At 35.0% G+C, this 57671-nt stretch carries 56 protein-coding genes and 1 pseudogene (1 of these 57 running past the window's edge); 22 read left to right on the top strand and 35 right to left on the bottom strand.

Annotated features, from left to right (window positions below; genetic code table 11):
- Window positions 1-781, top strand: the 3' portion of a protein-coding gene (locus J3U14_RS11135) for a tagatose 1,6-diphosphate aldolase (RefSeq protein ID WP_267350084.1). The gene continues 260 nt to the left of window position 1, outside the view; 781 of the gene's 1041 nt are visible here — the last part of the coding sequence; its start codon lies beyond the left edge, outside the window; it ends in the stop codon at window positions 779-781.
- A 133-nt stretch (window positions 782-914) separates the two neighbouring features.
- Here the strand turns inward: J3U14_RS11135 and grxB are convergent, their stop codons facing one another.
- On the bottom strand, window positions 915-1565 hold the full coding sequence (gene grxB / locus J3U14_RS11130) for a glutaredoxin 2 (protein ID WP_267350085.1): 651 nt from the start codon (window positions 1563-1565) through the stop codon (window positions 915-917).
- 2 nt (window positions 1566-1567) lie between these two features.
- Window positions 1568-2188 (bottom strand): Pr6Pr family membrane protein, encoded by a 621-nt coding sequence (locus J3U14_RS11125; protein WP_267350086.1) that lies wholly within the window; start codon window positions 2186-2188, stop codon window positions 1568-1570.
- A 235-nt stretch (window positions 2189-2423) separates the two neighbouring features.
- Between J3U14_RS11125 and xerD the strand changes: the two genes are divergently transcribed.
- From xerD to mpl, 4 genes are all read left to right on the top strand, one after another.
- A complete protein-coding gene (xerD, locus tag J3U14_RS11120; RefSeq protein WP_324101240.1) occupies window positions 2424-3323 on the top strand; it encodes a site-specific tyrosine recombinase XerD in 900 nt (299 codons plus the stop codon).
- Between the two features lie 24 nt (window positions 3324-3347).
- Entirely contained in the window at window positions 3348-4043 is a 696-nt protein-coding gene (gene dsbC / locus J3U14_RS11115; protein WP_267350088.1) for a bifunctional protein-disulfide isomerase/oxidoreductase DsbC, read from the top strand.
- Window positions 4044-4120: 77 nt separating this feature from the next.
- Entirely contained in the window at window positions 4121-5857 is a 1737-nt protein-coding gene (gene recJ / locus J3U14_RS11110; RefSeq protein ID WP_267350089.1) for a single-stranded-DNA-specific exonuclease RecJ, read from the top strand.
- A 117-nt stretch (window positions 5858-5974) separates the two neighbouring features.
- Window positions 5975-7366 (top strand): UDP-N-acetylmuramate:L-alanyl-gamma-D-glutamyl-meso-diaminopimelate ligase, encoded by a 1392-nt coding sequence (gene mpl, locus J3U14_RS11105; protein ID WP_267350090.1) that lies wholly within the window; start codon window positions 5975-5977, stop codon window positions 7364-7366.
- 196 nt (window positions 7367-7562) lie between these two features.
- Here mpl and J3U14_RS11100 read toward each other — a convergent pair whose 3' ends face one another.
- A complete protein-coding gene (locus J3U14_RS11100; protein ID WP_267350091.1) occupies window positions 7563-8921 on the bottom strand; it encodes an L-serine ammonia-lyase in 1359 nt (452 codons plus the stop codon).
- A gap of 329 nt (window positions 8922-9250) precedes the next feature.
- On the opposite strand from J3U14_RS11100, the gene proS reads away from it, so the two are divergent.
- The 3 genes from proS (at window position 9251) to J3U14_RS11085 (ending at window position 13198) form a co-directional block, all read left to right on the top strand.
- Window positions 9251-10972 carry a proline--tRNA ligase gene (proS, locus tag J3U14_RS11095; protein WP_267350092.1) on the top strand — a complete coding sequence of 574 codons (1722 nt, stop codon included), beginning with the start codon at window positions 9251-9253 and terminating at the stop codon, window positions 10970-10972.
- A gap of 24 nt (window positions 10973-10996) precedes the next feature.
- A complete protein-coding gene (locus tag J3U14_RS11090; protein WP_267350093.1) occupies window positions 10997-11581 on the top strand; it encodes a tyrosine-protein phosphatase in 585 nt (194 codons plus the stop codon).
- Between the two features lie 165 nt (window positions 11582-11746).
- A complete protein-coding gene (locus J3U14_RS11085) occupies window positions 11747-13198 on the top strand; it encodes a M48 family metalloprotease (RefSeq protein WP_267350094.1) in 1452 nt (483 codons plus the stop codon).
- Between the two features lie 61 nt (window positions 13199-13259).
- Here the strand turns inward: J3U14_RS11085 and J3U14_RS11080 are convergent, their stop codons facing one another.
- Complete coding sequence (locus J3U14_RS11080; RefSeq protein WP_267350095.1) at window positions 13260-13922, bottom strand: histidine phosphatase family protein; 663 nt, start codon at window positions 13920-13922, stop codon at window positions 13260-13262.
- Between the two features lie 30 nt (window positions 13923-13952).
- Entirely contained in the window at window positions 13953-14930 is a 978-nt protein-coding gene (gene rluC, locus J3U14_RS11075; RefSeq protein WP_267350096.1) for a 23S rRNA pseudouridine(955/2504/2580) synthase RluC, read from the bottom strand.
- A gap of 146 nt (window positions 14931-15076) precedes the next feature.
- On the opposite strand from rluC, the gene dsbB reads away from it, so the two are divergent.
- The 4 genes from dsbB (at window position 15077) to rapZ (ending at window position 17963) form a co-directional block, all read left to right on the top strand.
- The gene (dsbB, locus tag J3U14_RS11070) at window positions 15077-15607 is read left to right on the top strand and encodes a disulfide bond formation protein DsbB (RefSeq protein WP_267350097.1); all 531 of its coding nucleotides are present in this window, start codon (window positions 15077-15079) and stop codon (window positions 15605-15607) included.
- A gap of 78 nt (window positions 15608-15685) precedes the next feature.
- Complete coding sequence (gene rluA, locus J3U14_RS11065; RefSeq protein WP_267350099.1) at window positions 15686-16342, top strand: bifunctional tRNA pseudouridine(32) synthase/23S rRNA pseudouridine(746) synthase RluA; 657 nt, start codon at window positions 15686-15688, stop codon at window positions 16340-16342.
- 76 nt (window positions 16343-16418) lie between these two features.
- Window positions 16419-17015 carry an XTP/dITP diphosphatase gene (locus tag J3U14_RS11060; protein WP_267350101.1) on the top strand — a complete coding sequence of 199 codons (597 nt, stop codon included), beginning with the start codon at window positions 16419-16421 and terminating at the stop codon, window positions 17013-17015.
- Window positions 17016-17114: 99 nt separating this feature from the next.
- Window positions 17115-17963, top strand: a complete 849-nt coding sequence (gene rapZ / locus J3U14_RS11055) for an RNase adapter RapZ (protein ID WP_267350103.1) — start codon at window positions 17115-17117, stop codon at window positions 17961-17963.
- On the opposite strand, the gene J3U14_RS11050 is transcribed toward rapZ, so the two are convergent.
- Together J3U14_RS11050 and envC are read right to left on the bottom strand one after the other, a co-directional pair.
- Entirely contained in the window at window positions 17964-18785 is an 822-nt protein-coding gene (locus J3U14_RS11050; RefSeq protein ID WP_267350105.1) for a divergent polysaccharide deacetylase family protein, read from the bottom strand.
- Window positions 18782-19990 carry a murein hydrolase activator EnvC gene (envC, locus tag J3U14_RS11045; RefSeq protein ID WP_267350107.1) on the bottom strand — a complete coding sequence of 403 codons (1209 nt, stop codon included), beginning with the start codon at window positions 19988-19990 and terminating at the stop codon, window positions 18782-18784. Before envC ends, J3U14_RS11050 begins: the two co-directional genes overlap by 4 nt.
- Before the next feature lie 212 nt (window positions 19991-20202).
- On the opposite strand from envC, the gene glyQ reads away from it, so the two are divergent.
- From glyQ to ybaK, 3 genes are all read left to right on the top strand, one after another.
- Complete coding sequence (gene glyQ, locus J3U14_RS11040; RefSeq protein WP_065558403.1) at window positions 20203-21138, top strand: glycine--tRNA ligase subunit alpha; 936 nt, start codon at window positions 20203-20205, stop codon at window positions 21136-21138.
- A gap of 8 nt (window positions 21139-21146) precedes the next feature.
- On the top strand, window positions 21147-23219 hold the full coding sequence (glyS, locus tag J3U14_RS11035) for a glycine--tRNA ligase subunit beta (protein WP_416380130.1): 2073 nt from the start codon (window positions 21147-21149) through the stop codon (window positions 23217-23219).
- A gap of 965 nt (window positions 23220-24184) precedes the next feature.
- A complete protein-coding gene (gene ybaK, locus J3U14_RS11030) occupies window positions 24185-24670 on the top strand; it encodes a Cys-tRNA(Pro) deacylase (RefSeq protein WP_267350111.1) in 486 nt (161 codons plus the stop codon).
- A 172-nt stretch (window positions 24671-24842) separates the two neighbouring features.
- Here ybaK and J3U14_RS11025 read toward each other — a convergent pair whose 3' ends face one another.
- The 4 genes from J3U14_RS11025 to J3U14_RS11010 form a co-directional block, all read right to left on the bottom strand.
- Window positions 24843-25115 carry an HU family DNA-binding protein gene (locus J3U14_RS11025; RefSeq protein WP_065558407.1) on the bottom strand — a complete coding sequence of 91 codons (273 nt, stop codon included), beginning with the start codon at window positions 25113-25115 and terminating at the stop codon, window positions 24843-24845.
- Between the two features lie 176 nt (window positions 25116-25291).
- Complete coding sequence (locus J3U14_RS11020) at window positions 25292-25885, bottom strand: YjaG family protein (protein WP_267350113.1); 594 nt, start codon at window positions 25883-25885, stop codon at window positions 25292-25294.
- Window positions 25878-26951 carry a uroporphyrinogen decarboxylase gene (hemE, locus tag J3U14_RS11015; protein ID WP_267350115.1) on the bottom strand — a complete coding sequence of 358 codons (1074 nt, stop codon included), beginning with the start codon at window positions 26949-26951 and terminating at the stop codon, window positions 25878-25880. The genes J3U14_RS11020 and hemE overlap by 8 nt, the downstream gene beginning before the upstream one ends.
- Before the next feature lie 89 nt (window positions 26952-27040).
- Window positions 27041-27940: a LysR family transcriptional regulator ArgP gene (locus J3U14_RS11010; RefSeq protein WP_065558410.1), complete on the bottom strand. Its 900-nt coding sequence runs from the start codon at window positions 27938-27940 to the stop codon at window positions 27041-27043.
- A 208-nt stretch (window positions 27941-28148) separates the two neighbouring features.
- Between J3U14_RS11010 and rpiA the strand changes: the two genes are divergently transcribed.
- Window positions 28149-28823, top strand: coding sequence for a ribose-5-phosphate isomerase RpiA (gene rpiA, locus J3U14_RS11005; protein ID WP_267350117.1), 675 nt, complete (start codon window positions 28149-28151; stop codon window positions 28821-28823).
- A 59-nt stretch (window positions 28824-28882) separates the two neighbouring features.
- Window positions 28883-30124 (top strand): phosphoglycerate dehydrogenase, encoded by a 1242-nt coding sequence (serA, locus tag J3U14_RS11000; RefSeq protein ID WP_267350119.1) that lies wholly within the window; start codon window positions 28883-28885, stop codon window positions 30122-30124.
- Window positions 30125-30261: 137 nt separating this feature from the next.
- On the opposite strand, the gene srlR is transcribed toward serA, so the two are convergent.
- The 6 genes from srlR to srlA all read right to left on the bottom strand — a co-directional run bounded on the left by srlR (window position 30262) and on the right by srlA (window position 34348).
- Window positions 30262-31041 (bottom strand): glucitol operon DNA-binding transcriptional repressor SrlR, encoded by a 780-nt coding sequence (srlR, locus tag J3U14_RS10995; protein ID WP_267350121.1) that lies wholly within the window; start codon window positions 31039-31041, stop codon window positions 30262-30264.
- A 102-nt stretch (window positions 31042-31143) separates the two neighbouring features.
- Window positions 31144-31509 carry a transcriptional regulator GutM gene (locus tag J3U14_RS10990; RefSeq protein ID WP_267350123.1) on the bottom strand — a complete coding sequence of 122 codons (366 nt, stop codon included), beginning with the start codon at window positions 31507-31509 and terminating at the stop codon, window positions 31144-31146.
- Window positions 31510-31581: 72 nt separating this feature from the next.
- On the bottom strand, window positions 31582-32361 hold the full coding sequence (srlD, locus tag J3U14_RS10985) for a sorbitol-6-phosphate dehydrogenase (RefSeq protein ID WP_267350125.1): 780 nt from the start codon (window positions 32359-32361) through the stop codon (window positions 31582-31584).
- A 10-nt stretch (window positions 32362-32371) separates the two neighbouring features.
- Window positions 32372-32740, bottom strand: coding sequence for a PTS glucitol/sorbitol transporter subunit IIA (locus tag J3U14_RS10980; protein WP_267350126.1), 369 nt, complete (start codon window positions 32738-32740; stop codon window positions 32372-32374).
- Window positions 32741-32764: 24 nt separating this feature from the next.
- Window positions 32765-33772, bottom strand: coding sequence for a PTS glucitol/sorbitol transporter subunit IIB (locus tag J3U14_RS10975; RefSeq protein ID WP_324123839.1), 1008 nt, complete (start codon window positions 33770-33772; stop codon window positions 32765-32767).
- Between the two features lie 27 nt (window positions 33773-33799).
- Window positions 33800-34348: a glucitol/sorbitol-specific PTS transporter subunit IIC gene (gene srlA, locus J3U14_RS10970; RefSeq protein WP_267350127.1), complete on the bottom strand. Its 549-nt coding sequence runs from the start codon at window positions 34346-34348 to the stop codon at window positions 33800-33802.
- Window positions 34349-34622: 274 nt separating this feature from the next.
- Here srlA and J3U14_RS10965 point away from each other — a divergent pair, with 274 nt between their 5' ends.
- From J3U14_RS10965 to mutH, 3 genes are all read left to right on the top strand, one after another.
- Window positions 34623-35207 (top strand): Dps family protein, encoded by a 585-nt coding sequence (locus tag J3U14_RS10965; RefSeq protein ID WP_065558418.1) that lies wholly within the window; start codon window positions 34623-34625, stop codon window positions 35205-35207.
- 79 nt (window positions 35208-35286) lie between these two features.
- Window positions 35287-35835 (top strand): NADPH-dependent FMN reductase, encoded by a 549-nt coding sequence (locus J3U14_RS10960; RefSeq protein ID WP_267350131.1) that lies wholly within the window; start codon window positions 35287-35289, stop codon window positions 35833-35835.
- A gap of 51 nt (window positions 35836-35886) precedes the next feature.
- The gene (mutH, locus tag J3U14_RS10955) at window positions 35887-36555 is read left to right on the top strand and encodes a DNA mismatch repair endonuclease MutH (RefSeq protein WP_267350133.1); all 669 of its coding nucleotides are present in this window, start codon (window positions 35887-35889) and stop codon (window positions 36553-36555) included.
- 29 nt (window positions 36556-36584) lie between these two features.
- On the opposite strand, the gene argA is transcribed toward mutH, so the two are convergent.
- From argA to J3U14_RS10920, 7 genes are all read right to left on the bottom strand, one after another.
- Window positions 36585-37913 (bottom strand): amino-acid N-acetyltransferase, encoded by a 1329-nt coding sequence (gene argA, locus J3U14_RS10950; RefSeq protein ID WP_416380131.1) that lies wholly within the window; start codon window positions 37911-37913, stop codon window positions 36585-36587.
- Window positions 37914-38247: 334 nt separating this feature from the next.
- On the bottom strand, window positions 38248-39528 hold the full coding sequence (locus J3U14_RS10945) for an MFS transporter (protein ID WP_267350137.1): 1281 nt from the start codon (window positions 39526-39528) through the stop codon (window positions 38248-38250).
- 74 nt (window positions 39529-39602) lie between these two features.
- Complete coding sequence (locus tag J3U14_RS10940; protein WP_267350139.1) at window positions 39603-40802, bottom strand: MFS transporter; 1200 nt, start codon at window positions 40800-40802, stop codon at window positions 39603-39605.
- Window positions 40803-41092: 290 nt separating this feature from the next.
- Window positions 41093-41605, bottom strand: coding sequence for a shikimate kinase AroL (aroL, locus tag J3U14_RS10935; protein ID WP_267350141.1), 513 nt, complete (start codon window positions 41603-41605; stop codon window positions 41093-41095).
- A 213-nt stretch (window positions 41606-41818) separates the two neighbouring features.
- A complete protein-coding gene (locus tag J3U14_RS10930) occupies window positions 41819-42172 on the bottom strand; it encodes a DUF1870 family protein (RefSeq protein WP_267350143.1) in 354 nt (117 codons plus the stop codon).
- A 153-nt stretch (window positions 42173-42325) separates the two neighbouring features.
- Window positions 42326-43156: a shikimate dehydrogenase gene (gene aroE / locus J3U14_RS10925; protein ID WP_267350145.1), complete on the bottom strand. Its 831-nt coding sequence runs from the start codon at window positions 43154-43156 to the stop codon at window positions 42326-42328.
- A 327-nt stretch (window positions 43157-43483) separates the two neighbouring features.
- Window positions 43484-44383 (bottom strand): LysR family transcriptional regulator, encoded by a 900-nt coding sequence (locus J3U14_RS10920; protein ID WP_220215953.1) that lies wholly within the window; start codon window positions 44381-44383, stop codon window positions 43484-43486.
- Window positions 44384-44683: 300 nt separating this feature from the next.
- On the opposite strand from J3U14_RS10920, the gene rpmB reads away from it, so the two are divergent.
- Complete coding sequence (gene rpmB, locus J3U14_RS10915) at window positions 44684-44920, top strand: 50S ribosomal protein L28 (protein WP_220215954.1); 237 nt, start codon at window positions 44684-44686, stop codon at window positions 44918-44920.
- Window positions 44921-44935: 15 nt separating this feature from the next.
- Window positions 44936-45103 (top strand): 50S ribosomal protein L33, encoded by a 168-nt coding sequence (gene rpmG / locus J3U14_RS10910; RefSeq protein WP_025314526.1) that lies wholly within the window; start codon window positions 44936-44938, stop codon window positions 45101-45103.
- A gap of 260 nt (window positions 45104-45363) precedes the next feature.
- Here the strand turns inward: rpmG and gltP are convergent, their stop codons facing one another.
- The 11 genes and pseudogenes from gltP to J3U14_RS11765 all read right to left on the bottom strand — a co-directional run.
- Window positions 45364-46674 (bottom strand): glutamate/aspartate:proton symporter GltP, encoded by a 1311-nt coding sequence (gene gltP, locus J3U14_RS10905; RefSeq protein ID WP_267350166.1) that lies wholly within the window; start codon window positions 46672-46674, stop codon window positions 45364-45366.
- Window positions 46675-46764: 90 nt separating this feature from the next.
- Window positions 46765-49461: a DNA topoisomerase (ATP-hydrolyzing) subunit A gene (gene gyrA, locus J3U14_RS10900; RefSeq protein WP_267350148.1), complete on the bottom strand. Its 2697-nt coding sequence runs from the start codon at window positions 49459-49461 to the stop codon at window positions 46765-46767.
- Between the two features lie 100 nt (window positions 49462-49561).
- Complete coding sequence (locus J3U14_RS10895) at window positions 49562-50137, bottom strand: SIS domain-containing protein (RefSeq protein WP_267350150.1); 576 nt, start codon at window positions 50135-50137, stop codon at window positions 49562-49564.
- A gap of 15 nt (window positions 50138-50152) precedes the next feature.
- Window positions 50153-50497 (bottom strand): YraN family protein, encoded by a 345-nt coding sequence (locus J3U14_RS10890; protein WP_267350152.1) that lies wholly within the window; start codon window positions 50495-50497, stop codon window positions 50153-50155.
- On the bottom strand, window positions 50490-52301 hold the full coding sequence (locus tag J3U14_RS10885; protein ID WP_267350153.1) for a penicillin-binding protein activator: 1812 nt from the start codon (window positions 52299-52301) through the stop codon (window positions 50490-50492). The genes J3U14_RS10890 and J3U14_RS10885 overlap by 8 nt, the downstream gene beginning before the upstream one ends.
- Before the next feature lie 410 nt (window positions 52302-52711).
- The gene (gene rlmM / locus J3U14_RS10880; RefSeq protein ID WP_267350155.1) at window positions 52712-53794 is read right to left on the bottom strand and encodes a 23S rRNA (cytidine(2498)-2'-O)-methyltransferase RlmM; all 1083 of its coding nucleotides are present in this window, start codon (window positions 53792-53794) and stop codon (window positions 52712-52714) included.
- Between the two features lie 47 nt (window positions 53795-53841).
- Window positions 53842-54792 carry an LpxL/LpxP family Kdo(2)-lipid IV(A) lauroyl/palmitoleoyl acyltransferase gene (lpxL, locus tag J3U14_RS10875; RefSeq protein WP_267350157.1) on the bottom strand — a complete coding sequence of 317 codons (951 nt, stop codon included), beginning with the start codon at window positions 54790-54792 and terminating at the stop codon, window positions 53842-53844.
- 226 nt (window positions 54793-55018) lie between these two features.
- The gene (thyA, locus tag J3U14_RS10870) at window positions 55019-55813 is read right to left on the bottom strand and encodes a thymidylate synthase (protein ID WP_267350159.1); all 795 of its coding nucleotides are present in this window, start codon (window positions 55811-55813) and stop codon (window positions 55019-55021) included.
- On the bottom strand, window positions 55810-56679 hold the full coding sequence (lgt, locus tag J3U14_RS10865) for a prolipoprotein diacylglyceryl transferase (RefSeq protein WP_267350161.1): 870 nt from the start codon (window positions 56677-56679) through the stop codon (window positions 55810-55812). The genes thyA and lgt overlap by 4 nt, the downstream gene beginning before the upstream one ends.
- Window positions 56676-57248 (bottom strand): RNA pyrophosphohydrolase, encoded by a 573-nt coding sequence (rppH, locus tag J3U14_RS10860; RefSeq protein WP_065558435.1) that lies wholly within the window; start codon window positions 57246-57248, stop codon window positions 56676-56678. Before rppH ends, lgt begins: the two co-directional genes overlap by 4 nt.
- 329 nt (window positions 57249-57577) lie before the next feature.
- Window positions 57578-57671: pseudogene (locus J3U14_RS11765) on the bottom strand (pseudouridine synthase); the annotation flags it as partial.

The raw sequence follows: 57671 nt of genomic DNA, 5'->3' as shown, positions 1-57671 counted from the left end.
AAATGCGGGTTTAATCATTTCTTATGAAAAAACGGGTTATGATGCTAACACACCCGGTCGTTTACCTGACGTATTACCGGAAGATTCTTTACAACGGTTATTAAAAAAAGGAGCAGATGCAGCCAAGGTTTTAGTCTATTACAACCCTGATGATCCACAAGATATTTTAGATAAAAAGCATGCATTTTTAGAACGTATTGGCGATGAAGCAAGAGCGGCTGATATTCCCCTCTTTGTTGAACCTATCGTGTATGATAACACGGTGACAGATGATAAAAGTCCTGAATTTGCCAAAATCAAACCACAAAAAGTGATCAATACCATTAAAGAGTTCACGAAAAACCACTATTACATCGATGTTTTAAAAGTCGAAGTTCCTGTACTTTTTAAACATGTTGAAGGCTTCAATGATAATAATATTGTAGTGTATTCACAAAAACAAGCTGCGGATTATTTTAAACAAGCCAGCGATGCCGCCACGCGTCCTTTTATATATTTAAGTGCCGGTGTTCCAACCAAAACATTCCATCAAGAGTTAATTTTTGCGGGTGAAAACGGTGCTAAATATAGTGGTATTTTAGGTGGTCGTGCCACTTGGTTTGAAGGTGTTGCCGTTTATGCCAAAGAAGGGAAAGAAGGACTAAAACGCTGGTTAGATACCACCGGACGGGAAAACGTTGAAGAACTCAATAAGATTTTAAAACAATATGCTACGCCATGGTATGACATTTACGGCGGTAAAGACCAAATTGAAATCATTGATCTTAAATTAGGTAATTAATCGCTCAGTTTCAACATGCTAACTACGATTTATCATATTGTTAGCATGGGTTAATACTTATCATATTCCTATTTTCTAATTGTTAACTCATTAACCTAGGTTAATGAGTTTTTTTGCTTCAAAATATTGGTAATTATACGGCTTTATCAAAAAACAGATTAACCTTACTCTGTTTTGACATCGATTCCAGATAAGCTTTAATTTTAGGCGGAAAGGTCAAACTCTTTACACAAGTTAAATTACGTAATACAGGAAATAATAAGATATCATCTAACGATAAACTACCATTACAAGCAACTGAGGAAACAATCATTGGTGCTAGTTTATCTAGAATGTTTGATACGGACATGACTAATTGGTCGGTTTGTTCAAGACATTCATCAAACGAACCTATTTTTTTCGTTTTATTGGCAACAAAATCATTAATAGCATGTTGAGTTGCAAATTCTGCTAAACCGAGTTTAATGTAGCGAGGGCACTCTAATTTATAATCATATTGTTGTAATTGCTTAATTAATGATGATATTTCGGATGATTGTGATCCAACTAAAATTGGTTTGCCTCCATAATTACTGTCGATGTAATCCACAATATCTAAACTTTCTGGCATATAACTCCCATCATCTTTTTGCAAAATCGGAACCATTTTTTCGCCGATCATGCTTTGCGGTGTTTCCGAATCATCACTAAGTAAAACGAGCTCTTCAACCGGTATATTTTTTAAACCAAAAATCATTCTTGCTCGTGCACAGAAAGGGCAATGTTCATAAATATATAGTTTCATTTTTATCTCCTTAAACGGTCAATACACCATAATAAGAAAGTCAATCCCAAAAATAATAATAGCACTTTACTGACATTATATAATGCTTTTATATAACCTATTTTTTCAATATTGATAAATGGATACGGATATTGATGTGTAAAATAACCTCGAACGAAGATGTAAATAGCATACGCTATCATTGACAATATCGAACCAATAACAACTTTGGCGTTGATACGTCTAAATGGTCCCCAAATAAGCCAACTTAAAATACCTAATAAGGGAATAACAACATGTAAACTTTCATTTGTAAAACGCAATAAACTATTTGGCGGTTGATGAATACCGCGTAAAATTGAGTTATAAATTATTGCGGTAATAATCACACCGATTAAGCCATTTAATCGAATAACATTAAAGCTATAACGGTTACAGTTAGGTTTAAAGGTTAAAAACAGGCAACTTATTGCTAGCATGAGATTGGAAAGAACAGTAAAAAAACTATAATAAAATATTATTCGACCTATCGGCGTACCAGGTTGCCATGGACGAAGCTGAGCATGCCAATAAACATGAGTTTCAATCCCAATTACGAATAACGCATAAACCGCGATAAAAAGGTAAATATTTCGCTTTAACATATAATTACATTGAGGAAATTTTAGAAATGATAAGTATATATCAAACAATGCAAGCCACATATTTTTTTCACTAACATCAATAACATTATATCAGTAAAAAGTTAAAATAATGTCTTTTATCATACAATATGATATTCATGATTTAACATGAGTTACACTGCAATTAATTGCTAATTTAGTATATAATATTTTCTATATTTAAAATGTAGAGATAATCTTGGTGTCAAAAGACCACATTCGTCCTCACAATGACAAACTCGTTGAAGAATTCCTCAACGCCATATGGTTAGAACGAAATTTAGCGGAAAATACTATAGAATCTTATAAACTTGATCTATTGGCACTCAATCAATCGCTACAGTTGAAAAATGTGAATTTTATTACTGCTCAGACCACTCATTTGCAAGATTTTTTAATGCAACGGGTTGCCGATGGTTATCAAGCAAGTAGCACCGCTCGACTGATGAGTGCAACAAAACGTTTTTTTCAATTCTTATATCAAGAGAATTATCGCACCGATGATCCTTCAGCTGTCCTGTCTTCGCCTAAATTACCAAAAAAATTGCCCAAAGATTTAACTGAATCACAAGTTGAGGCTTTGCTTGAATCCCCTAATACTCAAGACTCATTAGAGCTTCGAGACAAAGCCATGTTAGAAGTGCTTTATGCAACCGGTTTACGGGTAACAGAATTAGTGAGTTTAGAAATAAGTGATATTAGTTTACGACAAGGTGTGATTCGGGTAATAGGTAAGGGGAATAAAGAACGTTTAGTCCCACTGGGTGAAGAAGCCATTTATTGGTTAGAATACTATTTTAAATATGGACGCGATGATTTGCTTAAATCGGGGCCTGTCGATGTGCTTTTCCCAAGTAGACTTGGAAAAAAAATGACGCGACAGACATTCTGGCATCGAATAAAATATTATGCCATACTAGCTGATATAAATATTGAAGCACTTTCTCCTCATGTGCTTCGGCATGCATTTGCTACCCACTTACTTAATCATGGGGCAGACTTGCGGGTTGTTCAAATGTTATTGGGGCATAGCAGCCTTTCAACTACGCAAATCTATACCCATGTAGCAACAGAAAGGTTAAAGCAATTACACAGCAAACATCATCCTCGAGCATAGGGTTTAAAAAATAAGGATAAGTAAATGAAAAAATTAGTTTTAGGTTTGGCGTTAATTTCAACCTCAGTTTTGGCAGGTAATAGTGACATTACCGATACCATGAGTAAGCTAGGTTATGAGAATAAAGATTTAAAAATTACCAACACGCCCGTAAAAGGTTTGAAAAGTGTAGTCACACCCGATGGAACCTTTTATGTCACGGACGATGGTAAATATTTAACTCAAGGCCCTATCTATAATGTTGAAGGTGACGAGCCGAAAAACATCGCTAATAGCACTAATTTGGCATTAATGAAAACTATCGAAAAAGATGCTATCATTTACAAAGCCAAAGATGAAAAATATGTGATTTCAGTATTCACTGACTATACTTGTCATTATTGTAAATTGTTGCACGAGAATATAGATCAATATTTAAATAATGGCATTTCAGTCCATTATTTCGCCTACCCTCGTGCAGGTGCTGATAGTGAAGTTGGTAAAAACATGCAATCTATCTGGAGCGTTGCTGATCGCAAAGCTGCTTTTGATAAAGCTTACAAAGGCGATCCTATTACACCAGCTACCAGCGACGTTCCTTATGTTACTCAGCAATTTAACGTTGGTCGACAACTAGGTATAAGCGGTACCCCGTCAATCGTTTTATCCGATGGGCAACTTATTCCAGGTTACGTACCAGCCGATAAATTAATTGAAATCTTAAAAAACACAGCTAAATAATTTTTAATTAAATACTAGCTAAAATTCAAATTTATAATTAATAAGTATGTTAGCGCAAATGCGCTAACATTGAAAATATGAATAAAACTAAATTAGTACGTCGTAAATTACCCGAGTTACATCCTGAATTTTCGAATGACATTCCAACATTATTGCAACGAATCTATGCTCTACGTGGCGTGACATCAAGCAAAGAGATTGATTATGCTGCTCGAAATCTAAGTAATTATGATCAGTTAAATGGTATAGATAAAGCCGTTGAAATTATCTATTCAGCCATGAAAAACAATCAAAGAATCATGATTGTCGGCGATTTTGATACCGATGGGGCGACCAGTACCGCATTGGCTGTCCGAGCATTAAAACAGATGGGATGTCAGTTTGTCGACTATATTATTCCTGACCGATTTGAAGATGGTTATGGTTTAAGTGTTGAAGTGGTTAAAAAAGCGATATCATCGAAAGCTGACCTGATTATTACTGTCGATAATGGCATTTCAGCTATTGAAGCGGTCGAATTTGCTAAACAAGCTAATTTGCCAGTCATTATTACCGATCATCATTTATGCCCTAACCCGTTACCTTCGGCGGATGCCATTATTAACCCTAATTTACCTGATTGTACCTTTCCCTCCAAAAATTTAGCTGGAGTGGGCGTGACATTTTATTTAATGTTAGCGTTAAGAGCAAAATTACGGCAAGAAAACTGGTTTAATGATAATCAGCTTGCTGAATTTAACATTGCTAATTTATTAGATTTAGTTGCACTGGGAACTATTGCCGATGTCGTGAAACTGGATCATAACAACCGTATCTTAGTTCATCAAGGCGTTAGCCGAATCCGCTTTGGTTACTGTTGTGAAGGTATTAAGGCATTATTGCAAGTTGCCAAAAAAGATTGCTGTTCATGTAATGCGACTGATCTTGCTTTTTACATTGCACCAAGATTAAATGCCGCTGGGAGAATGGACAATATGTCGCTTGGTGTCGAATTATTACTCTGTGACCACCCTGACACCGCCCTTAACTTAGCAACTGATCTTAATAATTTAAATAATGATCGCAAATTAATTGAACAGACGATGCATCAAGAAGCTCTGTCTTTCATTGAAAAAATGGAGAATGAAAAAACCTCGATTCCTCACTTTCTAGTGGTTTATCACCCCGAGTGGCATCAAGGTATCATTGGGATTTTATCTTCCCGTTTGAAAGAAAAATATCATCGTCCGGTTATTTCGTTTGCTTCTACTCAAGATGGTTTTTTAAAGGGATCTGGACGGTCAATTAAAGGAATTCATTTACGCGATTTACTTGATGAATTGCAGCACTTACACCCTGAGCTTATGGTAAGTTTTGGGGGACATGCGATGGCGGTTGGTTTAACAATACATGAAAATGATTTATCACGTTTTACCGCATGTGTTGAAGCATTATTACTTAAACGATTAGATGACAAATTATTAGAAACGGTTATTGAAACAGACGGGGAAGTCGATGGACAAGATTTCAATTATTCAATTGCCAAACAATTAAAAGATTCCGGGCCTTGGGGAGAAGGATTCCCTGAACCTATTTTTGATGGTGAATTCATCATTCATCAACAGCGGTTATTGGCAGACAAGCATCTTAAATTGGTTTTAGAACCTAAAAATGGCGGACCAATCATTGATGGTATTGCATTTAATGTTGATCGTCTAGAATGGCCTGATTTATCAATAAAACAAGCTAAAGTTGTTTATCATTTAGACGTAGATGAGTTTCGTGGTAATCAAGCCGCCAAATTATTGATTAGACATTTGTGGCCTATCGCATAGTTGATCAAAATCGATTATAATTCGCAGAATATTTAAAAGTTACATTACATTAACCTTTGATATAATTCAGATAAAGACTAGTTTATTAACATAATTTGTAGAGATTGAGGACTAAAAATGCATATTCATATTCTTGGGATCTGTGGCACATTTATGGCAGGAATTGCATTAATAGCCCGTTCTCTTGGCCATAAAGTTACTGGCTCAGATAAAAACGTTTATCCACCTATGAGCACGCTTTTACAAAAAGAGCATATTGACATTATTGAAGGTTATGATCCATCACAACTGACTCCTAGCCCGGATTTAGTCATTATTGGTAATGCCTTATCCAGAGGTAATCCTTGTGTCGAGCATATACTAAATAGTAATATTCCTTATATCTCTGCGCCACAGTGGTTACATGACAATGTATTAAAAGATCGTTGGGTTATCGCTGTTGCAGGAACGCATGGTAAAACAACCACAGCAGGCATGGTCAATTGGATATTGGAAAAACAGGGATATAAACAAGGTTTTGTGATTGGTGGTGTACCGGGTAATTTTGATGTTTCCGCTCGATTAGGCGAAGGTAAATTTTTTGTTATTGAAGCTGATGAATATGATTGTTCGTTTTTTGATAAACGCTCCAAGTTTATGCATTACTGCCCTAAAACGCTTATTATGAACAATCTTGAGTTTGATCATGCTGATATCTTTGATGATCTTAATTCAATCCAAAAACAATTTCATCATTTGGTACGTTTAGTCCCTAGCAAAGGGCTGATTATTTCGCCTCAAGATGATGTGAATTTACGACAAGTCTTAGCCAAAGGTTGCTGGAGTGAACAAACTTTTACTGAGTCAGAATCTGGTTGGCTAGCTCAAAGAATTAACCATGATGCAAGTCACTTTGCTGTTTATTACAATAGTCAAAAAGTCGGCGAAGTAGAGTATTCTTTGGTTGGTGAACACAATATGCATAATGCACTCATGTCAATTGCTGCTGCCCATAATGTCGGTATTCAACCGGCTGATGCTTGTTTAGCTCTCAGCTCATTTGTTAATGCTAAACGACGTTTAGAACTTTATGGTAAAGTCAATAATATTGAAATATATGACGATTTCGCACATCATCCAACGGCTATTTTGGCAACCTTAGAAGCGCTACGTAGTAAAATTGGTGCTAATCGTCGTATTCTGGCAGTGTTAGAGCCTCGCTCAAATACCATGAAATTAGGCATATCGAAAGATGAATTAGCGCCATCATTAGGTCGTGCCGATGAAATCTTCATTTTTCAACCAGAACAGTTACCATGGTTAGTCGTTGATGTTGTTGATGCTTGTATTCAACCGGCTTATTGGTCTGGTGATATTGATTTGTTAGTTGAAATGATTGTTAAATCAGCAAAACCAACCGATGCAATATTAATTATGAGCAATGGAGGATTTAATGGTATTCATAAAAAGCTTTTGGATAAGTTAACAAAACAGCAAAGCAAAGAGCAGGAAGACCAAGATTTAATCTAATTGATTTTTATGCTTGTCGGTATGGCTAGTTACCTAGCCTACCATACAAGTATAAATAGCACACCTTTCACAATCTTTTCAATATATTACAATTTGTTTATCAACAATCAAAATCGGATCGCCCCAATCAGCATTGACTGGCAAAATTGATTTTAAGAAATAGATTTCAAATCGATTACTAATTATAAATGCACTACTAACTACAATGCACCGTTATGGCTAATCCACCCCGTGATGTTTCACGATATTTGGCATTCATATCTTTACCTGTCTCGTACATCGTTTCTATTACTTTATCAAGAGATACAATGGCAGCAGTTGTTCGTCTTAGCGCCATACGTGTCGCATTAATCGCTTTTACTGCAGCAATGGCATTACGTTCAATACAAGGGACTTGTACTTGACCATCTACGGGATCACAGGTTAAACCAAGATTATGCTCCATACCAATTTCAGCCGCCATACACACCTGTTCAGGACTGCCACCCAGCAATTCCGCAAGTCCAGCTGCAGCCATTGAACAAGCTACCCCCACCTCACCTTGACAACCTACTTCAGCCCCCGAAATAGAAGCATTATTTTGGTATAAAAGCCCAATGGCGCCACAAGTTAAAAAATACCGAACATAGGTATCAGGAGTTACAGGATCAATAAACTTATCATAATAAGCAAGCACTGCTGGAATAATACCGCAAGCCCCATTGGTTGGCGCTGTCACCACCCGCCCCCCTGCTGCGTTTTCTTCACTGACCGCTAAGGCAAACATATTTATCCAATCGATAATAATCATCGGATCATTATCATTTTTACTGGTTGATAATTGTCGGTAAAGTGCATTCGCTCGACGAGGTACTTTTAATGCACCCGGTAATAAACCTTCAGTGTGGATACCTCGCTTAATACAATCTAACATGGTTTGTCCAACCAACGTAAAATAGTTGATAATTTCCTGTTGCGAATGGAGTTGTAACTCATTTTTAAGCAGAATGCTTGATATCGATAATGAGTTTTCATCACAGTGCTGCAAAAGTTGTGCTGCCGATGAAAAAGGATAAGGAAAGTCAACCGTATTTTGATCTTGTTGACCAAACTGTGTATCTTCTACAATTTTACCACCACCGACCGAATAATAAGTGGTTTGAGCAAGTATTTGTTCACCTTGATAAGCCGTTAAAGTCATACCATTTTCATGCTTAGGCAAAAAAGTAGAATGAAATAGAATATTTTCACTTGAAAATGCTATTTCATAACGACCATTATAGATAGATAACCGTTTATTTTGATTCATATTTTGAATAAAAATAGGAATATCATCGATATTAACGGTATCGGGTTTTTCACCCGCTAGCCCTAAAATAATAGCGATATCAGTATGATGCCCTTTACCTGTCAAAGATAATGAACCATAGACATCGGCAATAATCTTAGTCACAACAGGCATTTGACCATTATCAATTAACTGATCGATAAATGCTTTGCCTGCTCGCATTGGACCAACAGTATGCGAGCTTGAAGGGCCAATACCAATTTTAAATATCTCAAAAACTGAAGCCATTTGTTTCCTTTATACGGTTAACGTCGATTAAAGTAAGAATAACTATTTGATCAAAGATGATGGCTATATTATGGCGTTAACCATGGCATAATCAAGTATAGAATCAAGCTTTCAATTTAAATCGTAAAAAATTTTGCCAAGCGAAGATATGTGCCTTAGTCATGTTGTTAATTTTCATTTTATCTCTCTTTATTTGCTTAAATTTATAAATAATTTTTGTCGATTACAACAATTACGCATAAAATTACTTTAGTGTTACGCGACGGACTGCTAAACTAGCTCACATTTTAGTATATTCATTAGTACATTATTTTTTTCAGGATAAATTTATGCGAACCAGTAAATATCTTCTTTCTACATTAAAAGAGACTCCAGCAGACGCTGAAGTGATAAGCCATCAATTAATGTTACGTGCCGGCATGATCCGTAAAGTTGCCGCAGGATTATATACTTGGCTGCCCACTGGTTATCGTGTACTTAAAAAAGTTGAAAATATTGTTCGGGAAGAGATGAACAGAGCAGGGGCAATTGAAGTGTTAATGCCAGTTGTGCAACCTGCTGATATTTGGCAAGAAAGCGGCCGTTGGGAACAATATGGTCCGGAATTATTACGTATTAAAGACCGGGGAGATCGTGATTTTGTATTAGGTCCAACCCATGAAGAAGTGATCACTGACTTACTACGCAACGAAGTGAGTTCATATAAACAGTTACCACTTAATGTTTATCAAATTCAAACCAAATTTCGTGACGAAGTCCGCCCTCGATTTGGCGTAATGCGTTCTCGTGAATTTATTATGAAAGATGCTTATTCATTTCATACTTCACAAGAATCCTTGCAAGAAACCTATGATGATATGTATAAAGCCTACAGTGCTATATTTACACGTGCAGGTTTAAATTTTAGAGCGGTACGAGCTGATACGGGTTCTATTGGTGGCAACTGGTCGCATGAGTTCCAAGTATTAGCCGACAGTGGTGAAGATGATATTGTCTTTTCTACCGAATCTGATTACGCGGCGAATATTGAGATGGCACAAGCATTAGCGCCAACACAAAGTCGCCTTGCACCAACCAAGGCGATGGAACTGGTTGATACACCTAATGCCAAAACGATTGATGAATTAGTTGCACAATTTAATTTACCTATTGAAAAAACAGTTAAAACACTTATGGTTAAGGCGACTAAAGAGAGTGGGCACCAACTTGTGGCTTTATTAGTCCGTGGTGATCATACGTTGAACGAAATCAAAGCGGAAAAAATTGATATTGTGGCATCGCCTTTAGAATTTGCAACTGAAGATGAAATTCGTGCGATAGTGAATGCAGGACCAGGTTCATTAGGACCGGTAAACCTTGATATGCCAATCATCATTGACCGTGATGTGGCAGTCATGAGCGACTTTAGCGCAGGCGCCAATATCGATCATAAACATTATTTCAATATCAACTGGGACAGAGATATCACTTTACCGCGTATCGAAGATATTCGTAATGTGGTTGAAGGCGATATTAGCCCTGACGGTAAAGGAACATTACAAATTAAACGTGGTATTGAAGTAGGACATATTTTCCAATTAGGCACCAAATATTCTCAAGCGATGAAAGCCACTGTTCAAGGGGAAGATGGTCAAAATCATGTCATGATTATGGGGTGTTATGGTATTGGTGTAAGTCGTATTGTCGCAGCAGCGATTGAACAGTGCCACGACGACCGCGGTATTATTTGGCCTGACGCAATTGCGCCTTTTAGCGTTGCCATAATACCAATGAATATGCATAAATCAGAAAAAGTACAAGCCACTGCTGAAAAGCTTTATGCAGATCTACAATCAGCAGGTATTGAAGTACTCTTTGATGATCGTAAAGAGCGACCGGGCGTGATGTTTGCTGATGCCGAACTCATTGGTATTCCACATACTTTTGTCATCGGTGAACGCAATCTTGAAAATGGCGAAGTTGAATATAAACACCGTGCTGGTGGTGAAAAATCGCTAGTAAAAATCGATGAATTGATGACATTTATTAAAAAACGTCTTCAAACTCTTTAAATAAACATGTTCGAATAATTAGTTATGCAAAATACAACACAACAGTTAAAAATGAGTCATAACCGTATTACAACGATTGTGATATGTCTACTACTGCTGTGTTGTATGAGTTTAAATCTCATTGGCTGTCAATCTAAGCTTAATTCTGATTATCAATTACCGGATAATTTTCATCAAGTGTCTAACGATATCTATCGCTCAGAACAACCTTCAATAACTGAATTTAAATATCTTGATAAACTTGGCTTTAAAACCATTATAAATTTACGGCTATTTCACAGTGATCGTGAGTTAGTCGAAAATACACAGATGTCAGAAGTTTGGATTCGAATGCGGGCAGGTGATATTACTGATGAGAAAATGATCCAAGTAATGAAAGCAATTCATACCTCCCCTAAACCGATATTAATCCATTGTTGGCAAGGTAGTGATCGTACCGGCGTCGCTATTGCTATGTACCGTTTGGTTTTTGAAAATTGGACTAAATCTCAAGCTATTAATGAGTTAATGCAAGCTGAATTTGGTCATCACTACAATGTTTATCCCAATATCAAAAAATATCTTGAAACAGTTGATATTGAAAAAATTCGCTCTGCCGTTTTTCAATAAAAAGATAGAAATTTTGATAACCCTAAACAACGTCATTGATTAAAGATGCTATCTGTTAGGCTTATTAACTTTATGTAAAGTTTAATCACAAATTCAAAGTGATATTGTGTTTTTTTTCAGCTAAAATAACTATTAATAATTATATTATCCCTATGGAATAAAATAATGCTAAAAAAAACAATTGCATTTTTAATCTCGGCTTCATTGCTATTGCAAAATACCTCATTGGTATATGCAGATAACATTAACTTGCCCGATATTGGTACAGCGGCTGCATCAACATTAAGTATCGGTCAAGAAATGGAAATGGGGGATTATTACATGCGAATGTTACGCGCTCAAGCCCCTATTCTAAATGATCCTGTTTTGAATCAATATATTAATGATTTGGGTCAAAAATTAGTTTCAAAATCAGAATCGGTACAAACCCCTTTTCACTTTTATATCATGCGTAGCGATGTCCTTAATGCTTTCGCTTTTTTTGGTGGTAATGTTGTTGTCCATTCTAAGTTAATACTTGATACGGATAACGAAAGTCAACTAGCGTCGGTCATGGCTCACGAAATAGGTCACGTCACCCAAAGACATTTAGCCCGTGCAATCGAAGCCCAAAATCGTAACAGTCCTTATTTTTGGGGAGCTACGTTAGGTTCTATATTACTTACATTAGCAAATCCTGAAGCTGGAATGGCTGCAATGACAAGTACAATGGCGGGGTCTGCACAAAGTATGATTAGTTTTACTCAGAGCAATGAGCAAGAAGCGGATCGTGTTGGTCTTAGGACTTTAGTCAAAGCCGGATTTGATCCTTATGCATCATCTGAATTTTTGCAAAAACTTGCTGATCAAACGCGCTTTAGTAGTAAACCGCCTGAAATATTACTTACTCACCCATTGCCTAATAATCGTTTAACTGACGTTCGCAACCGAACTTTGCAATACAGTAAAAAAAATATTACTTCTTCTCTTGATTACTATTTAGCTAAAGCTCGATTGGCGATTATTACGGCTAAAAATAAAAATGCCGCTTTGTTATTAATTCAAGATTATAAAAAATTAAATAATCAACCAAGCAAAATTGCCATCATATACTGTGCCGCATTGGCGGATTATCAGGCAGGTAAATATCAACAAGCCAAACAGCAACTTCAACCATTATTAGATAGTCAGCCTGATAATCTATGGTTTATTGATTTAATGACTGATATAGATTTAGAACTTAATAATAATAGTGTTGCCATTACACGATTACAGCAAGCTTTAAAAAAATTTCCTAACAGCACAGCGATACAATTAAATTTAGCGGCGGCTTATAATAATAATAAAAATTACCAACAGGCGGTTAGCCTTCTTCATCGCTATACCCATGATCATAATGACGATATGAATGGCTGGGATGAATTGATTAAAGCTTATGGTGGGCTGCACTCAACAGCACAACAAATGACTGCAAGAGCTGAGCTTATTGCTTTACAAGGTAGATTTGATGAATCTATTCAATTGCTGCAAAACGCTAAAAATAGAGCTAAAGGCGATCAAATCACACTATCTAAAATAGACGCCAGAATAAATCAATTAAAGCAAATGCAAAAACGCTTTGCAAAATACAAAAGGTAAAATTTATAATTTTCTGGCTAATGGCATCCACATTAGCCAGAAAAATATTCATTCAGCAAATTTATTTATTGGCTAAATGATCAACGTTATTATAAAACTTAACCGAAAATTGCCCTTTAGGCTGATTTTCATCTTGTTTATAGTTAACCACACTGATACTTGTATTTAACATACGTGGAAAATACGCTTCATCACGGTGTAAACGCCAGTCTCCTCCATTTAAAACACAAAGTAGTATCCGTAATACTGTGCCATGAGAAACAACTAAAATATTACCGGTATCTTGCTTAGTATTTTCGATAATGGTCTTTAATGCTCGCTCCATACGTGCCAAAACTTGTTGATAATTTTCACCTTGATTGACTGTTGCATCAAAGTTAGCAGGATCAGTGAGATAAGTGTTAAATTCCGGAAATGCTTTTTTTAATGTCGGCACATGTTTACCTTCCCAAATACCAAAATCCATTTCGCATAAATCTGAAAGTTCAGCTGTTGGAATAACATTTACATTTTCATTGATGATATAGTCTCGAGTTTCCATTGCACGCTGTTGAGTACTTGAATAAGCCTGTATGAACGGAATATCTTTAAGGTACTTTCCTGTCACCTTTGCACCTAAAATTCCTTCTTCTGTCAAAGGGGAATTCTGTGAGCCTTGCATTTGATCTTTAATATTCCATTCCGTCTGACCGTGTCTAATTAAATATAAATTGATATCTTTCATTGGTGCTAACTACCTTATTTATTTTTTAAATTATGCTTGTTTAAATTTATCTTTTCTAAGCTGAGTTAAACAAGCTTGCAATGTGGCATCCATTGGGGCTTGTAATAGCATTTCTTGCTGGGTTTTAGGATGAATAAATTTGACACTCGCCGCATGTAAAAAAAGACGGTTGAGTGTAGTATGTGATAATAATGCATCAAATTGGCGATCCCCATAACGATCATCAAAAGCAATCGGATGATTAGCATATTGCGTATGAATTCGAATTTGATGAGTACGGCCTGTTACAGGACTGGCTTTTATCAACGTGGCAAACTCAAATCGTTCTTCTACTTTAAAACGTGTTTCTGAAGGTTTTCCTTCTTTATCAACTTTCACAACGCGTTCACCACTTTTGAGCACATTTTTTAGCAATGGTGCTTGAATCACTTTACAGTCAGAAGACCAATTACCTTTCACTAATGCCAAATAGTTTTTTTGCATCTGCTTAAGACGAAGCTGTTCATGCAACGCTTTTAATGCAGAGCGTTTTTTAGCAATTAGCAACACCCCTGATGTTTCACGATCGATTCGATGCACTAACTCTAAAAATTTTGCTTCAGGTCTTAATGCTCGTAATCCTTCAATCACACCAAAACTTAAGCCACTGCCACCATGCACAGCAATTCCCGAAGGTTTGTTGATAGCTAAAATCATCTCATCTTCATAAATAATTGCCTTTTCTAATTCGGCCACTTTATTTAATTTTGTTGAGATTTCGGGCGTGGCTTTTTCAGCAACTCGAATAGGAGGAATACGAACTTCATCGCCAATATTCAATTTGTATTCTGGCTTAATACGTTTTTTATTCACTCGCACTTCACCTTTGCGTAATATACGATAGATCATACTCTTTGGTACACCTTTCAAATAGGTGAGTAAAAAGTTATCAATACGTTGAGTCGCATTTTCTTCAGATATAGTCACAAAAGTAACATTTAATTTTTTTTGTGGAGCGTTTGTGTGCATAAGAGATGATTAGTCCGCTATCAATGAGTAAAAGTCGTTTACATTATTCTTAAATAATCTACACTAATCTTAATTATAATTAGGTAGTTTTTTTCAGTATAATAAAAGCAAAACAATTATAACGGAATCTGGGAGAATAAAATAGTATGTTATCGCTGCTTAATCAGTACTCACGTAGAAGGTTTGCTTGGTTTTTACTTTTTCTTTCGACCGTTGTTTTTGAATTAATTGCTCTACATTTTCAATACAATTTAGGTCTTGCACCCTGTACATTGTGCATTTATCAACGTTGTGCAATATTTGGTATCATGATAGCAAGCTTTATTGGATTTCTGGCTCCTTGCAAAACATCTTTTCGTTTAGCCGGTATTTTTATTTGGCTTATTAGTGCATTTCAAGGTTTTCGATTAGCAAAATTCCATGCACAACTACAGTTCGAGCCAAGCTTTGGTGATACATGTTCAATTAAAACTGAATTTCCATCCTGGTTACCTTTAGATACTTGGTTACCTGAAGTATTTAGTGCTTATGGTTCTTGCTCCGAAAAAATCTGGTCATTTTTAACGATTGAAATGTCACAATGGATGATCATCATTTTTGCTTGCTATTTTATTGTGGGTCTGATCATATTGTTTATGCAGCTCTTTTCACCGAAAGAATCAACATGGCATAAGTAAACAATTTATAGAACTGGCACTTTTTGTTGATTTTGCTAGAATATATGGCAATTTTTAGTTATTAATTGTCATATTTAAATGCTTTTGGAATATCATCCCCCTACTGATCCTTGGCTGTCAATTTTATATCAAGACGATCATATCGTTGTTGTTAACAAACAACCGGGAATCTTATCGGTTTCTGGTAATAAACCACAATTTATTGACAGTATCATTCATCGTTTGCAACAAAAATATAGTTATGTGGAATCGGTACACCGTTTAGATATGGCAACCAGTGGCATTATGGTTGTCGCATTATCTAAACTTGCCGATCGAGAAATTAAAAAACAATTTCGAGAACGTATTCCTAAAAAGACCTATATCGCGGTTGTGCATGGACATGTTGAGCAAGACACCGGAGCTGTTGAATTACCACTGATTTGTGATTGGCCAAATCGTCCTAGACAAATGGTAGATAAGGAAAATGGCAAATATGCATTAACAGAGTATCAAGTTATTGCAAGAAATCCCGATAATACAACTCGCATTAAATTATTTCCATTTACAGGACGCTCTCATCAACTGCGTGTGCATATGCAAGCTATTGGTCATCCAATTTTAGGCGATAAATTTTATGCCCATCCAGAAGCTTTCTCGATGTCAAAAAGATTACTATTGCATGCACAATTATTAACAATTAATCATCCTAAATCAGGTGAAAACATGACTTTTACTTGTGATCCTGAATTTTAAATAAGTAAATATAAAAAACACTCATTATGTTTAATCAATCAGCTCAAATATTAAGCCAATAGGTTAAGGAACCTTTATGCAAAAAATTGTTTTAGCAACCAATAATCAGGGCAAAGTCAATGAATTACAAAATTTACTGGCTGATGCGGGTTTTGATATCGTCGCACAAAGTCAGTTTAATCTCCCTGATGCCGATGAAACAGGTTTATCATTTGTCGAAAATGCCATTATAAAAGCCAGATATGCCGCAAAATTAACTGGGTTACCCGCCATAGCCGATGATTCAGGGTTAGTTGTGGAAGTACTTAATGGTGAACCGGGTATCTATTCTGCACGTTATGCAGGTGAGCACGGTAATGATGAAAGTAATAATCAAAAATTATTACAAGCATTACAACCTATTCCTCAAGAAAAGCGTTCCGCATATTTTTATTGTGCTCTAGTTTTTATGCGTCATGAAAACGATCCTACTCCCATCATCTGTTTAGGCAAATGGAATGGCTTAATCTTAAATGAATTAAAAGGTAAAGGCGGTTTTGGTTATGATCCTTTATTTTATGTGCCAGAACTAAATTGTACTGCCGCTGAGCTGACTAAAGAACACAAAAGCCAAATTTCCCATAGAGGGCAAGCTCTTAAACAATTGATTAAAGAAATAAAAACTAAATATTAAAAATATTTAGTTTGTTGTAATATTGTTTATATTCCAAATTGCAAGTTTACGAATAAACGTTATATACTTACATGCATCAATTATATCGGAGTTGAAATTGTGATCCTACTGATAGTAAGTGGCCGTTCAGGTTCAGGAAAATCGATTGCATTACGTGCGTTAGAAGACATGGGTTTTTATTGTGTTGATAATATTCCTGTTGCTTTATTACCACAATTAGCTGATTCACTCAAAAATAATAAAACCCCTGTTGCTGTGAGTATTGATATCCGTAATTTACCAATCAATTTTGATTTTGATAAAGATATATTTCAACGTTTACCTCAATCTGTTTCGCCTGAGATAATTTTTTTTGATTGTGGCCGTAATACGCTTATCCGTCGTTATAGTGAAACAAGACGAATTCACCCATTGGCTAATCAGCAATTTTCCCTTGAAGAAGCCATCGATCAAGAAGAAAAGTATTTAGAACCCTTAAAATCTCATGCTAGTTTAATGATTAATACTGATAATCTTTCCGTGCATGAATTATCAGATATTTTACGATCTCGTATTTTAGGCAAAAAAGAGCGTGAACTCACCATGATTTTTGAATCATTTGGTTTTAAGCATGGTTTACCGGTGGATGCAGATTTTGTCTTTGATGTTCGTTTTTTACCGAATCCACACTGGGATGTATCGTTAAGACCACTAACAGGATTAGATGATCCGGTCAAAAACTATCTATTAAAACATGATGAAGTGACCAATTTTATTTATCAAACTGCAGATTATTTAAAAAATTGGTTACCAATGTTAGAGAAAAACAATCGAAGTTATTTAACTATTGCAATTGGTTGCACAGGTGGTCAACACCGTTCCGTGTTCATTGCTGACCAGTTAGCTGATATTTTTCGAGCTCAAAATAAACAAGTCCAAGTCCGTCACCGTACTTTAGAGAAGAAGTAATTATTGCTGAATTATTGATAAATAATAGATTTCATAACCTATTTTTTCAAATATTTTGTATATATCTTTGAAGGTTAATGTTGGTTTTTCGGGTAAGGATTCTGGATGAATTAATTGACTAAGTTTAACAAGTTGTATATCTGAAGGTAATTCGGACAGCTTTTTTGTTAAGACGTTCACCGTTTGTGGATAAGGATGACCAATAACAATTGCTTGCCCCTTTTTTCGGGCTAATTCAATAGCAATATCAAATTGGTAAGCAATGGCATTTTCATTCTGTTTATCATCAAGAAAAACATCTCGTACAAGAACAGGTATATTATAGTTTTGAGCCGCATTAATTACCTGCGTTTTACCTATTGTTTTGCTGTCTAAATAGAAGAATGAATAATGGCTAAGTGCTTTCATAACATGCTCCATACCTTTAAGGTCAGATGTCATTAAACTTCCCATATGATTATTCACGCCAATTGCATAAGGTACGCGCTCAACAGCATTGGCAATAATTTGATTAACTTCTTCTTCCCCCATATAAGGAAATAGTGTCTCTTTTTCTAATGGTTGTTTAGATAATGGTGCCATGGGTAAGTGAATAATCACCTCATTACCTTGTTTGTTTGCTAAGGTAGACATCTGTTTGGCATGGGGTGAATAAGGCAAGACTGCAATCGTAATATTAGGTGATAGTGAAATAATTTTTTGTTCATTTTGCTGACGATAACCGAAGTCATCAATAACAATAGCCAGTTGTGAAGCAAGTCCATTATTAATAGGGAATAATAACAGACTCATAAAAACTAAACTTACACAGCGTACAATCATTTTAACCATCCACTCGGATCTAGCGCTTTACCATCACGCCGAATTTCAAAATAAAGTCCGGGATTATTTTGACCACCACTCGAGCCAACAATTGCAATTGATTGACCGGTTTTAATTTTATCCCCAACTCCCACTAAAACACGCTGATTATATCCATATAAGCTCATGTCGCCTTTTCCGTGCTCCAAAACCACCATAAATCCATAGCCTTGTAGCCAACTGGCTAATAACACTCTTCCATCAGCAATTGCTTTGACTGTCACACCATTTTTCGCATTAATGACCATACCTTTCCAGTATAATTCGCCCTGTAATGCCTCACCAAATCGATGTGCCACACTCCCACTTACCGGCCAGTTAAATTGATGAGCCGGTTTGCCAATACCACTCACTCTTGCCATGAGTGATTGTTCATCTGAGCTCAATGTATAGTTATTATTTTTTTGTTTTTCTTCAATATTTTTAGCTTGCCTTGCTTCTTCTTCTGCAATACGTTGACTTTCTTTTTCTGCTTGAGCGATTTTTGCTTGCAATTTCGCTTCGTTTTCACGTAGTTGCGCTAATTTTTGTTGATTCTGTTGCATAGATGATTCAAGCGATACTATCGTTTTTTTACGATTTTGACGATTTTTTTCAAGCCTCAATTGTTCTTGCTTTTGTCTATTTTGTAATACTTTATGAGAGGACTCTTTTTTTTGCAAAGCTGCTTTTTTTTCACTTAATTGTAATTGGGTCTGTTTAAGTTCATTAATTAATTGCTCTCGAGCTTGGTTAATGTATCCGTAATACTGAATAATTCGTTCGTTACGTTCCCCCTTTTCCCCCGAAAATACCAGTTCTAATCCGCTATTTTTCCCAATTTTAAATGCACCTATCAATTGTTTAGCTAACACTGCTCGTTGCTGTGTTTGCTTATTAACCAGCTCATCTATCTGGTCAATCATTATATGAATTTCTTGATTAAGTTTTTTTAACGATAAATCATTTTTTTCAATTGAGGTCAACAAAATTGCTATTTCGGTTTCTTGCTGTTTAAGGTCTTTGACTAATTGAGTGCGTTGTTTATTTTGTTCTGCTATTCGATTTTCTTGTTCTTCAATTGAACGACGCAAAGACTCTAGCCTCTGAGTATCATCAGCGTGCAAAAAACTAACATTGATTAATGTTATAAAAATAATCACAACAATTTTTTGATAAATAGACATGGTGTTTTATTTTAGATTTATTACCAAGCAATAATGATAATGTCACTATACCGACAAATAGGTAAAGATGCAAAATGTAAACCACATTAAGATAGTTAAGTAATATATTATGATATGAAGCGATTAGACATTTCACAAGCACTCATAAAAAGTATAAAATACAGCACTGTTTTAAATATCGAAAAAATCAATTCAACCATAAAGACAACATCATGCAAAAGTTTAATGTCAAAACCTTTCAAGGTTTAATACTTACGTTACAAGATTACTGGGCTAATCAAGGTTGTACAGTGATTCAACCCTTAGATATGGAAGTGGGTGCAGGTACATCACATCCAATGACCTGTTTACGTGCGCTTGGACCTGAGCCAATTAATGCTGCTTATGTTCAGCCTTCTCGTCGCCCTACTGATGGTCGTTATGGTGAAAATCCAAATAGGCTACAACATTATTATCAATTCCAAGTTATTTTAAAACCTTCACCCGATAATATCCAAGAACTTTATTTAGGTTCGTTAAAGGAGCTTGGTCTAGATCCGACAATCAATGATATTCGCTTTGTTGAAGACAATTGGGAAAACCCAACCTTAGGTGCCTGGGGGCTTGGCTGGGAAGTGTGGTTAAATGGTATGGAAGTAACCCAATTTACTTATTTTCAACAAGTCGGTGGACTTGAATGTAAGCCAGTAACAGGTGAAATAACGTATGGTTTGGAACGACTAGCCATGTATATTCAAGGCGTTGATAGTGTTTACGATTTGATTTGGAGTGATGGAGCATTCGGTAAAACGACTTATGGCGATGTTTTCCATCAAAACGAAGTTGAACAATCAACTTATAATTTTGAATATGCGAATACTGACTTCTTATTTTACTGTTTTGAACAACACGAAAAAGAAGCAAAATTTTTGCTTGAGTTAGAAAAGCCACTTCCTTTACCAGCTTATGAACGTATTTTAAAGGCCGCTCACTGTTTTAATTTACTTGATGCCCGTAAAGCCATTTCGGTTACAGAGCGACAACGCTATATATTACGTATTCGAACATTAACTAAAATGGTTGCTGAAGCCTATTATGCATCACGTGAAGCGCTCGGTTTCCCTATGTGCCAAAATTCACCTTCAAGCGAAAGTGCATCATCTAAGTAGGAATATATATTATGCAAAAAACATTTTTAGTGGAAATTGGTACAGAAGAGTTACCACCAAAATCGCTCCGCACTTTGGCTGAAAGTTTTGCGGCTAATTTTATCGAACAACTGGATAATGCAAATTTAGAACATGGTGAAGTCCTTTGGTATGCATCACCAAGACGTTTAGCATTAAAAGTATTAAATCTAAATGATACTCAACCTGATAGCCAAATAGTTAAACGAGGCCCCGCAGTAAGTGCAGCATTCGATCAAGCAGGAAATCCAACGAAAGCCGCAGAAGGTTGGGCTCGTGGTTGTGGTATTACGGTTGATCAAGCAGAACGAATACAAACAGATAAAGGGGAATGGCTTTCTTATACACAAAATCAAAAAGGACAGCCTGTTGTCAATTTGTTATGTGATATGGTTAAAAATGCTTTAAACAAATTACCAATACCAAAACCAATGCGCTGGGCAGCCCGTCAAGTTGAATTTATTCGCCCAAGCCATACTGTGACGATGTTATATGGTGATGAACTGGTACCCGGTACTATTTTAGACATTGATTCCGCACGGGTGATCCGTGGACACCGTTTTATGGGGGAACAGGAGTTTACTATCGATAATGCCGATCAATATCCTGAAATTTTAGAACAACGCGGTAAAGTTATTGCTGATTATGATAAACGTAAATTAATTATCCAACAACAAGCAGAAGCCGCAGCGGCAAAACTTAATGGTAAAGCGGATTTAACAGACAGTTTATTAGAAGAAGTCTCTTCATTGGTTGAGTGGCCTGTTGTTTTAACAGCAAAATTTGAAGAACGTTTTTTAGACGTCCCTGCCGAATCACTTGTTTATACTATGAAAGGCGATCAAAAATACTTCCCTGTTTATGATAAACAAGGAAAATTGCTACCGAATTTTATTTTTGTTGCTAATATTGAGTCAAAAGATCCGCAAGTGGTCATTGCTGGTAATGAAAAAGTGGTTCGTCCACGTTTAGCCGATGCTGAGTTTTTCTATAAAACAGATTTAAAACAGCGTTTAGAAGATCGCTTACCTCGCCTTGAAACGGTATTATTTCAACAACAGTTGGGTACTGTAAAAGATAAAGCATTACGTATTGAATCATTGTCAGGTTTCATTGCTGAGCAAATTGGTGCAAATGTAGCGCAAGCAAAACGTGCAGGCAAATTGACTAAATGCGATTTAGTCACGAACACTGTTTTCGAGTTTCCTGAAACGCAAGGGATTATGGGACGTTATTTAGCCCTTAAAGATGGTGAAAGTGTTGAAGTCGCCACCGCCATAGAAGAACAGTATAAACCTCGTTTTGCCGGTGATGAGTTGCCAAGTACAGCTGTTTCTTGCGCTGTTTCAATCGCTGAAAAAATGGATACTTTAGCGGGTATTTTTGGTATTGGGCAACATCCTAAAGGCGACAAAGACCCCTTTGCATTGCGACGTGCGGCTATTGGTGTGCTAAGAATCATTGTGGAAAAAAACTTACCGTTAGATCTTATTGCATTATCTGAATTTGCCACTTCACTATATGGTGATAAATTAAACAATAAAAATGTTGTAACCGATATTGTTAGTTTTATGCAAGGCCGTTTTCGAGCTTGGTATCAAGAACTTGGTTTCACCATTGATACTATTCAAGCCGTATTGGCTCTTAATCCTACCAAACCAGCCGATTTTGATGCGCGTGTAAAAGCCGTAACACATTTTAGAACACTGCCAGAAGCATCATCATTAGCTGAAGCAAATAAACGAGTATCGAATATATTGTCTAAAGCAGAACTATCAATTCCTGATAGTGTTAATGCTTCATTGCTTGAAGCCGGTGCAGAAGGAGAGTTAGCAAAACATGTTGCGGTGTTAATGGATAAATTAGCGCCATATTTTAATCAAGGACGGTATCAAGATGCCCTCGTTGAGTTATCTACGCTTAAAGCACCCGTTGATGAATTTTTTGCTTCAGTTATGGTCATGGTTAATGATGAAAAAATAAAACTTAATCGTTTATCATTATTGAAAAAACTACAAAGTTTATTTTTAAAAGTTGCAGATATCTCATTATTACAATCATAATAAATATATACCAACACTTGTGGTAGCCTTTTTTGGTTACCACTTAATGACTTAGAGCTAAAAAATGCAAACCGAATTATCCTTTTCTCGATTGTTAAATGAAACAATTAATTTTATTAGAAATCGTTTTCAGCCAATCATTATCATCTGTTTTTTAATCAGTGCCACTACCACACCAATTTTAAATAATTTATTTGATAAACAACTTTTTCAGCAATTATCTAACCAATCTCTCTATGCCGTGTTATTGCAATTATTAAAACCAGCAATGATTTATATGGTGATAAATTTTATGACACAGGCGATTATACTTGCTGTGATATATAATTATTCAATCAGCAATAAATTTAATTTCAATTTAATATTGTCCCGTTTGTTACCAAACATATTAAATTTAATCGGTTTAAATTTAGTTTGTGCATGTTTAATCGTTACTGGGTTAATATTTATGTTATTAATATGCTCAGTTTTGAATCTGATTTTACCCATCCAAATCATGAATCTTTTAATTTTAACGGTCACGATTGTTGTTATGATTGTTATATCGATAGTTTATTTCCAATTCAATAGTTTAATTATTGAACCTTCAACAAAAGATTTTTTCCAAAAATTTATAGACTGTTTTACACACACGCTAATGTATTGGCGATTAACCTTACCAATGTTTTTAATCTACTTTTTAGCTATATTTTTATTGTCACATTGGGCAATTTCAATTACATCGCTGATGATAAATATTATCTATTCAACAATAATAATATTTGCAAATATCTTTATGATATGTTTCCTTTATCGTCTCAATATGCTATTAAAAAACCAGCATAAAACCCAGTAAAAAACAAAGCAAAATATCAATTAATTATTTAAAATTATCCACTATTCTTTTTAATCACTCTATAAAAAAATTTATAGAGTGATTAAAATTAAATGATACCCTATCATTTTGAATTACAGGGGATATTGATATGACACCAGCAATTAACCAACTAAAAAAATTAAAAATTCAATTTAAAATTCATCAATATGAACACGACCCTAATACAACTAATTACGGTCAAGAAGCTGTCAATAAACTTGATCCAACATTAAATGTGATTGCCGATCAAATTTTTAAAACGCTTGTTGTAAGTTTAAACAACAATGACAAAACATTAGCTGTTTGCGTATTACCTGTTAATAAACATTTAGATCTTAAAAAAGTAGCAAAAGCATTTAACTGTAAAAAGATTGATTTAACTCATCCTAATATAGCTGAAAAAACGACAGGCTATTTGGTTGGAGGAATCAGTCCATTAGGTCAGAAAAAACGTCTACCCACATTAATTGATATTAGCGCAAATTATTTAAACACTATGCTGGTATCAGGCGGAAAAAGAGGATTAGAAATTGAAATGGCACCTAGTGATTTACTTACAGTATTAAATGCTAAATTTATAGAAATTACATCTTAGCTTAATTAAATAATATTAACTAACAAACACAGATTAAATGTAAGATAATTTAAACGCATTGTAATGCATTGATACGTTTTAATCATTTTTTTAAATAGAAAGGTCATGAAACGATGTTCCATGACCTAGCGTTATTAATTGTCAAAAAAACATTTTCGACAATTTAAAAAAACTATTTGATTGCTTCTTTAAGACTTTTACCTGATACGAAAGCAGGTACTTTGCTTGCAGCAATTTTGATTTCTTTACCGGTTTTAGGATTACGACCCGTGCGTGCTTTACGAGCATTAACTTTAAATGTACCGAAACCAACTAATTGTACTGGTTCGCCAGCTTTTAATGATTCAGTAATAGCTGCTAATGTAGCTTCTAACGCAGTTTTAGCTGCAACTTTAGTAATATCAGCTTTACTAGCAATTGCATCGACAAGTTCTGTTTTATTCATGGAAATATCCTTACATATTTATTTTATTGTTAAAGTTAACATAATAAAGAAAGTTAATTACATAACTTTCCAACTGTAAACAACATTTAGGTTACATTACTATTAAATGTAGTCTATATTGCTCTAATATAAAAGAAAAATTTATTAAAAAATAAAAAAATCATGGCTGGAACGCTTTAATTGCTTAAAAAAACACCAATATTACTCATTTGTGACGTTCGAATTTCTGCTTTTAGACCTTTTATTAAATCTTCCATTTCATTTTTTTCATCGCGTAATAATCGGAAAATTTCCCATTGCAAATCAAATTCATCAATTACACTAGGTAATTGCTGTTGTTCATCCTCTGAAAGTAAAATATTTTCTTTTGTCATCTCAAATTCAGCAATAGTTGTCGCTGATATACTACTTACTTTAGCGGTGTGTTCAGCAATATCACCACTTAAATACGAGTGTAACAACTCGCTAAGTGCCTGACATGCATCAATAGCAGGATAGACCATATAAGGGCTTTCATTAGTAAAAACAGGAATGATAGCTTCTAATTTTTCTAGCTGTAAATCAAAGTTTATTTTCACATCATAGACTAATAAGGATTCCCATATTAAATCAAGTATTTTTTTGTAATTTTTACTATCTTCTTGATTATCAACTTGTTTGCAGTAGTAAACAAAGTTAGGGTACATTCGTTCACACAAACAAACCATAAATAAACGTTGTTGCCATTCAGGCAATTTTTCCATTCTTAATTGAATTGGGTTTTTAATCATGATGAAACCTTTTTGATTGACGATGAACCGCGTCAATTAAATATTGTACATGTTCTAGCGGAATATCTTGATGAATACCATGTCCTAAATTAAAAACATGCCCATTATGATAGCCAAATTCCGATAACACAGCATCTACATTCGCTTCGATTATTTGTTTATCAGCATATAATACTGAAGGATCAAGATTACCTTGTACCGCTATTTGTCCTTTTTGTGGCACGTTACTTAGATCAACTGTCCAATCAACACCTATCGCATCACATCCCGAGTTTATAATATTTTCTAGCCATAATCCGCCACCTTTAGTAAATAAGGTTACAGGTACATAAGAAGTGATATTTTGACTCTTTTTACCTAGTTTTAATTGCGATAGGATTAATTTCATATAATCTAATGAAAACGTTTGATAGCTTTGATGACTCAGCACCCCGCCCCAAGTATCAAATATCATTATCGACTGCGCACCAGCTTCAATTTGGGCATTTAAATATATAGCGACACTGTTAGCCAGTTTTTCAAGTAATAGGTGCAGTGCCTTAGGATCACTATACAGCATTTTTTTTATTTTAGTAAAAGCTTTACTACTACCACCTTCAATCATATAGGTAGCGAGTGTCCATGGACTACCCGAAAATCCAATTAATGGTACTGTTCCGTCGAGTTCTTTTTTGGTTAGCCGAATAGCATCCATCACATATCTCAATGATTGCTCTGGATCAGGAATGGGGAGTTGCTGAATATCAGATAGACACTGAATTGATTGCTTAAATTTTGGGCCTTCTCCTGTTTCAAAATACAAACCAAGCCCCATTGCATCAGGAATAGTTAATATATCAGAAAAAATAATGGCGGCATCAAGATCAAATCTTTTCAGTGGCTGCAAAGTCACTTCACAAGCTAAATCGGGAGTTTGACACATCGTCATAAAATCCCCTGCTTTAGCTCTTAAATCACGATATTCAGGTAAATAACGCCCAGCTTGGCGCATCATCCACACAGGCGTGTAATCAACAGGTAAACACTGTAAAGCTCGTAAATAACGATCATTTTTTAGTTGATACATAGCATCGACTCTTTTAGTTGTTATGACAATTGATCCAAACGTTTAAAGTTAACATCTTATTTTAGCATTTTATATGCTTATATAATCGATTATTTATGAGGTTGAGAAAGCACATTTTGTGCATAACGGATCAATGTTTCAGAAATATTTTGCATCACACTACTTTCAGGGGCAAATCGATGCCAATAAAGCATTCGTCTTTGATAAAGACCTTCTGTCAAATTGACAAGTTCTCCCGTTTTCAACTCTTGTTCAACTTGAAGTTTTGGTAACATACAACAAGCCGAACCTTGTTTGGCTAGCTGAACAAATGCTTCAGAAGAACTGGTTATATGACAGACGACACTTCCTGGCGTAAGATTAAAATTCTCTTGTAAAAAAGCTTGATGCATATCATCTAAATGATCAAAAGCTACCGCTGGTGCTTTTAACAAGGAAGAACGGGTAACCCCATTAGGAAAATATTTTTTAGCAAAATCTGGCGACGCAACAAAAATATAGTCTAAGGCGCCTAACATATCTGACAAGCAACCCGGTAATGGATTGGCTTGAATACTGATTGCGGCCACAACCGTACCAAGTCGCAATAATTCTAATGTATGCTCTTCATCTTTAACTTGGATATCAAAACGTAAAATATTTTTATCTAACACGGGTTTTAACGCAGGTAAAAGCCAGGTTGCGAGTGAATCCGCGTTGATTGCAATCGATAACGACAATGGTGTCGGATTTTGATCGTTATCGCCTAACCATTGTTGTTCGAGTAATTCTACTTGATGCAATAAACCTAAAAGATGTTCCCCTTGCTTGGTCGCTTTGGGCGGAATGGTTCTGACTAAAAGCTGCTGACCAAAAAAACTTTCAAGTTGCTTGATGCGTTGTGAAACCGCCGGTTGTGTAATACACAATTTATCGGCTGCTCTTTCAAAACCTCGCTCTTTTATTACTGCATCTAATGCTTGTAATGCTCTATAATCTGGACGCTTCATAATCTCTTTACGAATAATGGGATCTTTGCTTGAATACTCAAACCTTTTAGAACCGGCTAATTTTTTAAATAGATCTAAAACTTAATATATTTTATTAAAATACTAATGATTTTTGCTTTCCAAACGGTTACTATGCCATATCTTCAGTAATTTTGCTTTCAAAATTTTATTTTTTTGAATAAAAATTATTTAAAACTACGGTGATATTATGACGCAAGATGAATTAAAAAAAGCGGTCGGCTGGTCTGCTTTAAAGTTTGTAAAACCCAACTCATTAGTCGGAGTTGGAACAGGGTCAACAGCCGCACATTTTATTGATGCTTTAGCAACGATTAAAAGTCAAATTAAAGGAACGGTTTCAAGTTCAGAAGCTTCCACCCAAAAACTACTCAGCTATGGTATCCCCGTACTTGATTGTAATGAAGTCGATAGTTTGGATGTTTATGTTGATGGCGCAGATGAAATTAATTATCAGATGCAGATGATAAAAGGTGGAGGAGCTGCACTCACGCGCGAAAAAATTGTTTCAGCATTGGCTAAACAGTTTATTTGTATTGTTGATGAATCAAAAGTTGTCAATGTATTAGGTAAATTTCCTTTACCCATTGAAGTCATACCAATGGCTAGATCATACGTTGCACGTGAGTTATTTAAACTGGGTGGAAAACCCGTTTATCGTCAGGGCGTTGTAACTGATAATGGCAATGTTATTTTAGACATTCATGATTTAGTCATCACAAACCCAATTGAATTAGAAAATTGTATTAATAATATTCCAGGTGTCGTCACAGTTGGTTTGTTTGCTAACCGAGGTGCAAACATTGCATTAGTCGGTTCAAGTTCAGGTGTCAAAGAGTTAACATTAAACCGTTGTTCAAATTAAATTGAGTGTTATTATTAAAGTTTTACGCATTGATGTGGTATATGGAAAGAGAGGAAAAGATGGTTGTTCAGGCTTTAACTAAAGATGAAAATAAGTTTTTATTACTTGAAGGTGTTCACCCTAGTGCCATTGAGGTACTCAAATCCGCAGGTTTTACAAATATAGAATATCTTAAAAGCGCCTTATCCCCTACCGAACTTAAAACAGCCTTAAAAGATGTCCGCTTCATAGGAATTCGCTCAAGAACTCATTTAACCGAAGATATTATTAATTCAGCACCTAAATTAGCCGGTATTGGTTGTTTTTGTATAGGCACGAATCAAGTTGATCTCGATGCTGCAACTGTTAAAGGTATTCCTGTTTTTAACGCTCCATTTTCGAATACGCGATCTGTTGCTGAACTTGTTTTAGCCGAAGCCATATTATTACTTCGACGAGTACCAGAAGCCAATGCTCAAGCTCATCAAGGTAAATGGAATAAAATAGCGACGGGATCTCATGAAGCTAGAGGTAAAAATCTAGGTATTATTGGCTATGGTCACATAGGTAGCCAATTAAGTATATTGGCTGAATCATTGGGAATGAATGTCTATTTTTATGATATTGAAACAAAATTACCTTTAGGCAATGCAAAACAGGTAGCAAGCATGAATGAATTACTCGCAATGAGTGATATTGTCAGTATGCATGTCCCTGAAAACCCAACCACAATCAGAATGATCAGCAAAAATGAGATCGATCAAATGAAATCAGGTGCGATATTAATTAATGCATCACGCGGTAAAGTTATCGATCTTGATGCATTAACTGATGCTTTAAAAGCCAATAAAATTAGTGGTGCCGCCATTGATGTATTTCCGACCGAACCAGCAAGTAATAATGATCCATTTGAATCGCCATTATGTGAATTCGATAATGTCATTATCACTCCGCATATTGGTGGTTCTACCAGCGAAGCTCAAGAAAACATTGGTATCGAAGTGGCGACTAAATTGGCTAAATATTCCGACACAGGTGCGACCCTGTCAGCTGTTAATTTTCCTGAAGCTTCTTTACCTATTCCGGCTAAAGGATCGAGTCGATTTATCAATATTCACCATAATCAACCCGGTGTATTAACCGCAATCAATACTTTGTTTGCAGAACAAGGTTTAAATATTTCGGCTCAATACCTACAAACGGATCCTAAAATTGGCTATGTAGTTATTGATATCGATAGGGTTGAACAAAGTAAAGCTGAAGAGTTATTAATTAAACTCAAAAATGTCGCAGGGACTATCAGAGCAAGATTACTATTTTAACTAAAGAAAATTATCAATTAAAGGGTTATTGATCATGGGTTTTGGTTTCTAACGTATCTCAATATATATTGAGATTACGTAAGAAGCCAAATACTCCAGAAATTTAATTCCACATTCAATCAAACTTTAGTATTAATCTATTTATCAACTACTTTAACTTTAATAACATTGATACCCCGTTGTATCAAAGCATCATAATATTTATCATCTAAATGATCATCAGTGATGATAGTATCCACTGCATCTAAATCACAAACAACATTTGGGCTTCGTCGTCCAAACTTTGAAGAATCCGCTAATAAAATCAGTTTGGCAGCAGCTTTACTCATTGCCACACTACCGTGATAACTTTCATTAAAAGTGGTTACCCCACCAACCAAATCCACGCCATCAGCACCCATAAACAGTTTATCAAATGAATAGGATTCAAATGCTGCAATAGCTGAAGCATTATTACTATGAAACGAAGCGGATTTACGACGAAATGTGCCACCTGTTAATATAATATTTTGGTCATTATCATTAGCAACGAGCTCATTCACCATATGTAAGCTGTTGGTCATGATAGTTAAATTATTGAATTGAGCTAGCATAGGAATCATTTGTGCAACGGTACTTCCTGCATCAAAAATAACAGAATCCCCGTCATGAATAAGTGTTGCCGCTTCCTGTGCTATTGCTTTTTTTTGTGCCGTATTAATATAAGTTTTGTGATCAATCGCACGGTCACCAATTTCGCGATTTAACATTGCACCACCATAAGTCCGTAGTACAAGCCCACTTTCATAGAGTTGAGTAAGATCTTTTCGAATAGTGGTACCCGTCGTTTGAAAATGGGTAGCTAGCTCATCAACACTCACTTGCCCATTTTTTTGCAGATATTCTAAGATTGCAGTTTGTCGTTGCCTTACTTTCATGATTGGAGTCCATTATTACTGTTCAATAACAGAATTAATTTATTGTATAAAATATTATACTTCATCATGAAAGAAAATACTTTTCAAAATAAAAGATAGGGATTATTTGTTTGCTTTTAATGCAAGAATCAAGGCGCTTTGTGACGCAAAATCATTGGGGAAAATGGTTTCAGGCATAATATCGGTAATATTTAGTCCCAATAATTGTGGTATTGGTTTTGGCAATGCAAAAACGGTCACTCCTTTCATCCATACTGAATCAATCACTTTTTTATCGTGATCTAATGATAGCGCGATTAAAACTTTCGGTTTAAAACGTTGAGTTTGGCTACAACCAATACCTAAGTAAGTGCCTTTCTTCATCGATAAAAATGCTCGATTAAAACGACGAATTTGAAACCAGCCAAGTATTATCTGTATACTCCAAGCAATTAGAGCCAATAAGGCTAACGTTGATGTCGTATCCATTATTATCTCCTTTTTACCAGACCAGAAAAGAGATGTGCGAAAGGCATCGCTATACCTTCGCACCAAATTGAGTTAAAACATAACTTGTCCACCCGTAATATTAATTGATTGTCCTGTACAATATGATGCTTTATCGCTTGCATAAAATAACAATACGTTAAGCACATCTTGATAATCACAACCTCGTTTAAGTGGCACTTTATCAATATAAACTTGTTCAACTTGGTTTTCTGGTATACCAAGTTTTTTAGCATATTGTGGAATCAAGGATTGAAACATTGGCGATTTTAATAAGTTACCCAGCATCAATGAATTAACCGTAATTCCGTAGTCAGCAAGATCGAGTGCTAAAGATTGCGTTAATCCAACGCCACCAAATTTTGCGGCGCTATACCCTGAATTGTGTTTGCTACCAACTTTGCCCGATTTAGAGTTAATTTGTATAATTCGACCGGCAGTTTTATATTTAATCATTAAATTAGCAAATTCACGTGCACATAAAAAATAACCGGTAAGATTAACATTGACGGATAATTGAAAGTCTTTCAATACAAAATGAGTAATGGGTGCAGCTTTAGCAACACCGGCACTGTAAACCATTAAATCCATTCTTTTAAATGTATTATCAACTTCTTGTGCTAGCTGTCGCACGCTCTCCTCATTTGTTGCATCGACCCCAAAACCTTTTGCTGTTCCTACCCCATATTTTTTATTTATTACTTCAGCAACTTTATTTGCATTATCAAAATTTAAATCTGCAACGGCAATTTTATACCCAGCATCAGCAATACCTTCAGATAAAAAAGCCCCTAAGGTTTGTCCACCACCTATAATGACTGCTACTTGTTTCATTTTCTGTTCCTTAAATAGTTAAAATTATAATTTCATCATCGATATTAAGTTGATTAGGTATTTCACCAGTAACATGCACTGACCCCGGTAATTCAGCTTCACGATTCCCATCAAATCTTAATGTGAGATGACCTAACTCTTTAAAATTGGTTGTGGCGACTTCCCCAACCGAAGTTATACGATAAGTGTGCTTGCCTAATTGAATGCATTGCCCTATTTCAAGATTCTGCCTTAACTCGTCATGACTATGTATAAAGCAATAATCGGCTAAATCAGACGGTGCACCTTCTTTAAACAGGATTAGCATGCCATCTGCCAACGCTTCTTTGGCAAAGTCACCAATTTGTTTAACTTTTGAATGGTAGATAACTTTTGACATCTTTGACCTTCTCTATTCGTTTGCTTATTGATAAATAAATAACGACACTGCCCACGCAATTAAAACCGTTGGCGCGCCAGTTAAGAAACGACTGACTAAAACAGCGGGAACCCCAACACGCACGGTATCTTGTTTCGCTTCGGCAAGAGACAAACCGACAGGAATGAAATCACAAGCAGCTTGAGCATTAATGGCAAACAAAGCAGGTAAAGCTAAGTGTGGCGGAATATTACCAAGACCAATTTGAACACCAACTAACGTCCCGATGACTTGTGCAATAACCGCACCGGGTCCTAAAAATGGCGAAAGTAATGGAAAAGAACAAATAAGCGCTAGAATAACCAGACCAAGTGGATTATCAGCTAATGGAACTAAGCCATGAGCTATTAAATCACCTAATCCTGAGGCAATAATAATACCAATTAAGGCCGATACAAATGCCATAAACGGTAAAATAGTTTTAAGTACAGTTTCAATCGTATCTCGACCAGCTTGAAAGAATACGGCAACACCTGATCCCATACCGATACCGATTTTTGCTAATAAACCATCGCTTTGTTCGGTAATTTTTTTACTACTGTCATACTCTTTAAAATTATTTGTGTGCACTTTTTGATGTGAATTGTTTGTAACAGATGCTTTCTGGATGTCACTATCTATCTCTTTTTCAATCACACTAATATTATTGGATTTTACGGCTGAGACATAAATATCTTCCAAAATATATTGGGCAAGCGGCCCTGATTTACCTGTCGCATGAATATTAATTGTAGGCACTCTATTTTTAGGATAGATACCACATCTTAATGTGCCACCACAATCAATGACAGCAACCCCAATTTCATCCTTAGGCGGTTCCCCTTCTTTAAAACCATCAATAGCTTGCCAACCCGTTAATTTTTCTAAAGTATCAACAATTGCTGGTCGGGTACCTGCTGCAATGTATACAATTTTTTTACCCGCTATAATTGGCAGCTCTAAAGGTCCACCCCAACCGGCTTCACCTTTTTCAATTCGAATAAATTTCATCATGTTCATTTCCTTGTTTATTCCTTTTAGTTATAGATGTACCTTTCGATCTAATTTAATGCCCATTTTTTTTTCAAAAATAGCAGTACAAAAATCAGTAATCCAACCTCTAAAAAAGTTGGTGAATAAGCCAACTAAAAAATAACTTACAGCCAATGGTCCTAAAGGAAGGTTTAAGGTTGTTAATCCGGCCGCGATACCTAAATAAACAAAAAGTTCACCGGGATTAACATGAGGAAATAGCCCATTCATTGAATGGCAGCTGTAAGATGATGCCGCATAATAACTAGGTTTATAAAACTCGGGCATAAAACGCCCTAGGCTAAGCGTCATCGGATTACAAAAAACAAATGTGCCTATTAAAGGTAACAATAAATATCGTGAAATAGGATTGCCTGCACAAGCTTGCGCTAAGCGCTCAATACGGTCTTGCCCAATGAATTTGATTACGGCATTCATAACCACTAACAGTGAAATTAACAGTGGTAATATTCCCGTAACCATACCGACAAACACTTTTCCACCTTCTTGAAATAAGCCGATAAACCATTCGGCTCCATATGAAATTGTATCAATCATAATTTCTCCTCATTAATTAAACTTCAAACAAAGAGTATCAATTTCAAAAACACAAAACTTTTAACTATGTCACAATTTGAAATAAATTCTTTTATTGTGAAAGAATTTATTTCAAATAATGCTTTATTTAGAATAAAAATAAGAATCATAGACTGCTGAAATAGCAGTAATAGTTAAAAATAGCTCATTTTGATTGGACTTTAGTTAAGACTTGGCGTAATTTGGTATAGGAAAGTTAAGCAATTTTTACAATTCACCTATAGGAGAATATTAGATGGCTAAAAGTACTACTTCCAAAAAAACGACTACAAAAAAACCGTTATCTGCCAAAAGTACAGCTACTGCAAAAAGACTACAACAATCTGCAATTTTATTTCCAACTGATTTAGGTCAAAAAGCGTCTAAAGATATCTCTGGAGCAATGAATTCTGTGTTAGCCGATGTCTTTGCTTTGTATTTAAAAACTAAAAACTTCCATTGGCATGTCAGTGGTCCACATTTTCGTGATTACCATTTAATGTTAGACGATCATGGAGATCAACTATTTGCAATGACTGATCCGATTGCTGAACGTGTACGTAAATTGGGCGGAACAACGTTACGTTCAATTAGTCACATCTCTAAATTACAAAGTATTTCTGATAATAATGCAGATTTTGTTGAGCCGTCTGATATGCTTGCTGAACTTTGTCAAGATAATATTAGATTAACAGAACGAATGCGTGTTGCTCATGATATTTGTGATAAATACAATGATTCAGCAACAGCAAGCTTAATTGAAGAATGGATTGACCAATCTGAAAGACGAGCTTGGTTCCTATTTGAAACAGGACGTAAATTAGATTCATCAGGACATTAAAACACCGTAATGATCTGTAATTATCTTAAATAAGAGACACTCATGGTGTCTCTTTATTTTCAATTTAAGGGGACCCAAAATGAGTAAAAAAATTGCAGTACTCGTTGGTAGTTTACGTAAAGGTTCATATAATTTAAAAGTAGCTAAAATCCTTAAAGAAATTGCCCCTTCTTCACTTTCCTTATATTTAATCGAAATTGGCGATCTTCCCTTTTATAATGAAGATATTGATACCGATACCCCACCAGCATCTTACACTTTATTTCGCAACGAAATAGCGGATTGCCGAGGCGTGATTTTTGTCACACCTGAATATAACCGAGGTTTACCTGCTGTAATCAAAAATGCAATTGATGTCGGCTCACGTCCTTATGGTAAAAATGTCTGGGCAAAAAAACCAGCGGCAGTAATTTCGGTATCACAAGGTGCAATTGGCGGTTTTGGCGCTAATCATCAACTACGTCAGTCACTAGTTTTTCTTGATATGCCAACTTTACAACAGCCTGAAGCTTATATTGGTGGTATCAGTGCCGCTTTCGATGCGAATGGTAATATTGCAGAAAAAACCCGAGAATTTCTTTCATCAATTATTCAAGCTTACGCAGTATGGGTTGAAAAATTAAGCTAATCCTTTATTATTTTAGCTATGTACATATTTATTAGATAGTATCGTTTCGAGATGGCAATATTTTTTCCAAGCAGTGAACAAGAGTTATTAGATCGAGCAAAACTTGTTGCTGGATATACATTTGGTGAAATTGCTCAATATTTAGGTATGCCAATTCCTGACAATTTGACTAAACAAAAAGGATGGGTTGGCAATCTTATTGAAACGTTTTTAGGGGCTAATGCGGGTAGTAAAGCTGAACGGGACTTTATTAATCTGGGCATCGAACTAAAAACAATTCCAATTGATATGCATGGAAAACCATTAGAAACGACCTTTGTCAGTGTCGCACCATTAATGGCAAATCATGGGGTAATTTGGGAAACAAGTCATGTGAGATATAAATTATCTAAAGTACTTTGGATCCCAATCGAAGGGGAAAGATCTATCCCACTTGCCAATCGTAAAGTTGGTAGTCCTATTTTATGGATACCCTCAAAAGAACAAGAACAGCAACTCAAACAAGATTGGCAAGAACTGATGGATATGATTGCATTAGGTCATGTTGAAAAAATTACCGCGCATTATGGTACTTATTTACAAATAAGACCTAAAGCGGCAAACGGTAAAGCTTTAACCGAAGCGGTGGGAGAAAATGGTCAAACTATTTTAACACGTCCACGTGGCTTTTATCTTAAAAAAACATTCACCATGCAAATTTTACACAACGCTACTTACTAATACTATCATCCTGATTCTAAGAAAAGAATTCAGATAATATCAAGCATTAAAATTTTGGAGTTGCGTTGATAGTTATAAAGTTGCTTTTTTTTAATCGGTAAATCATCGACTTCTGCTGGGTTAAAGCCCTTTTCTCTAAACCAATGAATACTACGCGTTGTTAGCACAAAGATTTTATTAAGTCCTAAATTTTGCGCTCTACTTGCAACCGTGCTAATCAACAAATCACCTCTGGATGAATTGCGATAATCAGGATGAATAGCAACACATGCCATTTCACCCATTTTTTCTTCTTGATAGGGATAAAGCGCTGCACAACCGATAGTCATATTGTCACGCTCAATAATCGTAAATTTATCAATTTCCATTTCCAACTGCTCTCGTGAACGCTTAACTAAAATACCTTGTTCTTCTAACGGACGAATCAATTCTAAAATACCACCAATATCGTTAATGCTCGCTAAGCGAATTTGTTCAGAATGCTCTTTAGCAACTTGGGTACCAATACCATCACGTGAAAATAGTTCTTGTAAAATAGCACCATCAATTAGATAGCTAACTAAATGACTACGCCTAACGCCACTTCGACAGGCTTTTGAAGCAGCTTTCAAAAAGCGAGCTTCACTGGATAGATATTTACCTAATTGCTGTTTACAATTGACATAGTTGTCAGCATCGATTGGAAAAAGATCAGTAATAACTTTACCTTGCTCATCAAGCACACCTTGCTCAGCACAAAAGCTGATTAACTTATCAGCTTTGATTCGAATCGCCACTTCGGCAGCAACATCTTCTGAAGCTAAATTGAAGCTTTCTCCTGTCACCGATACACCAACCGGCCCTAATAGCACAATCGAACCACGATTAAGTTGCTCATCAATTGCCTCACTATTAATACGACGAATTTTACCTGTATGGCAATAATCAATTCCCTCGTCTATTCCTAAGGGTTGAGCAATAACAAAATTACCGCTGACAACATTAATATGAGCACCTTGTAATGGGGTATTATTCAAACTCATTGATAAACTGGCAGTAATATTCAGTTGTAACATGCCTGTTACTTGCTTAATAATATCCAAAGTAACGGCATCTGTAATTCGGGTGTTTTTGTGGTATTTCGGCTCAATATTGTGATTTTTAAGTGATTCATCAATTTGATTGCGTGCTCCATTGACAATAACCAATTTGATTCCAAGACTATACAGCAATCCAATATCACTAATAATACTTGAATAGTTATTACTTTTTAGCACAGCTCCTGTTAATAAAATAACAAAAGTTTTTCCATGATGAGCATTGATATAAGGTACAGAATGTCTTAATCCTTCAACTAACTCGGTTGTTCGCTCTTTCATTTTCGCAATCACCCAAATTGAATATTTATTCATATTTTTTGTATTTTTATTTATTTGCGAACAATAAGCAAGCAATATTTGATAAAATTTTGACAAGATAAAATCACAAGTTAAGTACCAAAAGAAAAACCTGTATTCAACAGTGTGTTGTTTATCAAAATTTTATTAAAAGTGGTAACAACAAACAAAATCAACGTATAAAAAAAGCATACCATTATTGTATGCTTTTTAAACTAAGAATAATTTTAAGTAATGCACTAAAAAACGAGTATTATTTATTCATCGTTTTTTGTCATAATTAATATCAACATCCCTTAAATTTTTATTAAATCGTTTATTTATTAATATTAAAGATCATGCGATAGCGCATTAATACGACAACCGCTAGTAATGTACCTAAACCTGCAATGATTGCATCACTTAACATGATATATCTTAAACCAAAATTTGTGGATATCCAGCCAATTAAAAAGGGAATGACTGTCGTTGCAACGCTCGATGAAGTGAAGAAAATGCCCAATACTTTACCCTTTCCTGATGGAAAAAATTCAGCCATGGTCGTTAATGCAAGTTGTAATACACCGCCTGCAGCTGTGAAACCAAGCACAAATCCTCCGACAATACACATTGTTGGTGTTGGATTGAGATACAATCCGATAAGCATTAACATAGATAACAGCGGATAGACAACCACAATATATACAGGTTTAATTAAACTTTTGACTAATATTGAAGTTAAAAAGACACTAGCAAGGGTACCTAGACCATACGAAGAGAATGCCTTAACCGCTCCTGCTGAATCCATACCAGCGACAGTTTGAGAGAAATCCTTTAAACATGAAGAAACCAAATAAAATGTTGCGGTAGAGGTAAAACCAATCACAATAAAACAGATACCTTCAATCCAAAAATTTGATTTATGTTTTAAAGTTGGCGCTTCTTCAGTAATCGTTTGTAAATCTTTTTCTTCTTGTTCTGGTGTGATTTTATGATTTGGGAATGGCATTTTCAGTACAACTAATGCATTTAATGCGAGAATAATACAACATAAGATAAATGACCAACCGTAATATCCTTCACTCGCCATAATAATACCCATAATGATAGGTAGTACCGATTGACCTGCGGCAATCGCTGCTTTAGTTAATATCGATGCAGAACCAGGCGATTTTGGAAAAGCTTCCATTAATGCAGGATAAGTACCGGCATCAAGTGTTGAATTAGCTATACCGCCTAACACTGCAAACATAAAGGCAATTTCAAAACTTGGGCTAACCAAAATACCAACTAAAAAACCAATATAAAATAATCCGCCTAACGCAATGAAAGGTTTTCGCCCATACTTATCGGATAACGTTCCCATAACAAATAGGACTAACAAGCGCCCCACGCCTAAGCCCATCATGACATCATAAACACTCTTTTTTGCCTTACCTATTAAGTCAGTTTGTTCAGGAGTAAGTGCATCTTGCGCAATATGAAATAAGTAAGCAATTTCAGGATTAAACTGAGCAGCTAAATAATCAATATTCAAACCAAGTATTATTGCCCCCATTCCATGCACAAAGTAGTTTATATATAAACAGATCGAAGTGCCTAAATATCTATTTTTCATTTATTATTTCCTGTATAAATTAATTTTCAAAACACTAAATTAAATTTTACTCATCATGTAAATAACATTGAGTTTTAAATTTTTTTCATATCTATCACTTTGTTAAAACGGAAATAGACAATCAGCGCTAATACCACACTAGTCAGCGCAATAACAAAATCGGTTAAAATGGCATAACGTACATCAATTTTCGCTAATTTAGGCACTATCAATGGAATAACAGTAAAAGAGAATCCGCTAAAAGTATACATACAACCAACGGCAATACCTTTACGTGTTGGAAATAATTGTTGCATGACAACTAACGTTAATTGAAGTACGCCACCTGCAGCAGTAAACCCCATTCCAATAGCAACAAAAAAACACATCTCCGAAGATATATTGAAATAGAAAAGAATGAGCACAAGAGCGGATAGAGCAGGAAGAATAATGATGCAATCTATTGGCTTTAAAAAATATTTGACTATAAATGCAGTAACAAACACAGAAATAATTGATGCTCCGCTATAATAGCTAATCAACTGGTTAGCTTCAAATTCATCCATATTCACACCTTGAACCGCTATGGTTGGCAACCATTGTGAAATGACCAAAAATGTTGCTGTGGTGGTAAACCCCATGATGATTAATAGCACACCTTCAATAGCAAATTTTGGGGTATCTTTAAAATAATTATCAGTTCCTTCACACCCCGTAATAGCAATCTTTTTAGAAGGAAATTGGGTTGGTGCAAGCAATATTCCATTGATTATTAAAAATGCAGCAAAAGAAAGAAATGCCCAACCATACCAGATATGATATTCACCAAAAAAGGTAACGATGAAAGGTAATATTAATGTTCCAATTGAAATGAACGCTTTAATCAATACACTAGCAGAACCTGCTGATCGAGGAAAACACTCAGTTAATGTAGGCATAGAGCCAGTATCTAAACATGAGTTTCCAGCCCCAATAGCAATAGCGAGACAAAAGGCGATATGAATGTCAGTGCAAAACGTCATACCTACAAAAAAGATTACATAACATGCCATACCTAAATAGATAAAAAGTTTACGACCAAATATATCTGACAAGATTCCACCAGCTAGCATCAAAGATATTTTTCCTATCCCAATACCAGACGCAACATAGCCAAGTTCAACAATATCGGTATTGAGTTGTTTTGAAAGATCATTTGAAAATTGCATGATTACGATTAAAGCAATACTTTGTATAATGTAATTTGCGTAAATAGAGCTGACAATCCCATAAGAATTGACCTTTCGATTATCCATTGGTAGTACTCCATAGCTAAAAATTAAAAATATAAAACTATAATTGCTTTCAATATACAATCATCAATCTGAATCTAAAAGAGATAAGTATAATTTTATTGCTAAACTTTAATGTTGGTCACATTTATTTATAGATTCTAATAAATTCATAAATAGAAAAATATAGTATTGATTAATATACGAACCAAAAAATAAATTTATTCTATAGTATTTTAATAATTTATTCTTTTTTTTTATAAAAAATGCCACATTGAATGTGGCACTTTGGAAGAAAGGAAGAAAATAGTATATTAATTCTGCAAAATTTGAAGAATTTCACTAAGAATTTGACTTTCATCTTGATCAACATTGATTACATGATGTGCTGCATCATGATATAAAGGTAATCTATCTGCTAATACTTTTTCCATTTCATCAACGATGGATAAGCCTGTTAAGGATGGTCTTTGGGCAACATTAGGATCTTTCATTAAGCGTGCGGCTAATGTTGCCGCAGGAGCAGATAAAAAGATCACTGTTCCATTTTGTTTCATGAAGTCACGATTATGTTCAGCTAATACCATCCCACCTCCAGTTGCGATAACACGTGACGATTTGGTCGTATCAATCAGGACTTGACTCTCTCTTGCTCTGAATCCTTCCCAACCTTCTTTTTCGACGATTTCTGCAACGGTTTTTTGGGTAGTTTCCAGTAAATGGCAATCTGTATCAACGAAAGAAAATGACAGCTTATTTGCAAGCATTTTTCCTATAGTTGTTTTACCTGCTGCTCTTGCACCAACTAAAAAAATTGTCTTATTCATATTGGATCCTTTCATATTTACAGATTGAAAAATATATCACTATGCTAGTGATTCACTTCAGCTTTTGCAACAATTTTTTTACATATTGTTTATCAAAACAAACGGCATTGATTTTTATAAATTTAATTTAATTTTTTATCAATTTTTTGTAAATAAAAATTTACACCCTTTATTCTGTTCACTTTATAAATTTATATTATCATCTATAATCTACTAACAAAGTTTTTCTAAACCACGAAAATAGAGTTCCGTTGCAATTGATTGATGTAAGCGCCACTGTATGACATCAAGATCTGGGTTTACCTTTTTAAATTCTTCAAATGTCATGAAATAACGAATAGTATTACTTCCTACTCTATCATTAATACTATTGATGATAATATTTACTTTATCAGTACGAAGTTTTTTTAGCGCTTTCATTGCATTAGCCACAAATTCCGGTACAGGCTCTATGCCTTTTTCCCAATCGTGCCAAGTTTTCGCATCAGTTTTACCAATATATTCGCTTGCTTCTGGCACTTTTAGCATAAGAAAACGGCGATAAGCTTGCAATTCTAGGTTAGTCATAATTACTCCTTCTAATAACAGACTAAATTTATACAATAGAATAAAAACCAATTAAAATCGAAAATTAGAATTTTTCAGCAAATTGTATAAATCGTTTATCAAACACATTTAATGATGCAAAATGGTTCAATGTATTGAATTTTTACTAAATACTTATTTTTCAGCTAAAGCATCTATAACAGCTTGTTTTGCCCGGTCAGATAAATCTTTTCCTGTCCAAATTTTGAATTGGGCATTCGCTTGACCGATAAACATTTCTCGTCCCGAAATTGATTCCCATCCCGCTTTTTCAGCTTCTTGTCTAAAACGAGTATGATATGGAGTATACACAATGTCATATGCAATACCTTTTCCTTTGAACCAAGAATATTCATAAGGTGTCTGATCTTCCAATTTACCTTTCATACCTAATGGCGTAGAATTGATAATAATTTGTGCTTCAACTTTATCACGGTCTTCCCAAGCAACCGTTTTTAAATTAAATTCTTTGGCAAGCTCTGACGGCAAATCTGTTACAATATCCGTTACAGTAATATCGGTATAACCTAGATCATGTAAGCCAACTACCGCAGCTCGAGCTGCACCGCCTGCGCCAAGTAATAGCACTTTTTTGTAGTGTGGCGGTAGCTGCTTTTCTTGAAGAGGTTGCATAAAACCAACAATATCTGTGTTATCACCACAAAGCTTATCACCATCCCAATAAACCAAATTTGCAGCACCTGCTTTTTTGACATGTTCAGTCACTTCATCTAAATAAGGAATAATAGCTTGCTTATGTGGAATTGTGACACACAATCCGCGAATATTTAATAATCTTACAGATTTAAAAAGAGTAGGAATATCTTCTGGTGGTGTTGAAAATGGAACCAAAACCGCTGGAATGCCATAATCTTGAAATGATGTGGTATGAATTAGTGGACTCAAACTATGTCCTAAAGGATAACCGATAATACCGTAAATACTATAAGGCGTGAACTGGCTCATGTAATCTCCTTGAAAGTTAGAAAATTAAACCGAATAAATAAATTCTGTCATTCATTGTATTAAAGCATATTTATTATAAAATTAAATCATTTTTTCAAAAATTATAGATACCCTTAATGATTTGTTTTATAACAATTTGTTTAATATATAGAATTTAAATTTGATGAGTAAAAGCAATGTTAAATTGTTTAGAAAATTCATCGATAATAAACTTTTTTATATTTTTTGATGAAAATTGATCATTGATAAGGTTTATCACATCACAAACCTTATCATTATTCTGATATGCCAAATCCCCTATGATAAATTCATGCTAGTTGATAAAATTTATCGACCAAAAATCGCATCATCACTGTGTTCAATTAAGAAATGATAAAACTTCTGCGCTGCCGGTAATAACGGTCTATTTTCCATTGTCGCAATAAATATATCTCTTTTTTGATAATTTTTGCTCATTGGTACTAATGTTACATTGAACTCTTCAGGTATATGTACTCTCGGCATAATACCGATACCATAATTAATCGATACTAATCCCATCATGGCGCTTTCTGTTTCAACATGACAAGCTATGTTCGGCTTGATGCCCGTTTTATTTAACATGTCATCGATCACACTTTTCATCCCACTTCGTTCTGTAAATAAAATAAGGGGTTCGTGAATTAAGTCTTTTAAATCAAGTTTTTTACGCTTAGATAAAGGATGATCATTAGAGATAATAAAAACTAATTCTTGTTTAGTTAACTTTTGAAAATGAACATCTGGTTCATCTTGTAAACGTGAACAGATAGCTATCTCGTATTTTTTGTCTCTTAATCCTTCAATGATATTTTGTGACATTCCTTCATAAAAAGAGAAAGTAATGTCTTTATTCTCAGGTTGAGCTAAAAACGCCTTGATAATTTTTGGAATATAATTGGAACTAATAGAATAGATAAAAGCAAGTCCAATATGACCATGTGAAACACTGGTTAACTCTTTAACAAACTGTTCGCCTTCTGATAATGCCGTTAATGCTTGTTCTACATAAGTAAGATATTGTTTTCCTTCTTTTGTTAGTTCAACATTTCGGCCTCTTTTTTGAAATAATTTAATCCCAACCTCTTTTTCCAGTTCTGATATAGAATGACTAAGGCTTGGCTGACTGATTGAAAAATATTCTGATGTTAATGTGTAATGTTGAGTTTTAGCAAGCACTTGGAAATATTTTAGTTGTTTAAGATTCATGTGATCAAACTCTCTTTACTTAGTTATACAAAAGACAGTATAGGAGAATTTTCCATTAACACAATATTTGTATTTTATTTAACTCAGTTAAATTTAAACTTATTTTTTTCTTAAACAAGATAATACTTGAGAATTTGCCGATAAAAGCGTATACTTCGCTACCTCATTATTGTGGGTGTAGTGTGAGAGGTGAAACTGCTTCTCAAATAGAGCTGCAGCAAACTAAAAGCCTGACGAGGTTAATTCCATTAACATATTACGCCCAAGGCTTAAGCATAGAAATTTTGGAGAATTATTGACATGTCACGAGTATGCCAAGTAACAGGAAAAAAACCTTTAGTAGGGAATAATCGTTCTCATGCGATGAATGCTACTAAACGTCGTTTTCTACCAAATCTTCAAACTCACCGTTTTTGGGTTGAGAGTGAAAAACGTTTTGTAAAATTACGTGTATCAGCTAAAGGTATGCGTACTATCGATAAAAAGGGTATTGATGCAGTTTTAGCTGAACTTCGTGCCCGTGGTGAAAAGTACTAATAAGGAAACCCTATCATGGCAAAAGGTGTACGCGAAAAAATTAGATTAGTTTCTTCTGCTGGTACAGGTCATTTTTATACCACTAGCAAAAACAAAAGAACCATGCCTGAAAAAATGGAGATCAAAAAATACGATCCTGTTGTTCGTCAGCATGTTATCTATAAAGAAGCTAAAATCAAATAGTTTTAGATAAATACCAAAAACCCAGCAAAAGCTGGGTTTTTTTATGTTTATCGATTACCTATCATTATCAAATTAAACTTCTATTAATAGTCCATATGTATTCTTCTATTATCTACATGGATAATTAAAAAATATTGATTGTTACAAACTATCACATAAACAGAATATTAATGAAGATAAGCATTTACCACTTAAATTCAATTATAAAAAAAGCTCCAGTTTTTATCCTGAAGCTTTTTGGAAAGTTATAAAACTATTTTTTATTTTAAATATTGCTGTTCATATGCTTGGGCTTTTTTATCATCAAATACATGTTCCCAGCGAGCAATAACAATAGCCGCTAAGGCATTACCAACCACATTAACCACGGTGCGCCCCATATCTAATATACGCTCAACCCCCATAATATAACCAATGCCGTCAAGCGGTATTCCAACACTACCTAATGTCGCAGAAAGCACCAAAATTGAAGCTCCCGGTACACCAGCAATCCCTTTCGATGCAACCATTAGTGTAATAACAACAATAATTTGATCGAGAATCGACAATTCCATACCGAAAAGCTGAGCTAAAAAGATAACAGTGATACTTTGATATAATGTTGAACCATCAAGATTAAATGAATAACCTGTTGGAATAACAAAGCTGGTTATGGATTTTGGCGCACCATAGGCTTCCATCTTTTCAATAATTTTAGGTAATGCAGTCTCTGAACTCGCTGTTGAAAAGGCAATAACTAACTCTTCTTTTAATATTCGTAAAAGTTTAAAAATACTGAATCGGCACAATTTACAAACAAGTCCTAAAACGACAATTGTAAATATAATCATTGCCGAATAAACCGTAACAATAAGTTTGAATAATGGTAATAAAGATTCAAAACCATATTTTGCCACCGTGACAGTAATAAGTGCAAAGACACCTATCGGCGCATAACGCATAATCATATTGGTCACTTTGAACATGGTATCAGAAACAACTTTTAAAAAAAATACGAAAGGTTCTCGTTGCTTATCAGGTAAAGACATAAGTCCTAAACCAAAAAATACGCAGAAGAAGATCACAGGTAAAACAGCACCATCACTCATTGCTTTAAAGATATTAACAGGAATCATCTCTAAAATCATGACGATTAAGCCATGTGGTTTTTCGCTTTGTTCTTGAGCTGCTTTAGCAAAATTACTGACATCAGTAGTTGCTAAAGTTGAAGAATCAATACCAGCCCCAGGTGTAAATAGATTCCCCCAAAGAAGCCCCAACAAAATAGCAATAGTTGTGATAATTTCAAAATAGAGAATTGTTTTAAAGCCTAAAATACCTAATCGCTTTGAACCGCCAATGCCTGCTATACCTAACGTTAAAGTACTAAGAATAATTGGCAATACAATCATTTTTATTAAGCGAATAAAAATATCCCCAGCTGGTTGAAAGACATTAACGATTAAAAATTGGTAATCAGAATGCAAAGGATGGTTTGAATCAGAAAGTTCGTACAGATAAGCACCTACAGCCACGCCTAGAATTAATGCTATTAAGATTTGCCATGCAAGATTTGATAATATTTTTTTCATTAAAAATGACATCTAATACTATTCCTTTTTGAGGTTTTCTAAAATAAAAAAGGACTAGCTATATAACTAATCCTTCTTAATAATTAAAAATTATTCTTCGGACTCCTGAGCTGAATTATCCAGCTCGTCTCTCTGCTGCGATGATACTGATTCCACATCATCATCTTCGGTTTCAGCGATTCGTTGCAGACCCACAACTTTTTCGTTATCGGCTGTGCGAATCAACCTTACACCTTGTGTATTTCGACCGACAATACTTACTTCTGAAACGCGTGTGCGTACTAACGTTCCGGCATCAGTAATTAGCATGATTTGATCAGTTTCATCCACTTGTACAGCACCAACCACAGCGCCATTTCGTTCACTGACTTTGATCGAAATCACCCCTTTTGTTGCCCGAGATTTTGTTGGATAAAGCTCTTGTTGAGTACGCTTACCATAACCATTTTGCGTTGCGGTTAAAATCGCACCATTGCCTCGAGGGACGATAAGTGACACTACTTTATCATCACTTTCAAGTTTAATGCCACGCACACCTGCAGCGGTACGCCCCATTGCTCGAACTTTATTAGCAGGGAAGCGAACAACTTTACCATTAGCAGAGAACAGCATGATGTCTTCCGTATCAGAAACTTGAGTGATTTCGTCTTCATCTGACTCAATGTCTTCATTCACTACATCATCATTTAGTTCTTCATCATCAATGGCTGATGATTCATTACTCGTTAAATCGACACCGATTAACTCATCATCATCACGTAAGTTGATTGCAATAATACCACCACTACGTGGGCGACTAAATTCAATAAGAGAAGTTTTCTTCACCGTTCCTTGAGCAGTCGCCATAAATACGCAATGTTCATCGTCAAATTCCCGAACGGGTAAAATTGCGGTGATACGTTCATTTTCTTCAAGTGGTAATAAATTAATAATTGGACGACCACGAGATCCTCGACTTGCCTCAGGTAATTGATAAACTTTCATCCAATATAAGCGACCACGGCTTGAGAAGCACAAAATAGTATCATGGGTATTAGCAACTAATAATTTTTCAACAAAATCTTCTTCTTTGATTTTGGTTGCTGATTTACCTTTACCACCACGACGTTGAGCTTCATAATCTGAAAGCGGTTGATATTTCACATACCCTTGATGAGAAAGGGTAACAACAACATCTTCTTGTGCAATCAGATCTTCAATATTGATATCCGCACTACTTGCCGTAATTTCCGTTCGTCTTGCATCTTGGAACTGATCGCGTATCGCTTCAAGCTCTTCACGTATCACCTCCATTAATCTTTCAGGACTTGCCAGAATATATAATAGTTCACCGATTTGAACTAATAACTCTTTATATTCATCAAGAATTTTTTCATGTTCAAGTCCGGTTAAACGATGCAAACGAAGATCTAAAATTGCTTGAGCTTGCGCCTCAGAAAGATAATAGTGACCATCACGGATACCGAATTCTGGAGCCAAATCTTCTGGACGAGCAGCATCATCGCCTGCTTTTTCAAGCATTGCCGCAACATTTCCAAGTTGCCAAGCTTGAGATAAAAGTTTACTTTTTGCTTCAGCTGGTGTTGCAGCTGCTCGAATTAACTCAATCACAGGGTCAATATTGGCAAGTGCAATCGCTAAACCTTCTAATACATGTGCACGTTCACGGGCTTTACGCAATTCGTAAATAGTACGGCGTGTTACAACTTCACGACGATGTAGCACAAAAGCTTCGATCATTTCACGTAAATTTAACAGCTTTGGTTGACCTTTATGTAAAGCCACCATATTGATACCAAACGAGACTTGTAATTGGGTCAATGAGAAAAGATTATTCAGTACAACTTCACCCACCGCATCTCGTTTAATTTCTATGACAATGCGCATGCCATCTTTATCCGATTCATCACGCAAAGCAGAAATGCCTTCAACTTTCTTATCTTTAACTAATTCAGCAATTTTTTCGATGAGTTTTTTCTTGTTAACTTGATAGGGTATTTCATTAACAATAATTGTTTCACGACCACTGTGGTCATCAACTTCAATGGTTGCTTTAGAACGAATATAGATAATTCCACGACCAGTACGATAAGCATTTTCTATGCCTTTTCGACCGTTTATTAATGCTGCGGTTGGAAAATCTGGCCCCTGAATATGTTCCATTAACCCTTCAATGGAAATATTTTCATCTTCAATATAAGCAAGGCATCCATTAATAACTTCTGTAAGGTTATGCGGTGGGATATTGGTCGCCATACCTACTGCAATTCCTGATGATCCATTAATTAATAAGTTAGGAATACGTGTAGGTAACACATCAGGAATCATTTCTGATCCGTCATAGTTTGGTGAAAAATCGACGGTTTCTTTATCAAGATCTGTCAGTAATGCACCTGCAAACTTTTGCATACGAATTTCGGTATAACGCATTGCTGCTGCCGAATCACCATCAACCGATCCGAAGTTACCTTGACCATCAACCAGCATATAACGCAGTGAAAATGGCTGTGCCATACGTACAATTGTGTCATAAACAGCTGAGTCACCATGCGGATGGTATTTACCGATTACATCCCCAACTACACGAGCTGATTTTCGATAAGGTTTATTCCAATCATACCCCGCTTCATGCATGGCAAATAAAACACGTCGGTGAACAGGCTTTAAGCCGTCACGAACATCAGGCAGTGCACGCCCGACGATTACAGACATAGCATAATCAAGGTAAGAGGATTTTAGTTCATCTTCAATGTTAACGGGAGTTATTTCTTTGGCTAGTTCGGTCATAACACCAAGTTCTCTTATTAATATAAATCATTAAAACAGCTTATAATTATAGCATATTATTCGCTATTATTGCAGAACTAAACTGTTTTTATTTTCATTATTAAGTATGATTAAACAAAGTATTTTCAATTAATTGGCATAAACAGTTTAAAATCATAGCATGCATCTCATAAGCCATCACTTTTTTGTAGGTCGGAATTCTAATTTCAATATCATTTTGACCTAATAAACCTATTACCTCTCCACCATCAAAAGCCGTTAGAGCAACAATTTTCATATCTTTAATGACCGCTTCTTGTACAGCTCGGATAATTGCTTTACTGTTCCCTTGGCAAGTTGCCACGATTAATATATCACCTTGTTGCCCCAATGCTTGTATTTGGCGTGCATAAATCTCTTCATGATTTTTAATTGCACTTAATAAAACATTATCAGACACTAAAGCGATAGCGGGGATACTAGGTCTTTCAATATCAATACTGGTAATTAATCGAGAAGTAAAACTTTGGACATTCGCAGCCGAAGAGCCATTACCACAACTCATAATTTTATTACCATTGAGTAATCCTTCAACGATGATGTTAGCGGCTTTTTCAATTGCCGAACCTAAGGATTCAGCCATCACAATTTGTGTTTGAATACTTTCTGTAAAATAATTTTTAATTAAGTCTTGCACGTTTTCACCTAAAAATTAAAACGCATTAATAATCCATTGTTGGCTTTTACCAGTAATAGCAAAAACATCAAATCGAAACTCAGTTTCTTCAATATTCAAATTTTGCGCAATCATCCAAAGTTGCGCTGCCTGTTTAATTTTATTTTGTTTATTAGGCGTTATTGTCATTTCTGCATGACCAAAATGGGCATTTTTTCGATAGCGCACTTCTATAAAAACAAGGCATTGTTTGTCACGCATAACCAAATCAAGTTCCCCAAAGCGAAATTGACTATTTTTAGCTATAAGCGTTAAACCTTTCCCAAGCAGATACTGACAAGCAATATTTTCAAAATGCTCGCCAATTTTTTTTCTATTCACTAATCGGTTCTGATTTAGTTGAGCTATTAGAATATTGTTGCCATGATAATGCGCGCGTTATTTCGCATTGTTCTGACGTTGATAATTTACCTGTCATTCCATCTAAAAAATTAGTTTGATTTGAACTTAATTGATTAAAACGATTTGCTAAACGCCAAGCATCTATTCCCATTGCATAAACACGCATTAAGGAATAATCCTTCTTAATACTGTCCGGCAACTCGATCGAGGTATCAAGTTGATTAGAAATGAGCGGAATTTCAGCATATTGCGTTTGATTTAAATCATAGTAGAAGTCATTAGATGCATTTGCGACATGACTTTTTGAACTTGAATACAGCGCAACACTCGCAGATGACGAGTGACCAATCGGTTTATCAGCTCCCATATCCAACATCGGTTTGATCAACGTTAATTCATCGTATGAGGAATAAATATAAATAGCATCAAAATCAGTAAAATTATCAACTAAACTCATTGATTCAGATGGCATATCAGTAAGAACAATAGGCTCACCAACAAGTTCGATACCAACATTTTTATTCATACTATCACTTAATGTTTTCGCATTTCCAAAATACTGGACATAAGCTGGTGAGCTGTTAACTGAAAGTTGAGACCACTGTTTTGCAAAATTTTGTGCTACGCGTTTACCAAGTTCATTTTGTGGGACTAATAACAATGGTTTTAGTTTATTTTGTGCAAATATATGATTAGCTGCATCTTTTGCTTCATCTTCAGGCGATAATGCAAAATAACACATCTTGTTGCGGGTATCTGATTTATTCTCAACTTTATTCAATGCTAATACAGGAATACCCGGCGCCAATTGCTTGATATAGTTAACATCACCTTTTAATAAAGGTCCTACAATTAATTCTACATCTTTATCTTTAGCTTGTTGAATTAATTTATCTAATGAGGCACTTGCTGTATCAAACGTCACAATATTTTGTTGTGGTTCTTGTGGATAAAACTTCATGGCATCAAAATAACCTTGACGAATTGTTTCACCAAAAATATGTGAAGTTCCACTTAACGGTAATAACAATGCCACTTTTTTGCCTTCATTATCAACACTAAGTGTTTGTTCTCCCGTTAACATTGAAATAACACCATTACCAGGATGATTAGGATATCGTGTCGCCCAATCATGAAAAGCCTGTTTTAAATTTTCATTGTCAGAAGCACCAACTAGTGTAGTTGTTTGATAAGCGATACTTAATTCAATCCAGCCTTGTAATGTGGTTTCATTAGTACCTACAGCAATTTTATCCATTTGATCGCTTCTTAACTTACTGAAAAAATTCCATGTACTACTCAATACTTGTTGACACTGATCTTTCGATGACCATTTTTCTAATTCAATATAGTCATGTGCTTGAGCATTAATATTTTTTTTGTCTAAAGCTAATTTGATGGAGTAATATCGATATAACTGTGAATTATTAAGCTCTTCAATAGATAAGGTATCAAGTTTAAATCGTTTTCCTGTTCTAACTGCGATTTCACCTTGAGATAAAATTTTATCTATTTTTTGTTCCGGATTGAGATCTGTCGACAACTTAGAAAGTAGTGTGTTAGCTTGTGAAAGCTTGTTTTCTTTAATTAATGCCCGAATAGCTAACAATTGCCAATTTGTTTTAGCTTCTCCAGAACTTGCTTCGACTTGTGAAAGATAATAACTCGAATCTTTGCTTTCATCAAAGCCAGAACCGTTTTTTGAAAAGCTCCCTGAACATCCAACTAAAAATGCTAATAATACTGATATTAACATTGTGTAAAATGAGCGTTTTATATTCATACCTATTCTCGTGTAATTTGTTGTCACTAAATTCGTTGTTAATTCATTGTTACTTAGTTTGGTTATGATAATGTGTTTAATTTAACTTCAAAAATAATCTATTTATTTTCAATTTATAATGACTTTTTAGTAAATTTGATCGTGCTAATTTATCGCATTTTTACTTGGGATATAGAAGAACACAACTATTTTCGCTTTATTATCTATTTACCGCGATTTGACCGCTAATTACATTACTCATTGATTTAAATCAGAACATATATCAATCAATATTAAGCTTTTTCGTTACATATATAAAGCTATACAGACAACAATATATAAACTATTTTGATGACTAATAAAGTATATTCTTTTACCTAAAAAATTAGCTTAGTTTAACTAACTACAGTCAATTAAAGAATTAATTATTTTTATCCCCAAATTCGTTGTACATGAACGGTAATTTCTTCTCGATCATGATAAAGCTGTTTTGCTTGAATTTGAACATTAATTTGATTGTCATTTAATATGTTATTGAGCAATTGTAAATTTTGTTTTACTTCTTCATAACGCTTTTTCATGGGTAATTTCAGATTAAAAATTGTTTCTCGACACCAACCATTGATAAGCCATTTAGTTATTAATTCTGTCACCTTAGTCGGTTTCTCAACCATATCACAAACTAACCAATAAATATTATGCTTTTTAGGCATAAATTTAAAGCCATCTTCTCGAAAATGTTTAACTTGCCCTGTTTCCATTAATTTCGGATTCATTGGACCATTATCAACGGCATAAACCATCATACTTCGTTTGACAAGCTGGTATGTCCATCCTCCCGGACAAGCGCCTAAATCAACAGCATTTAATCCACCTTTTAGCCTTTCTTGCCATTCTTCATAGGGAATAAAGATATGAAACGCTTCTTCAAGTTTTAATGTGGAACGGCTTGGGGCATCAACTGGAAATTTTAACCGAGGTATCCCCATATAGAACGGTGAATTATTTTCACTTAGTGAATAACCAACATAACAACTATTATTATTTAGAAATAACACATGAATAACAGGGCGGATTGGATTTTGGACTTTTAATAAAATCCGATGATTTCTTAACGCTTGCCGAAGCGGAACAGTAAATTTGCGACAAAACCCCGCCAACGCTTTTCCTTCATTAGTATCTGCCACTTCAACTCGCAAATCGCCGGCTTTATCAATACATCCCGTTAACGCTTCAACAATAGGCGTAATACGATCATCTGTTGGCAAATCAACTAATCGATCGCCTGTAACAAACATTTGGCGTGCAAATATAAGTGTTCTAAAAGGTAACGCTTGAATTAAGCGTTGAGCATCGCCATTTTGATAGCATTCAAAAACAACATAGCCACTATTATCGTTAACTTTAGCAAATCCAAAGATCTCTTTTTGAGCCGCTTTATCTGTGATTTCAGCGGCACACTCTTTTTCAAAACCAATACGGCAATAGAGAATAATCTTATTTAATTTTTGCATATTGTATCTTTAACTCTTTTTTCAAAAATCCCAAAAAAATAGCTGTATTAGTCGGATTGAACACTGTCTGTATATAATGGTGCTTCACCTTTTGGACGAGTTTTGAATCTTCGATGTAACCACATATATTGCTCTGGCGCTTTTAAAATTTCTTGCTCAATCGCTTTGTTCATAAACGTTGCTGCTTGCACATCATCGTCCATCGGAAAATCAATAAGCTGGGATGTAACATAAACAGTATAATGCCCATTTTTTTCACGTTTGGGGGTAAAAGGGATAATTGCAGGTTGACCAAGTTTAACCAAAATACGCGTACCTATTGTAGTTGCTGCCTTTTCGACAGAAAAGAAAGGCGCAAACACGCTGTTTTTAGGCCCATAATCATGGTCTGGTGCATACCATAATAATTCACCATTTTTTAATGCACGAATCATTCCTTTGGTGTTATATCGTTCTAACATATATTTATTAGACTTTAACCTACCTTTTAACTGCACGTAATCCATAACAGGATTATCATTTGGACGATAAACACCAACTCCAGGATGATGCATACCTAAAATACGAGCACCTAATTCTAATGTGAGAAAATGGATACCGATTAGTAATACCCCCTTTCCAGCCTGCTGTATTTGAGTAATATGCGAATCGCCAACAATAGAAGATTGTTTAGCTAATCGTTTATTTGACCAAAACCAAGCCATACCCGTTTCAAAAATCGCTAAACCAGTTGATATAAAATTTTCACGCAACATCTGATCACGTTCTTGCTGTGATTTTTCAGGGAAACAGAGCATTAGATTTTGTCTTGCTGTTTCTTTACGTTTGCCAATTATTTTCATTGATAGCAATCCCAACCCTTTACCTAATTGATAAATAATTGGATAAGGCAATAACACGATAAGATATAAAAGACCAATCCCAAACCATGTTAACCAATAACGCGGGTGTAATAAACGTTTAGTAAATATTGGGCGAATTTCCTGATTTTGAGTCATATAAAGATTAAGTTATTATCAATAACAAAGTGGACTATTATATACTATATCTTGGTTTTGGTGGCAGAAAAATCAAATTACTAACTTAACAATGACATTCATTTCTCATAATGCTAATTGTTAACATGAGGATTAAAAATTAAAATTAGGGATTAATCAGATTAATCCCAATATATTAGACAACTTAATTTGTAAAATAAAAATCAGTTGAAGTAATTTATTCCGATTAAACAGCAACAGGGGCTTTAATAGCGGGATAAGGGTCATAATCAACAATTTCAAAATCTTCAAATTCGTAATCAAAAATTGTGGGTGGCTTACGTCTAATTTTAAGCTTTGGTAAAGCTCGTGGTTCTCGACTCAGTTGTAAATGCGTTTGTTCCATATGATTTGAATATAAATGGGTATCGCCACCCGTCCAAACAAAATCACCCACTTCTAGATCACATTGTTGAGCAATCATATGCACTAATAATGAATAGCTTGCTATATTAAATGGTAAGCCTAAAAATACATCACATGAACGCTGATAAAGTTGACATGATAGTTTTCCATTTGCAACATAAAATTGGAAAAAAGCATGACATGGTGCTAATGCCATTTGATCTAACTCTCCAACATTCCATGCAGAAACAATCATACGTCTTGAATCGGGATCTGTTTTGATTTGTTGAATTAATTGCGATATTTGATCAACTTGCCTACCGTCAACTGTTCCCCATGCTCGCCACTGTTTTCCATAAACAGGGCCTAAATTGCCATTCTTATCCGCCCATTCATCCCAAATGGTCACTTTATTATCTTGTAAATACTTGATATTGGTATCACCCTTTAAAAACCAAAGTAATTCATGAATAATTGAACGTAAATGGCATTTTTTTGTAGTTACCAGTGGAAACCCTTTTTGCAAATCAAACCTCATTTGATAACCAAAAATTGATAACGTACCCGTTCCTGTGCGATCTGATTTAGGCGTACCCTCATTTAAGATTGTTTTCATCAGGTCTAAATATTGTTTCATGAATTTCTCGCTTTTTGATTAAATCGACATGCATATAACATAATTAAAGCACCACCTAGTATCATAGGTAGACATAAAATTTGCCCCATACTAATGATGTTGAAAAATAAGCCTAATTGTTCATCAGGTTGTCGATAAAATTCAATAACAAACCTAAATAAACCGTAGCATAGTAAAAATAATCCAGATACAGATCCTGTTGGCCTTGGCTTTCTAATAAACAGATTTAAAATAATAAATAAGACAATACCTTCAAAAGCCATTTCATATAATTGGGAAGGATGTCTTGGAAGTATGCCATGCAATTGAGTATACAGTTCTTTCCATTCAGGATGTGATTGAACAAACATGAAATCTGCATGTGATGATGTAGGGAACAGCATCCCAACTGAAGAATGAGTCACACGCCCCCATAGTTCGCCATTGATAAAATTACCAAATCGCCCAAACATTAAACCTATTGGCACTAAAGGTGCGACAAAATCGGCAACTTGCATAAATGTTTTGTGATTTATTTTAGCAAAAATTGCAATAACACAAATAGCCCCAATCAATCCGCCATGAAAAGACATCCCACCTTCCCAAACTTTAAATAATGATATGGGATCGTTGATAAAAACATTAAAATTATAAAAAAGCACATAACCTAATCGCCCACCCACGAAAAGACCTAAAAATCCCCAAAACAGTAAATTTTCAACTTGTGGAACAGTCCATTGGCTATTTGTTTTTTTTGCTCGCCTCTTGGCTAAAAAAAGGGCACCTAATACCCCAAAAAGGTACATTGCTCCATACCAGTGTAAAGAAATAGGTCCAATTGAGAAGGCAATTGGATTGAAATTTGGAAACTGTAAATATTGATTCATCTTTTAGTTCGCTGTTTATTTTTACGTTTATGAACAAAATAATTGGATTTTTTTTTGTTTGAACTGTTTGTTGCTTGTACATCCACTTCAGTTTGTATGGCAAATACGGGTAATGAAAATTCTTTCATGGCTCTGCGATATACATCACGTTTAAAAGAAATCACTTGTCGAATTGGATACCAATAATTGACCCATTTCCAATCATCAAATTCAGGAGTAGAAGAAACATTGAGATTAATCACTGAATTATCAGAAATTAACTCTAATAAAAACCATTTTTGTTTTTGACCGATACAAACAGGTTGATTTTCCCAACGAATCATACGTTTAGGTAATTTATATCTGAGCCAACCATTGGTAACAGATAAAATTTTTACATCTTTAGGTAATAATCCGACTTCTTCATTCAATTCTCGAAACATTGCCTGTTCAGGCGTTTCGTTTTGTTTTATTCCGCCCTGAGGAAATTGCCAAGAATTTTGCCCATAACGACGAGCCCAAAGTACTTGGCCATAACGGTTACAAATAACTATTCCTACATTTGGACGGTAGCCATCATTATCAATCACTGACTACCTCAAAAAAATCTATTTCATATGGCTAAATTGTTTCATACATACAGCAATAAATAAATAGAAAAATGCTATTAATCGAGAAATATGTTATTAAACAGATTAGTTTTAACCATTTTCAGTAGTGCTATTGTTTCTATAAAAACTGTTTTTTGAATGACAAAATTATAAGATAAATTAGAATATTAATGAGTTAAATGATTGTTAAATTATATTAAAACAATAAGTTGAATTTAGATAGATGATAAAGAAAGGTAACATCAATAGTGTTTGGTTGAAAAATAGGGATAACTTACACCTTTCAAAATACACCTACTTTAATCAAATATATTACTATCGTTTGTTAATAAAAGTAACCCTTCACTGTCAGTATCTAATCGTCCAGCAGGATAAAATTTGGGTAATGAGATAAAATCTTTC

Origin of the sequence: Gilliamella sp. B3801 (genome assembly GCF_026536645.1) — a bacterium.
GTDB classification, from domain to species: Bacteria; Pseudomonadota; Gammaproteobacteria; order Enterobacterales; family Orbaceae; genus Gilliamella; species Gilliamella apicola_I.
Note: the sequence above shows the minus strand (reverse complement) of the source record. Positions and strands in the feature narration are given on the sequence as shown.

Bases quoted from the DNA above. Each gene is read 5' to 3' on its own strand.
- grxB (WP_267350085.1), bottom strand. From the start codon at position 1,565: ATGAAACTATATATTTATGAACATTGCCCTTTCTGTGCACGAGCAAGA.
- J3U14_RS11125 (WP_267350086.1), bottom strand. From the start codon at position 2,188: ATGTTAAAGCGAAATATTTACCTTTTTATCGCGGTTTATGCGTTATTC.
- dsbC (WP_267350088.1), top strand. From the start codon at position 3,348: ATGAAAAAATTAGTTTTAGGTTTGGCGTTAATTTCAACCTCAGTTTTG.
- recJ (WP_267350089.1), top strand. From the start codon at position 4,121: ATGAATAAAACTAAATTAGTACGTCGTAAATTACCCGAGTTACATCCT.
- mpl (WP_267350090.1), top strand. From the start codon at position 5,975: ATGCATATTCATATTCTTGGGATCTGTGGCACATTTATGGCAGGAATT.
- J3U14_RS11100 (WP_267350091.1), bottom strand. From the start codon at position 8,921: ATGGCTTCAGTTTTTGAGATATTTAAAATTGGTATTGGCCCTTCAAGC.
- proS (WP_267350092.1), top strand. From the start codon at position 9,251: ATGCGAACCAGTAAATATCTTCTTTCTACATTAAAAGAGACTCCAGCA.
- J3U14_RS11090 (WP_267350093.1), top strand. From the start codon at position 10,997: ATGCAAAATACAACACAACAGTTAAAAATGAGTCATAACCGTATTACA.
- J3U14_RS11085 (WP_267350094.1), top strand. From the start codon at position 11,747: ATGCTAAAAAAAACAATTGCATTTTTAATCTCGGCTTCATTGCTATTG.
- J3U14_RS11080 (WP_267350095.1), bottom strand. From the start codon at position 13,922: ATGAAAGATATCAATTTATATTTAATTAGACACGGTCAGACGGAATGG.
- rluC (WP_267350096.1), bottom strand. From the start codon at position 14,930: ATGCACACAAACGCTCCACAAAAAAAATTAAATGTTACTTTTGTGACT.
- dsbB (WP_267350097.1), top strand. From the start codon at position 15,077: ATGTTATCGCTGCTTAATCAGTACTCACGTAGAAGGTTTGCTTGGTTT.
- rluA (WP_267350099.1), top strand. From the start codon at position 15,686: ATGCTTTTGGAATATCATCCCCCTACTGATCCTTGGCTGTCAATTTTA.
- J3U14_RS11060 (WP_267350101.1), top strand. From the start codon at position 16,419: ATGCAAAAAATTGTTTTAGCAACCAATAATCAGGGCAAAGTCAATGAA.
- J3U14_RS11050 (WP_267350105.1), bottom strand. From the start codon at position 18,785: ATGATTGTACGCTGTGTAAGTTTAGTTTTTATGAGTCTGTTATTATTC.
- envC (WP_267350107.1), bottom strand. From the start codon at position 19,990: ATGTCTATTTATCAAAAAATTGTTGTGATTATTTTTATAACATTAATC.
- glyQ (WP_065558403.1), top strand. From the start codon at position 20,203: ATGCAAAAGTTTAATGTCAAAACCTTTCAAGGTTTAATACTTACGTTA.
- ybaK (WP_267350111.1), top strand. From the start codon at position 24,185: ATGACACCAGCAATTAACCAACTAAAAAAATTAAAAATTCAATTTAAA.
- J3U14_RS11025 (WP_065558407.1), bottom strand. From the start codon at position 25,115: ATGAATAAAACAGAACTTGTCGATGCAATTGCTAGTAAAGCTGATATT.
- J3U14_RS11020 (WP_267350113.1), bottom strand. From the start codon at position 25,885: ATGATTAAAAACCCAATTCAATTAAGAATGGAAAAATTGCCTGAATGG.
- hemE (WP_267350115.1), bottom strand. From the start codon at position 26,951: ATGTATCAACTAAAAAATGATCGTTATTTACGAGCTTTACAGTGTTTA.
- J3U14_RS11010 (WP_065558410.1), bottom strand. From the start codon at position 27,940: ATGAAGCGTCCAGATTATAGAGCATTACAAGCATTAGATGCAGTAATA.
- rpiA (WP_267350117.1), top strand. From the start codon at position 28,149: ATGACGCAAGATGAATTAAAAAAAGCGGTCGGCTGGTCTGCTTTAAAG.
- serA (WP_267350119.1), top strand. From the start codon at position 28,883: ATGGTTGTTCAGGCTTTAACTAAAGATGAAAATAAGTTTTTATTACTT.
- srlR (WP_267350121.1), bottom strand. From the start codon at position 31,041: ATGAAAGTAAGGCAACGACAAACTGCAATCTTAGAATATCTGCAAAAA.
- J3U14_RS10990 (WP_267350123.1), bottom strand. From the start codon at position 31,509: ATGGATACGACATCAACGTTAGCCTTATTGGCTCTAATTGCTTGGAGT.
- srlD (WP_267350125.1), bottom strand. From the start codon at position 32,361: ATGAAACAAGTAGCAGTCATTATAGGTGGTGGACAAACCTTAGGGGCT.
- J3U14_RS10980 (WP_267350126.1), bottom strand. From the start codon at position 32,740: ATGTCAAAAGTTATCTACCATTCAAAAGTTAAACAAATTGGTGACTTT.
- J3U14_RS10975 (WP_324123839.1), bottom strand. From the start codon at position 33,772: ATGATGAAATTTATTCGAATTGAAAAAGGTGAAGCCGGTTGGGGTGGA.
- srlA (WP_267350127.1), bottom strand. From the start codon at position 34,348: ATGATTGATACAATTTCATATGGAGCCGAATGGTTTATCGGCTTATTT.
- J3U14_RS10965 (WP_065558418.1), top strand. From the start codon at position 34,623: ATGGCTAAAAGTACTACTTCCAAAAAAACGACTACAAAAAAACCGTTA.
- J3U14_RS10960 (WP_267350131.1), top strand. From the start codon at position 35,287: ATGAGTAAAAAAATTGCAGTACTCGTTGGTAGTTTACGTAAAGGTTCA.
- mutH (WP_267350133.1), top strand. From the start codon at position 35,887: ATGGCAATATTTTTTCCAAGCAGTGAACAAGAGTTATTAGATCGAGCA.
- argA (WP_416380131.1), bottom strand. From the start codon at position 37,913: ATGAAAGAGCGAACAACCGAGTTAGTTGAAGGATTAAGACATTCTGTA.
- J3U14_RS10945 (WP_267350137.1), bottom strand. From the start codon at position 39,528: ATGAAAAATAGATATTTAGGCACTTCGATCTGTTTATATATAAACTAC.
- J3U14_RS10940 (WP_267350139.1), bottom strand. From the start codon at position 40,802: ATGGATAATCGAAAGGTCAATTCTTATGGGATTGTCAGCTCTATTTAC.
- aroL (WP_267350141.1), bottom strand. From the start codon at position 41,605: ATGAATAAGACAATTTTTTTAGTTGGTGCAAGAGCAGCAGGTAAAACA.
- J3U14_RS10930 (WP_267350143.1), bottom strand. From the start codon at position 42,172: ATGACTAACCTAGAATTGCAAGCTTATCGCCGTTTTCTTATGCTAAAA.
- aroE (WP_267350145.1), bottom strand. From the start codon at position 43,156: ATGAGCCAGTTCACGCCTTATAGTATTTACGGTATTATCGGTTATCCT.
- J3U14_RS10920 (WP_220215953.1), bottom strand. From the start codon at position 44,383: ATGAATCTTAAACAACTAAAATATTTCCAAGTGCTTGCTAAAACTCAA.
- rpmB (WP_220215954.1), top strand. From the start codon at position 44,684: ATGTCACGAGTATGCCAAGTAACAGGAAAAAAACCTTTAGTAGGGAAT.
- rpmG (WP_025314526.1), top strand. From the start codon at position 44,936: ATGGCAAAAGGTGTACGCGAAAAAATTAGATTAGTTTCTTCTGCTGGT.
- gltP (WP_267350166.1), bottom strand. From the start codon at position 46,674: ATGAAAAAAATATTATCAAATCTTGCATGGCAAATCTTAATAGCATTA.
- gyrA (WP_267350148.1), bottom strand. From the start codon at position 49,461: ATGACCGAACTAGCCAAAGAAATAACTCCCGTTAACATTGAAGATGAA.
- J3U14_RS10885 (WP_267350153.1), bottom strand. From the start codon at position 52,301: ATGAATATAAAACGCTCATTTTACACAATGTTAATATCAGTATTATTA.
- rlmM (WP_267350155.1), bottom strand. From the start codon at position 53,794: ATGCAAAAATTAAATAAGATTATTCTCTATTGCCGTATTGGTTTTGAA.
- lpxL (WP_267350157.1), bottom strand. From the start codon at position 54,792: ATGACTCAAAATCAGGAAATTCGCCCAATATTTACTAAACGTTTATTA.
- thyA (WP_267350159.1), bottom strand. From the start codon at position 55,813: ATGAAACAATATTTAGACCTGATGAAAACAATCTTAAATGAGGGTACG.
- lgt (WP_267350161.1), bottom strand. From the start codon at position 56,679: ATGAATCAATATTTACAGTTTCCAAATTTCAATCCAATTGCCTTCTCA.